Source organism: Acuticoccus yangtzensis (genome assembly GCF_001927245.1).
GTDB classification, from domain to species: Bacteria; Pseudomonadota; Alphaproteobacteria; order Rhizobiales; family Amorphaceae; genus Acuticoccus; species Acuticoccus yangtzensis.
In genome coordinates, this window is the sequence record NZ_MJUX01000008.1 from 228,239 (window position 1) to 282,307 (window position 54,069).

Annotated in this window: 43 protein-coding genes (1 of these 43 running past the window's edge); 27 read left to right on the top strand and 16 right to left on the bottom strand. The window is 68.7% G+C overall.

Translation table 11 applies throughout. The annotated features are described in order from the left end of the window. The 3 genes from BIX52_RS18305 to BIX52_RS18315 all read left to right on the top strand — a co-directional run. On the top strand, positions 1–115 hold the final stretch of the coding sequence (locus BIX52_RS18305; RefSeq protein WP_075222537.1) for a DMT family transporter. The gene continues 800 nt to the left of window position 1, outside the view; 115 of the gene's 915 nt are visible here — the last part of the coding sequence; its start codon lies beyond the left edge, outside the window; the stop codon is at positions 113–115. An 83-nt stretch (positions 116–198) separates the two neighbouring features. Continuing rightward, a complete protein-coding gene (locus tag BIX52_RS18310) occupies positions 199–1,380 on the top strand; it encodes a pyridoxal phosphate-dependent aminotransferase (protein WP_075222538.1) in 1,182 nt (393 codons plus the stop codon). A 170-nt stretch (positions 1,381–1,550) separates the two neighbouring features. After that, the gene (locus tag BIX52_RS18315; protein ID WP_075222539.1) at positions 1,551–2,567 is read left to right on the top strand and encodes an alpha/beta hydrolase; all 1,017 of its coding nucleotides are present in this window, start codon (positions 1,551–1,553) and stop codon (positions 2,565–2,567) included. Between the two features lie 18 nt (positions 2,568–2,585). On the opposite strand, the gene ubiG is transcribed toward BIX52_RS18315, so the two are convergent. Next, positions 2,586–3,335 carry a bifunctional 2-polyprenyl-6-hydroxyphenol methylase/3-demethylubiquinol 3-O-methyltransferase UbiG gene (gene ubiG / locus BIX52_RS18320; RefSeq protein WP_108676622.1) on the bottom strand — a complete coding sequence of 250 codons (750 nt, stop codon included), beginning with the start codon at positions 3,333–3,335 and terminating at the stop codon, positions 2,586–2,588. An 80-nt stretch (positions 3,336–3,415) separates the two neighbouring features. Between ubiG and BIX52_RS18325 the strand changes: the two genes are divergently transcribed. Then, on the top strand, positions 3,416–4,654 hold the full coding sequence (locus BIX52_RS18325) for an aspartate kinase (protein ID WP_075222541.1): 1,239 nt from the start codon (positions 3,416–3,418) through the stop codon (positions 4,652–4,654). Between the two features lie 238 nt (positions 4,655–4,892). Here BIX52_RS18325 and BIX52_RS22985 read toward each other — a convergent pair whose 3' ends face one another. Continuing rightward, positions 4,893–5,195 carry a hypothetical protein gene (locus BIX52_RS22985; protein WP_139312809.1) on the bottom strand — a complete coding sequence of 101 codons (303 nt, stop codon included), beginning with the start codon at positions 5,193–5,195 and terminating at the stop codon, positions 4,893–4,895. Positions 5,196–5,352: 157 nt separating this feature from the next. Here BIX52_RS22985 and ptsP point away from each other — a divergent pair, with 157 nt between their 5' ends. The 4 genes from ptsP to BIX52_RS23510 all read left to right on the top strand — a co-directional run bounded on the left by ptsP (position 5,353) and on the right by BIX52_RS23510 (position 10,872). Continuing rightward, the gene (gene ptsP, locus BIX52_RS18330) at positions 5,353–7,617 is read left to right on the top strand and encodes a phosphoenolpyruvate--protein phosphotransferase (RefSeq protein WP_075222542.1); all 2,265 of its coding nucleotides are present in this window, start codon (positions 5,353–5,355) and stop codon (positions 7,615–7,617) included. Positions 7,618–7,632: 15 nt separating this feature from the next. Beyond that, on the top strand, positions 7,633–8,694 hold the full coding sequence (gene prfA / locus BIX52_RS18335) for a peptide chain release factor 1 (RefSeq protein WP_075222543.1): 1,062 nt from the start codon (positions 7,633–7,635) through the stop codon (positions 8,692–8,694). Then, positions 8,687–9,574: a peptide chain release factor N(5)-glutamine methyltransferase gene (prmC, locus tag BIX52_RS18340; RefSeq protein WP_083550746.1), complete on the top strand. Its 888-nt coding sequence runs from the start codon at positions 8,687–8,689 to the stop codon at positions 9,572–9,574. The genes prfA and prmC overlap by 8 nt, the downstream gene beginning before the upstream one ends. Positions 9,575–9,918: 344 nt before the next feature. Beyond that, the gene (locus BIX52_RS23510) at positions 9,919–10,872 is read left to right on the top strand and encodes a DUF4167 domain-containing protein (protein WP_205647854.1); all 954 of its coding nucleotides are present in this window, start codon (positions 9,919–9,921) and stop codon (positions 10,870–10,872) included. A 144-nt stretch (positions 10,873–11,016) separates the two neighbouring features. Here the strand turns inward: BIX52_RS23510 and BIX52_RS18350 are convergent, their stop codons facing one another. Continuing rightward, the gene (locus tag BIX52_RS18350; protein WP_075222545.1) at positions 11,017–11,445 is read right to left on the bottom strand and encodes a DUF1489 family protein; all 429 of its coding nucleotides are present in this window, start codon (positions 11,443–11,445) and stop codon (positions 11,017–11,019) included. Between the two features lie 190 nt (positions 11,446–11,635). Here BIX52_RS18350 and BIX52_RS18355 point away from each other — a divergent pair, with 190 nt between their 5' ends. The 4 genes from BIX52_RS18355 to BIX52_RS18370 all read left to right on the top strand — a co-directional run bounded on the left by BIX52_RS18355 (position 11,636) and on the right by BIX52_RS18370 (position 17,676). Next, positions 11,636–12,451, top strand: coding sequence for a UDP-2,3-diacylglucosamine diphosphatase (locus tag BIX52_RS18355; RefSeq protein ID WP_083550739.1), 816 nt, complete (start codon positions 11,636–11,638; stop codon positions 12,449–12,451). Between the two features lie 36 nt (positions 12,452–12,487). Further along, positions 12,488–13,513 carry a glycosyltransferase family 4 protein gene (locus BIX52_RS18360; protein ID WP_075222547.1) on the top strand — a complete coding sequence of 342 codons (1,026 nt, stop codon included), beginning with the start codon at positions 12,488–12,490 and terminating at the stop codon, positions 13,511–13,513. Between the two features lie 16 nt (positions 13,514–13,529). Further along, on the top strand, positions 13,530–15,143 hold the full coding sequence (pgi, locus tag BIX52_RS18365) for a glucose-6-phosphate isomerase (protein WP_075222548.1): 1,614 nt from the start codon (positions 13,530–13,532) through the stop codon (positions 15,141–15,143). 232 nt (positions 15,144–15,375) lie between these two features. Then, positions 15,376–17,676, top strand: coding sequence for a xanthine dehydrogenase family protein molybdopterin-binding subunit (locus BIX52_RS18370; protein WP_075222549.1), 2,301 nt, complete (start codon positions 15,376–15,378; stop codon positions 17,674–17,676). Positions 17,677–17,871: 195 nt separating this feature from the next. On the opposite strand, the gene cysG is transcribed toward BIX52_RS18370, so the two are convergent. The 10 genes from cysG to BIX52_RS18420 form a co-directional block, all read right to left on the bottom strand. Continuing rightward, positions 17,872–19,338, bottom strand: a complete 1,467-nt coding sequence (gene cysG, locus BIX52_RS18375; protein ID WP_083660473.1) for a siroheme synthase CysG — start codon at positions 19,336–19,338, stop codon at positions 17,872–17,874. Continuing rightward, complete coding sequence (locus tag BIX52_RS18380; RefSeq protein WP_075222551.1) at positions 19,304–21,985, bottom strand: nitrate reductase; 2,682 nt, start codon at positions 21,983–21,985, stop codon at positions 19,304–19,306. Before BIX52_RS18380 ends, cysG begins: the two co-directional genes overlap by 35 nt. Continuing rightward, positions 21,985–22,320 carry a nitrite reductase small subunit NirD gene (gene nirD / locus BIX52_RS18385; protein WP_075222552.1) on the bottom strand — a complete coding sequence of 112 codons (336 nt, stop codon included), beginning with the start codon at positions 22,318–22,320 and terminating at the stop codon, positions 21,985–21,987. The genes BIX52_RS18380 and nirD overlap by 1 nt, the downstream gene beginning before the upstream one ends. Further along, positions 22,317–24,791 (bottom strand): nitrite reductase large subunit NirB, encoded by a 2,475-nt coding sequence (gene nirB, locus BIX52_RS18390; protein ID WP_075222553.1) that lies wholly within the window; start codon positions 24,789–24,791, stop codon positions 22,317–22,319. The genes nirD and nirB overlap by 4 nt, the downstream gene beginning before the upstream one ends. A gap of 73 nt (positions 24,792–24,864) precedes the next feature. Beyond that, positions 24,865–25,839 carry a GAF domain-containing protein gene (locus BIX52_RS18395; protein ID WP_075222554.1) on the bottom strand — a complete coding sequence of 325 codons (975 nt, stop codon included), beginning with the start codon at positions 25,837–25,839 and terminating at the stop codon, positions 24,865–24,867. Between the two features lie 17 nt (positions 25,840–25,856). After that, positions 25,857–27,623: an ABC transporter ATP-binding protein gene (locus BIX52_RS18400; RefSeq protein ID WP_075222555.1), complete on the bottom strand. Its 1,767-nt coding sequence runs from the start codon at positions 27,621–27,623 to the stop codon at positions 25,857–25,859. An 8-nt stretch (positions 27,624–27,631) separates the two neighbouring features. Continuing rightward, positions 27,632–28,720, bottom strand: a complete 1,089-nt coding sequence (locus BIX52_RS18405) for an ABC transporter permease (RefSeq protein ID WP_075222556.1) — start codon at positions 28,718–28,720, stop codon at positions 27,632–27,634. A gap of 272 nt (positions 28,721–28,992) precedes the next feature. Beyond that, complete coding sequence (locus BIX52_RS18410) at positions 28,993–30,390, bottom strand: CmpA/NrtA family ABC transporter substrate-binding protein (protein WP_075222601.1); 1,398 nt, start codon at positions 30,388–30,390, stop codon at positions 28,993–28,995. Between the two features lie 256 nt (positions 30,391–30,646). Then, on the bottom strand, positions 30,647–31,912 hold the full coding sequence (locus BIX52_RS18415) for a CmpA/NrtA family ABC transporter substrate-binding protein (RefSeq protein WP_075222557.1): 1,266 nt from the start codon (positions 31,910–31,912) through the stop codon (positions 30,647–30,649). A gap of 46 nt (positions 31,913–31,958) precedes the next feature. Beyond that, entirely contained in the window at positions 31,959–32,555 is a 597-nt protein-coding gene (locus tag BIX52_RS18420; protein ID WP_075222558.1) for an ANTAR domain-containing response regulator, read from the bottom strand. Positions 32,556–32,815: 260 nt separating this feature from the next. On the opposite strand from BIX52_RS18420, the gene BIX52_RS23305 reads away from it, so the two are divergent. The 7 genes from BIX52_RS23305 to BIX52_RS18455 all read left to right on the top strand — a co-directional run bounded on the left by BIX52_RS23305 (position 32,816) and on the right by BIX52_RS18455 (position 40,553). Further along, positions 32,816–33,205 (top strand): Fur family transcriptional regulator, encoded by a 390-nt coding sequence (locus tag BIX52_RS23305; protein ID WP_075222559.1) that lies wholly within the window; start codon positions 32,816–32,818, stop codon positions 33,203–33,205. 94 nt (positions 33,206–33,299) lie between these two features. Next, positions 33,300–34,151: a zinc ABC transporter ATP-binding protein AztA gene (gene aztA, locus BIX52_RS18430; protein WP_205647855.1), complete on the top strand. Its 852-nt coding sequence runs from the start codon at positions 33,300–33,302 to the stop codon at positions 34,149–34,151. Continuing rightward, positions 34,148–35,011, top strand: coding sequence for a metal ABC transporter permease (locus BIX52_RS18435; protein ID WP_075222560.1), 864 nt, complete (start codon positions 34,148–34,150; stop codon positions 35,009–35,011). Before aztA ends, BIX52_RS18435 begins: the two co-directional genes overlap by 4 nt. Positions 35,012–35,014: 3 nt before the next feature. Further along, positions 35,015–36,151, top strand: a complete 1,137-nt coding sequence (locus tag BIX52_RS18440; RefSeq protein WP_075222561.1) for a metal ABC transporter solute-binding protein, Zn/Mn family — start codon at positions 35,015–35,017, stop codon at positions 36,149–36,151. A gap of 76 nt (positions 36,152–36,227) precedes the next feature. Continuing rightward, the gene (locus BIX52_RS18445) at positions 36,228–37,265 is read left to right on the top strand and encodes a nickel/cobalt transporter (RefSeq protein WP_075222562.1); all 1,038 of its coding nucleotides are present in this window, start codon (positions 36,228–36,230) and stop codon (positions 37,263–37,265) included. Between the two features lie 110 nt (positions 37,266–37,375). Continuing rightward, complete coding sequence (locus tag BIX52_RS18450) at positions 37,376–39,721, top strand: transketolase (protein ID WP_075222563.1); 2,346 nt, start codon at positions 37,376–37,378, stop codon at positions 39,719–39,721. Positions 39,722–39,914: 193 nt separating this feature from the next. Beyond that, positions 39,915–40,553, top strand: a complete 639-nt coding sequence (locus BIX52_RS18455; RefSeq protein ID WP_075222564.1) for a DUF5872 domain-containing protein — start codon at positions 39,915–39,917, stop codon at positions 40,551–40,553. 18 nt (positions 40,554–40,571) lie between these two features. On the opposite strand, the gene BIX52_RS22995 is transcribed toward BIX52_RS18455, so the two are convergent. Further along, a complete protein-coding gene (locus BIX52_RS22995) occupies positions 40,572–41,843 on the bottom strand; it encodes a DUF6473 family protein (protein WP_075222565.1) in 1,272 nt (423 codons plus the stop codon). 213 nt (positions 41,844–42,056) lie between these two features. Here BIX52_RS22995 and BIX52_RS18465 point away from each other — a divergent pair, with 213 nt between their 5' ends. The 7 genes from BIX52_RS18465 to BIX52_RS18495 all read left to right on the top strand — a co-directional run bounded on the left by BIX52_RS18465 (position 42,057) and on the right by BIX52_RS18495 (position 51,600). Beyond that, positions 42,057–44,336 (top strand): penicillin acylase family protein, encoded by a 2,280-nt coding sequence (locus BIX52_RS18465; protein ID WP_075222566.1) that lies wholly within the window; start codon positions 42,057–42,059, stop codon positions 44,334–44,336. Then, the gene (locus tag BIX52_RS18470; RefSeq protein ID WP_075222567.1) at positions 44,329–45,849 is read left to right on the top strand and encodes a GH3 family acyl-acid amido synthetase; all 1,521 of its coding nucleotides are present in this window, start codon (positions 44,329–44,331) and stop codon (positions 45,847–45,849) included. Before BIX52_RS18465 ends, BIX52_RS18470 begins: the two co-directional genes overlap by 8 nt. Positions 45,850–45,915: 66 nt before the next feature. Further along, a complete protein-coding gene (locus tag BIX52_RS18475; RefSeq protein ID WP_075222568.1) occupies positions 45,916–46,941 on the top strand; it encodes a dienelactone hydrolase family protein in 1,026 nt (341 codons plus the stop codon). Between the two features lie 150 nt (positions 46,942–47,091). Beyond that, positions 47,092–47,532 (top strand): acyl-CoA thioesterase, encoded by a 441-nt coding sequence (locus tag BIX52_RS18480; RefSeq protein WP_075222569.1) that lies wholly within the window; start codon positions 47,092–47,094, stop codon positions 47,530–47,532. Positions 47,533–47,949: 417 nt separating this feature from the next. After that, positions 47,950–49,128 carry a vWA domain-containing protein gene (locus BIX52_RS18485; protein ID WP_075222570.1) on the top strand — a complete coding sequence of 393 codons (1,179 nt, stop codon included), beginning with the start codon at positions 47,950–47,952 and terminating at the stop codon, positions 49,126–49,128. Positions 49,129–49,408: 280 nt separating this feature from the next. Next, positions 49,409–50,110, top strand: a complete 702-nt coding sequence (locus tag BIX52_RS18490; RefSeq protein WP_205647856.1) for a MarR family winged helix-turn-helix transcriptional regulator — start codon at positions 49,409–49,411, stop codon at positions 50,108–50,110. Continuing rightward, a complete protein-coding gene (locus BIX52_RS18495) occupies positions 50,110–51,600 on the top strand; it encodes a hypothetical protein (protein WP_075222572.1) in 1,491 nt (496 codons plus the stop codon). Before BIX52_RS18490 ends, BIX52_RS18495 begins: the two co-directional genes overlap by 1 nt. A 3-nt stretch (positions 51,601–51,603) precedes the next feature. Here the strand turns inward: BIX52_RS18495 and BIX52_RS18500 are convergent, their stop codons facing one another. Next, positions 51,604–52,419: an oxepin-CoA hydrolase, alternative type gene (locus BIX52_RS18500; RefSeq protein ID WP_075222573.1), complete on the bottom strand. Its 816-nt coding sequence runs from the start codon at positions 52,417–52,419 to the stop codon at positions 51,604–51,606. A gap of 332 nt (positions 52,420–52,751) precedes the next feature. Here BIX52_RS18500 and BIX52_RS18505 point away from each other — a divergent pair, with 332 nt between their 5' ends. Further along, positions 52,752–53,474: a nitroreductase gene (locus BIX52_RS18505; RefSeq protein ID WP_205647857.1), complete on the top strand. Its 723-nt coding sequence runs from the start codon at positions 52,752–52,754 to the stop codon at positions 53,472–53,474. Positions 53,475–53,785: 311 nt separating this feature from the next. Here the strand turns inward: BIX52_RS18505 and BIX52_RS18510 are convergent. Continuing rightward, positions 53,786–54,069, bottom strand: a 284-nt coding sequence (locus BIX52_RS18510; RefSeq protein ID WP_139312810.1) for a transposase, incomplete at its 5' end; no start/stop codon positions are given.

The following is a 54,069-nucleotide window of genomic DNA, read 5'->3' on the forward strand; positions in this document are numbered from 1 at the left end:
GGACTTGTGGACCTTCGTCGGCACCGCGATCATCGCCAGCGCCGGCCTTTACATCCTGCACCGCGAGCGCGTGCGCGGGCAGGTGATCGCCCAAGGCGAAACGCCCACCCCCTGAGGAAAGACAGCGCACGATCGGCGAAGGCGGACGGTGACGCGCGCCCGGCTTCGCATTAAGAAGGCGGCCCGGAGGATACACCCATGCTCATGACTACGCCCGGCTTCGACCGGATCGGCGAGGAGAACGCCTTTGCGGTCCTCGCCAAGGCCAATGCCCTCGCCGCGCAGGGACGCGATATCATCAACCTCGGCATCGGCCAGCCGGACTTTCCGACGCCGGACCACATCGTCGAAGCGGCGGTGAAGGCGCTGCGGGACGGCCACCACGGCTACACCGCGGCCAACGGCATCCCGCCGCTGCGCGAGGCGATCGCCGCGGACATGACGATGCGCACCGGGGTGGAGACGAACCCCGACAACATCCTCGTCGTGCCGGGCGGCAAGGTGACGATGTACCTCGCCATCCTCCTGTTCGGTGAGCCGGGGGCGGAGATCATCTATCCCGATCCGGGCTTCCCGATCTATCGCTCGATGATCGAATATACCGGCGCGACGCCGGTGCCGCTGCCGATCAAGGAAGAGAACGGCTTCGCCTTCTCGCCGGACGACGTGGAGGCGCTGATCACCGACAAGACGCGCCTCGTCATCATCAACTCGCCCGCGAACCCGACCGGCGGCGTGACCCCGCCGGAGGACGTCAAACGCCTCGTCGACATCCTGATGAAGCACCCGAACGTGGCGGTGATGTCGGACGAGATCTACGGCCGCATGACCTATGACGGGCTGCCGCACGTCTCGCTCGGCTCCTTCCCCGAGCTGCGCGACCGGCTGATCCTCCTCGACGGCTTCTCGAAGACCTATGCGATGACGGGCTGGCGGCTCGGCTGGTCGCTGTGGCCGACGCCGCTCTACGACAAGTGCCGCAAGCTCGCCGTCAACGCCTGGTCGTGCGTGAACGCGCCGGCGCAATATGCGGGCATCGCCGCGCTGACCGGCCCGCAGGACGCGGTGACGGCGATGGTGGAGGCGTTCGACGACCGCCGCAAAGCCGTGGTGGAGGCGCTGAACGGTCTGCCGGGGATCACCTGCGCGACGCCGAAGGGCGCCTTCTACGCCTTCCCGAACATCACCGCGACCGGGTGGAAGGCGAAGGCGCTGGCCGACGCGCTGCTGACCGAAAGCGGCGTGGCGCTGATCGGCGGGCCGGACTTCGGCACGTTGGGCGAAGGCTATGTGCGGGTCTCCTACGCGGCAGCCAAGGACCGGATCCTCGAAGCCATGGGCCGGATGGGTGAGTTCCTGGAGAAGCGCGCCGCCGCCTGAGGCCCGGGCGCGGGGGCTATCGCCGCAACCTATCGCTGCGCCCGCCGGGCGCGGCATCGCCTTGACCGCAGCCTGGCACCGTCTGACGATCTCCCTGACCGGTCGCATCATCGCGACCGGCAACAACAAGGCCCGGCGCCTTCTGCGCACGGGCCACAGGGAGGATTGCGATGAAGCGCATCCTGGCATTGGCCGGGGCGATGGCGTTCGCCGCGCCAGCCGCCGCCGACATGAACGTGAAGGAAATCGGCAGCTTCCACATCGGCGGCGAAGTGGTGGAGCTGTCCGGCCTCGACAAACAGATGATCAGCTTCACCAAAGGCATGAAGCCGATCGAGCTGGACCCCAACGGCAACTTCAATGTCGGTCAAATGTACGTGCAGTACATCAAGCTGGCCGAGCCCAAAGGGCTGCCGATCCTGATGTGGCACGGAGGCGGCCTCACCGGTGTCACCTGGGAGACGAAGCCAGACGGTGAACCCGGCTGGCAGCAATATTTCCTGGAGGCCGGCCACGACGTCTACCTGTCCGACGCTGTGGAGCGCGGCCGCTCCTCCTGGGCGCGCTATCCCGAAATCTACGACGGGCCGCCCATCTTCCGCACCATGAAAGAGGGCTGGTACCTTTTCCGCATCGGCCCGCAGGAGGGCTGGAACATCGACCCCGCCAAGCGGCAGGCGATGGACGGCACGCAGTTCCCGCTGGAGGCCTACAACCAGTTCACCAAACAGTCCGTGCCGCGCTGGGTGTCGAACGACGCGCGCACGCAGGCGGCCTATGACGAACTGGTGGAGCGGGTGTGCCCCTGCATCATCATCGTCCACAGCCAGGGCGGCAATTTCGGCTACAACGCCGCGCTCGCCAATCCGGACCTCGTGAAAGGTCTGATCGCGATCGAGCCGTCCGGCGCGCCGAATCCCGAGCAGGCGGACGCGGCCGCCGTCGCAGGCGTTCCGCACCTGATCGTGTGGGGCGACTATATGGACATGGCGCCCTGGCCGACCTTCCAGGCGGCCAGCCGCACCTGGGCCGACGCCATCGACGAGGCCGGCGGGTCCGTCACCTGGATGCCGCTGCCGGAGGAAGGCCTCACCGGCAACAGCCACATGCTGATGATGGACAAGAATTCCGACGACGTGGCCGCGCTGATCGAAGCGTGGATCGAGGAGAACGTCAGCGCCGAGTAAGGCTCGCGGGCGCCAGGCTCACACGGTGAGGCTGGCGCCCGTCGGTTTGACCGCCTGGATCATGTAGTTGACGTCGGTGTCGTGGCCGAGCGCCCACTCGTCGCGGATCGGGTTGAAGACGACGCCGGTAGGCTGGCGCGCGGTGAGGCCGTTGGCGGTGAAGGCGCGCTCCAGCTCCGCCGGCTTCACCAGCTTGGAGAATTGGTGCGTGCCGCGCGGCAACCAGCGCAGCACATATTCGGCGCCGACGATGGCGAGCGCGAAGGCCTTCGGCGTCCGATTGATGGTGGCGAAGACGGTGAAGCCGCCGGGCCGCACCATGGCGGCGCAGGCGGCGACGAAGGCCGGCACATCCGCCACATGCTCGACGATTTCCATGGCGAGGACAGCGTCGAAGGTCTCGCCCGCGGCGACCATGTCCTCGGCGGTGGTGTTGCGGTAGTCGACGTCGACGCCCGACATGTCCGCATGGCGCTTCGCCACTTCGATGTTGGTGGCGGCGGCGTCGATGCCCACCACGTCGGCCCCCATTCGGGCGAGCGGTTCGGACAACAGCCCCCCGCCGCAGCCGATGTCGGCGATGCGCAGGCCCTCCAGCGGCGCCTCCAGCTTCGGATCGCGGTCGAAATGGCGGCACAGGGTCTGGCGCAGATAGGTCAGCCGAACGGGGTTGAACTTGTGCAGCGGCTTCATTTTGCCGTCCGGATTCCACCACTCGGCGGCAAGGCGGTCGAACTTGTCGACTTCGGCGGCATCGATGGTGGACATGACAAACCGTTGTTGTTCGTGACTGACCCTGCTAGCTAGCGGCTCCACCATTATTCGCAACATCCAAACGCCAAAGTCCGATGGCCCGCATCGTTATGAAATTCGGCGGCACCTCCGTCGCCGACCTCGACCGCATCCGCAACGTCGCCCGTCACGTCGAGCGTGAGATCAAACAGGGCAACGAGGTGGCCGTGGTCGTCTCGGCGATGGCGGGCGAGACCAACCGTCTCGTCGCCCTCTGCCGCGACGCCTCACCGCTCCACGACGCCCGCGAATATGACGCAGTCGTCTCCTCCGGGGAGAACGTCACCTCGGGACTGCTCGCGATCGTCCTGCAGTCGATGGGGATCGACGCCCGCTCCTGGCAGGGCTGGCAGATCAAGACCCGGACGGACGATTCCCACGGCGCCGCGCGCGTCGCCGCGATCGACACCGACGTTCTAGGCGAGCGTCTCGCCCAGGGTCAGGTCGCGGTGATCGCCGGGTTCCAGGGCATCTCGTCGATGAACCGCATCACCACGCTGGGGCGCGGCGGGTCCGACACGACCGCCGTCGCCATGGCCGCCGCGCTGAAGGCGGACCGCTGTGATATCTATACGGACGTCGACGGCGTCTACACGACCGATCCGCGGATCGTGAAGACGGCGCGCCGCCTGCCGCGCGTCTCCCACGAGGAGATGCTGGAGATGGCCTCGCAGGGAGCCAAGGTGCTGCACGTGCGCTCCGTGGAGCTTGCCATGGTGCACGAGGTTCCGGTCCTCGTGTGCTCCTCGTTCGCCGACCCGTCGCTGCCGCCCGAAGGCACGCTCATCACCCCCGAGATGGACGATATGGAACAGGAAAACGTCACCTCGATCGCCTACGCCAAGGACGAGGCGCAGATCACCTTGCGCGACGTTCCGGATTCGCCGGGTGTCGCCTACAAGGTGTTCGGCCCGCTCGCCCAAAACGGCATCAACGTCGACATGATCGTACAGAACATTTCCGACGACGGGTCCACCACCGACATCACCTTCACGCTGCCCGAAGCCGACTATGACCGGGCCATGAAGCTGCTCGAAGACCGCTCCGCCGATCTCGGCTATGCCAAGGTTCTGGGCAACAAGGACGTGGTGAAGGTGTCTGTGATCGGCATCGGCATGCGCAGTCACGCGGGTGTCGCGGCGACCGCCTTCAAGGCGCTGGCGGAGCGGCAGATCAACATCCATGCGATCACCACGTCGGAGATCAAGATCTCGGTCCTGATCGATTCGGCCTATACCGAGCTCGCGGTGCGCACGCTGCACGCCGTCTACGGGCTGGACAAAGCCGCCGCCTGACCGGGCTTTCGGCCGGCGCCGCGGAGGGTGACGGGCCGCAAGGCCCCCCACCCGTGCCCTCCGCACGTGCGGATCGGCAAGACTTGTCATAGATTAAGGCGCCTCTCGACGCGCACGTCTATTGAGCGCCAAGTTATTCGCCTACAAACCATCGAGGGAGGCGCGGCCGGTGGCGGTTGCGGCCGTGCGGATCGACCGGGGCGACGAAGATGCCGTCCGCCGAAGCGAGCGTGAAATATCACATGAGTTGATGTCCGGCCGCGGCGGAAGCATGGCTTCTATTCGCGGCACCCATAATGGCGACTGCCCTGTTGTAAGCATAAAAACTATAAATGATGCACATCAAGAAGGCATCCATTTCATAATTTCGCCACGAAGTTTCCTTGATGAATTCACCGTCATCGCGCAGTAAACTGGCGGCGGCGGGCAGGCGCGGTCGAGGACTGTGTTTACTTCTTGATCCTGCGCAATGCATTGCCGAAATTGGGCGGGTGAGCGAGGTGAGCCAATGAATGCCGTTACGTGTGCCGACAAGCGTCACGCAACCATTGCTGGCGAGCGATTTGGCGGCTAAAACTCCGCTGCCCCGCCGGCTGGTTTAACATCGCCACGGGGTTATATTACAGGCTCGTACATTTCGGCGGCATGAACTCAGACGTTTGTGCCTCCCCTCGGTTCGGACGACAAAGGGAGGACCGATGCGCGACACGCTCGCCGGCCCGAGGCAGCTCATCAAGCAGTTGCACGCCACGATGGCCGCGCCGATGGACGCGCAGGAGCGGCTCGACCGCATCGTGCGCATCATCGCCGACAACATGGTTGCCGAAGTCTCGTCGCTGTACGTCCTTCGTGCCGACGCGGTGCTGGAGCTTTATGCCACCCATGGCCTGAACGCCGCCGCGGTCCACCGTGCGGGCCTGCGCGTCGGCGAAGGCCTCGTCGGCCGTGTCGCCAAGACCGCCCAGCCGCTGAACATCACCAATCCGCGCGCCCACCCCTCCTTCGCCTACCTGCCGGAGACGGGCGAGGACGACTACAACACCTTCCTCGGCGTGCCGGTCCTGCGCGCCGGGCGGATGATCGGCGTGCTCACGGTGCAGAACCGCGCCCCGAAGCGCTACGACAACGAAGAGGTCGAGGCGCTGCAGACCGTCGCCATGGTGATCGCCGAGATCGCCGGGACGGGCGACCTCGAAAAGATCCCGCAGCCGACAGCCGCGCTCGACATCAAGCGCCAGCTCCATGTTTCGGGCGCATGCTTGTGCGAGGGTGTCGGCCTCGGCCGCGCCGTGCTGCATGAACCGCGCGTCGTCGTCACACGCTTGCTGACCGACGATGTCGAGCACGAGCTGAACCGCCTGGAGACCGCGCTCGACAAGATCCGCGGCAACCTCGTCGCCCACCTGTCGCGTGACGAGGTGCAGGCCGAGAGCGCCCCGCGGGACGTGCTGGAAGCGTTCCTGATGATCGCCCAGGACCGCGGGTGGGCGCGCAAGATGGCCGACGTCGTGCGCTCCGGCCTGACCGCCGAAGCCGCCGTGGAGCGCGTCCAGTCCGACAACCGCGCCCGGCTGATGCGCTCCACCGACCGCATGGTGCGCGAGCGGCTGCACGACCTCGACGACATCGCCAACCGCCTCCTGCGCGAACTTCTCGGCCGCTCCTCCATGTCGCTGGCGCAGGTGACCGGCGACGCCATCATCGTCGCCCGCACCATGGGCGCGGCGGAGCTGCTGGACTATGACCGCACGCGCATCCGCGGCCTCGTCATGGAGGAAGGCAGCCCCGCCAGCCACGTGACGCTGATCGCCCGCGCTCTCGGCATCCCCACCATCGGCCAGGCCGCCGGGGTCACGTCGATGGTGGAATCGGGCGAGGCGATCATCGTCGACGCCGACGGGGGCGACGTCCACATCCGCCCCTCCGCGGACGTCGAGAACGTGTTCGCCGAGAAGGTGCGCTTCAGGGCGCGGCGGCAGGCGCAGTACCGGCGCCTCAGGCACCTGCCTGCCATCACCCGCGACGGGGTCGAGGTCACCTTGTCGATGAACGCCGGCATGCTGGCGGACATGCCGCATCTGAAGGAGTCGGGCGCGGCGGGCATCGGCCTCTTCCGCACCGAAGTCCTCTTCATGATGGCCCACGCCCTGCCCCGCCAGCGCGAGCAGGAACAGCTTTACCGCAAGGTCTATGAAGAGGCCGAAGGGCGGCCCGTCTCGTTCCGCTCGCTCGACGTCGGCGGCGACAAGGTGCTTCCCTATCTGCGCACCATGGAGGAGGAGAATCCGGCGATGGGCTGGCGGGCGATCCGCCTCGGCCTCGACCGTCCGGGCCTGCTGCGCACGCAGATCCGCGCCCTCCTGCGCGCCTCCGCCGGACGCGAGCTGAAGCTCATGTTCCCGATGATCACCACCGTGGCCGAGTTCAACGCCAGCCGCGCTCTGGTCGACCGCGAGCGCCGCTTCCTGCACCAGCACGGCTATCAGCTTCCCGACACGCTGAAGCTCGGTGTGATGCTGGAGACGCCATCGCTCCTGTTCGAGCTGGAGGAGATCCTCCAGGTGGTCGACTTCGTGTCCGTCGGCACCAACGACCTCTACCAGTTCGCGATGGCGGCCGACCGCTCCAACGTGCGCGTCGCCGGGCGTTATGACACGCTGTCCCAGTCCTTCGTGCGGATGCTGAAGAAGATCGCCGACGCCTGCAACGCGGCCAACGTGCCGGTGACCGTGTGCGGCGACTTCGCCAGCCGCCCGTTGGAAGCGCTATGCCTGCTCGGCATCGGCTACACCGAACTGTCGATGCCGCCGGCCGCGATCGGTCCCGTTAAAACAGCAATCCGTGCAACAGATCTGGGACGGTTGCGCGCACGGCTGTGGCCAAGGCTTGAACCGGGCCGCGGAACAGACGACATTCGTCATCTGCTTTCGCGATTTGCGGATGCGAACGACATCCCGATCTAGGGTCTTAAAACACACATGGCGCTGAGGCAGCGGCTCGACGAGGTCGTCGACCGCTTCAATATCCTTGAACAACGCATGGCATCCGGCCCGGCGGCCGAAGAGTTCGTGCGCCTTTCCCGCGAATATGCCGAGCTCGAACCCCTCGTTCACTCCGTCTCCGCCCTGCGCGAGGCGGAGAAGGAGCTCGCCGGCATCGACGAGATGATGCGCTCCGGCGACGAGCTGGCGGAGCTGGCCGAGGCCGAGCGCCCGGCGGTGGTGCAACGCATCGCCACGTTGTCCGACGAGATCAAGATCGCGCTGCTGCCGAAGGACGAGGCGGACTCCAAGAGCGCCATCCTGGAAGTGCGCGCAGGCACCGGCGGCCAGGAAGCCGCGCTCTTCGCCGGCGACCTCTTCCGCATGTACGAGCGTTTCGCCAGCGAAAACGGCTGGCGCGTCGAAACGATGAGCCTCTCCGAGGGAGAGGCGGGCGGCTACAAGGAAATCATCGCCGCCGTGCGCGGCGATTCCGTGTTCGCCAAGCTGAAATGGGAGTCCGGGGTGCACCGCGTGCAGCGCGTCCCGGCGACCGAATCGGGCGGGCGCATCCACACCTCGGCCGCCACAGTCGCCGTGCTGCCGGAGGCCGAAGACGTCGACATCGACATTCCGGCCGGCGACATCCGCATCGATACCATGCGTGCGTCGGGCGCCGGCGGGCAGCACGTCAACACCACCGATTCGGCCGTGCGCATCACCCATCTGCCGACCGGAATCGTGGTCACCTCGTCGGAGAAGTCGCAGCACCAGAACCGCGCCCGCGCCATGGAGGTGCTGCGCGCCCGCCTCTACGACATGCAGCGCCAGGCCGCTGCCGATGCGCGGGCCGCCAACCGCAAGACGCAAGTCGGGTCCGGCGACCGCTCCGAACGCATCCGCACCTACAATTTTCCGCAGGGCCGCGTGACGGATCACCGCATCAATCTGACCCTTTACAAGCTCGACGAAATCTTGTCCGGTGCGGGTTTAGGGGATGTGATCGACGCTTTGGCGACAGACCATAACGCCAAACTTCTTGCGGAAGCCGATGCCTGACCTGATGGAGCCTCTCTTCTGCGGCGAACCGGAGCTGGGGCACCTCTACAACACCTTGCGCCGCGTCTTTCGCGAGGCGGACATCTCCACGCCCGACCTCGACGCACGCCTGCTCGTGACCGAGACGCTGGACGTCACCACAACGCAGCTCATCGCCAATCCGCGCCTCGTCATCGAGGACGAGTCGATCGCCGAGCTGGAGCGCCGTGCGCGCGAACGGCTGGCGGGCCGCTCCATCGGCCGCATTCTGGGCCGCCGCGCCTTCTGGTCGCTGGACCTGCGCGTCACCGACGATACGCTGGAGCCGCGGCCGGAGACCGAGACCGTGGTCGAGCTGGCGCTGGCCGCCCTCTACCCGCCCGACGAGGCCGTCACGGTCGCCGACCTCGGCGTCGGCACCGGGGCCATCCTCCTGTCGATCCTTTCGGAGCGGCCCGCCGCCTTCGGGGTCGGAGTCGACATCTCGTTCAAGGCGTTGGTGGAAGCCCGGCGCAATGCAGAACGGCATAATCTCGACCAGCGGGCCCGCTTCATCCAGGCCAATTTCGGCGCGGCGCTGGGCCGCCAGTTCGACCTCGTGGTGTCGAACCCGCCCTACATCGCCAGCGCCGAGGTGGAGACGCTGGACCGCACCGTGCGCGACTTCGACCCGCGTCTTGCGCTGGACGGCGGGGAGGACGGGCTGAACGCCTACCGCACCGTGTTCGCCCAGGCCGAGGCGATGCTGAAGCCCGGCGGCGCGCTGATCGTGGAGATTGCGCCGCTGGCCCGCGACGATGTGATTGCAGAAGCCGCCCTCCAGGGGCTTGAACCATTGGCGGTGGCTGACGATCTGAATGGAGACCCGCGGGCGGTGTCCCTGCGCCGAATGGTGGTTTGAGCGCCGAACTATGGTTTGTGCGCCACACTGGACAAAACATCGCCGCACCGCATAATTAAGTATTGGAAAGCGACGGGTGAGCCGCTACGGTGCCGCCGTCGGCCGAGCGGTCTTCGCGACGTCAGGTTCGCCTGAAGTTGCAACGGTACCGCATCGTGTGCCTGCCCCGAATGCGGGGCATCGTTATCACTGACGCCATCCTGGCGACGATCAAGCCCATCGACCCCGCCTACCGGGGAGACGGCGCTGTTGTCGTTGCCGACGGTCGAAGTGTGGTTCGCTGCCCAGGCGGCGTTCCGAACCCGAATCGGACGAGACTGTGGATTTCGCATAATGCGGAGTCCGTGGCGAAGCTTTGGCCCTGTATTGAATCGGCCGAAGCCCACCGTCCGCGTTCACCCATCTGTTCCGGATCGAGAAGCGAGCTGATGAGACCAAACAACCCGAGCAAGCGTCTTCGTGGTCGCAGCCGGAGCAAGGGCGGCGGGAATCCGCTGTCGCGCTCCTACGAGTCGAACGGCCCCGACGTAAAGATCCGGGGCTCGGCTTTGCAGGTGGCGGACAAGTACGCCCAGCTTGCACGCGATGCCCAGTCTTCGGGTGATCGCGTGATGGCGGAAAACTACTTCCAGCACGCCGAACACTATTACCGGATCGTCGCCGCCGCCTACGAGCAGAGCGGCCAGCAGCAGCCCCGCGGCGACCGCCGCGACGAGGACCGCCGCGACGACCGCCACCGCGGCAACGAGCAGCCCTCCATCAGCGGCTATGACGGGATGGAGGACGACGACGAGGGCCTGCGCCGCGCCATCCGCGTGAACGGAAACGGCCACGGCAATCGCGATCAGGACGACGACGACGAGGACGACGCCCCGCCGCCGCGCCGCAACGGGCGCCGCAACGGTAACGGCAACGGCGCGCACGCCAGCAACGGCAACCACGCCCCGTCCCATCACGCCGCCGCCCACCAGCATGCGGCCGACGATGATGACGACGACGACGATTCGGCCGACGCGCCGCAGGACCTCGCCTCCGCGCCGCAGCCTGACGTGACGCCGGCCGCCGAAGAGCCCGCCACCGTCGACGCCTCTGCCGAAACGGCCTCCGCCGAAGACGGCGAGGGCGAGGACAGCGGCGACGACGCGAAGCCGAAGAAGGCCGCGAAGCCGCGCACCCCGCGCCGCCGCACGGCGACGACGCCGCGGACCCGCGCGCCGCGCACCCGCCGCACCGCCGCCGCGGCCGACGCGGGTGGCGACGGCGCCCCCGCAGCCGCCGAGTCCGGCGAGCCGAACTGACCTCGGCGACGGGGCGCATGCCGCGCCCCACCGCTCGAAGGCGAATAATACGCAACGAAAAAGGCGCGGAGTGCGATGCACCCCGCGCCTTTTTCGTTGTCCGTCCGCACCCCGCGGCCCCGGCGGCTCCCGCCGGGCGCGCCGTCAGATCAGGCACAGCTCCATCAGGTCGCGGCGCATGGCGTCCGGCATCGCCTCGTCCACCGCGCCCAGAACGATGTCCGCCGGCGCCTCGTCCGCCCGCAGATAGCGCCAGCCCTGGAACGGACGGCACGGGCGCGGCCGCACCGCGAACACCTCCGGGTCGAGCAGGATGCTCACCCGGCCTATACCCGTATTGTCGGTGAAAGGCTCCAGCCCGAGGATCCTCTGGCGCGCCTGAACGCTGCCCTTGATCACCCAGTAGAGGCTGCCGCCGTTCACCAGCTCGTCGACCCGTTTGGGGGCCATGCGCGTCGTAATGGCCATGGCGGGCACATCGCCGCCGCGCTCGGCCGCGCGAAAGGCCGCCCTCTCGCGCATATCGTCGAGGGAGGCGACCCCCACCGCAAGCTTCAGAAGATGCACCGTCATGCCGAAAGGGCTAGGCGCGCCACCGCCATCCGGCAAGCCACAGGGGCGCGACTGTACCCGCTGTTCACCGAATGTCACACTGCGCAAAGTTGCCCCCTGCCCTTGCGCCGATGGTGTTGCGATGCCCTGTTCATACACTCAAAAGGTATGCTAGCAGGCGCCCATGAGGCTGAACGGCACGAGGTCGGATATGGGATCCGAGGATGATCCGAACGTGCGGAAGTTCCGCACTCTGTTTCTGTCCGATATCCATCTCGGCACACGCGGCTGCCAGGCCGAGCTGCTTCTCGATTTCCTCCGCCACCACGAGTCCGACAAGCTCTTCCTCGTCGGCGACATCATCGACGGATGGCGCCTGAAGAAGACTTGGTATTGGCCCCAGGCCCACAACGACGTGGTGCAGAAACTTCTGCGCAAAGGCCGCAAGGGCACCGAGATCGTCTACCTGCCCGGCAATCACGACGAGTTCCTGCGCGACTATGTCGGCACCCACTTCGGCGGCGTCGAAGTGGTCGATTCGGTGATCCACACCACCGCCGACGGGCGCCGCCTTCTCATCATTCACGGCGACCAGTTCGATGTCGTCGTGCGTCATGCGAAGTGGCTCGCCTTCCTGGGCGACTGGGCCTACGTGACGACGCTGGCCGCCAACACCTGGGTCAACGTGGTGCGCCGCAAGCTCGGCCTCACCTATTGGTCGCTGTCGGCCTGGGCGAAGCTGAAGGTGAAGAACGCCGTCTCCTTCATCGGCCAGTTCGAGCAGGCGCTCGCCACCGAGGCGAAGCGCCGCGGTGCCGACGGCGTCGTGTGCGGCCACATCCACCACGCGACGATGCACGACATGCACGGCACGCAATATATCAACACCGGCGACTGGGTGGAGAGCTGCACCGCCATCGGCGAGCGGTTCGACGGGACGTTCGAGCTGATCCGCTGGACACGCCTCGCAGATCGCGAGCCGGCGGGCAGCGACATCCCCACCCCCTCCCGTAGCCAAGCGGCATGAAGCACACGGCACCATGAGTGATCGGAAGACCGGGCGATGACGCGCCTCGCCCTCGTGACGGACGCCTGGCACCCGCAGGTGAACGGCGTGGTCCGCACCCTCGACACCACCCGCATCGAGCTCGAAAAGCTCGGCATCGACGTGTCGATGATCACCCCGGCGGACTACCGCACCGTGCCGATGCCGACCTACCCGGAGATCCGCCTCGCGGTGACCACGCCGGGCCGCGTCTGCCGCGCGATCGACAAGGTGAAACCGGACTACGTCCACATCGCCACCGAAGGGCCGCTCGGCATGATCGCGCGGCGCTGGTGCCGCCTCAACGGCGTCGGCTACACGACGAGCTACCACACCCGCTTCCCCGAATATGTCCGCGCGCGGGCGCCGGTGCCGCTGTCCTGGTCCTACGCCTTCGTGCGCTCCTTCCACAATGCGGGCGTCGGCTGCATGGTCTCCAACACCACGCTGGAGAAGGAGCTGGCCGAGCACGGCTTCAAGCGGCTGGTGCGCTGGGTCCGCGGCGTCGACACGGTCACCTTCAACCCTGACGTTCCGCCCGCGCTGAAGGATCTGCCGCGGCCGATCTTCCTCAATGTCGGGCGCGTGTCGGTGGAGAAGAATATCGGCGCCTTCCTGGACCTGGATTTGCCCGGCACCAAGGTGGTTGTCGGCGACGGGCCGGCGCTGGCGGACCTGAAGAAGCGTTATCCTGACGTTGTCTTCACCGGCAACAAGATCGGCGAGGAGCTGACGGCGCACTACACCGCCGCCGACGTCTTCGTGTTCCCGTCGCTGACCGATACGCTCGGCCTCGTGCAGATGGAGGCGATGGCGTGCGGCGTTCCCGTCGCGGCCTACCCCACGATGGGGCCGATCGACCTGATCGCCGATTCGGGTGCAGGCGTCATGAGCTGGGACCTGCGCCAGGCCGCGCTCGACGCGCTGGAGATCGACCGCGACCACTGCCGCGCCTACGCCGAGCAGTTCTCGTGGGAGGCCAGCGTGCGCCAATTCTGGGACAATCTGCAGACCGCCAACAATGTCGCGGTGCGCAAACGCTGACGGAGACGGGAACGCCATGGCCGAGCCGACGATCGACGCCCTCGCCGCCCACAAGGCGGATCTGTCCGGCTTTCACCTGAGGGCCGCCTTCGACGACGACCCCGGCCGCGCCGCCCGCTTCACCGCGCGCGAAAACGACCTCCTCCTCGATTATTCCAAGAACATCGTCACCGAGGAGACGATGGCGCTGCTGATGGCCCGCGCCCGCGCCGCGGGGCTGGAGGCGATGCGCGTCGCCATGTTCGCCGGTGAGCCCATCAACCTCACCGAAGGCCGCGCGGTGCTTCACGTCGCCCTGCGCGGCCCCGGCCCCTTCATGTTGGACGGGCACGACGTGTCGGGCGACGTGGCCGATGTGCTGGACCGCGTGACCGCCTTCGCCGACGGGGTGCGCTCCGGCGCGGTCGCGGCGGCGGACGGCGCACCGTTCACGGATGTCGTCAACATCGGCATCGGCGGCTCGGACCTCGGGCCGCGCATGGCGGTGCGGGCGCTGTCGCCCTACTGGGGTGGCGGGCCGCGCGTCCACTTCGTCGCCAATGTCGACGGGGCGGACATGGCCGACACGCTGGCCGGGCTCGACCCCGCGCGCACACTCTTCCTCGTCGCGTCGAAAACCTTCACCACGCAGGAGACGATGACCAACGCGGCCACCGCCCGCGCCTGGATCGTCGAGCATTGCGGCGAGGCGGCCGTGGGGGCGCACTTCGCGGCGATCTCCACCGCACTCCCCAAGGTGGCCGAATTCGGCATCGAGCCGGACCGCGTGTTCGGCTTCTGGGACTGGGTCGGCGGGCGCTATTCGGTGTGGTCGGCGATCGGCCTCTCCGTCGCCATCGCCGTGGGGGGTGAGAATTTCCGCCGCTTCCTGGCCGGTGGCGCTGCGGCGGACGCGCACTTCAAGACGCGCCCGCTGGAAGAGAACATCCCCGTCATCATGGGCGTTCTGGGTGACTGGTACCGCACCTTCTGGGGCTACGGCGCCCACGCGATCCTGCCCTACGACCAGCGCCTCATCGAGTTCGCCGCCCACCTGCAGCAGGTGGACATGGAATCGAACGGCAAGCGCGTCCACCGCGACGGGACGGCGGTCACCTCGCCCACCGGGCCGGTTATCTTCGGCGAACCCGGCACCAACGGGCAGCACGCCTTCTACCAACTCATTCACCAGGGGACGAACCCGATCCCGGCGGACATCCTCGTCGCCGCGCAGCCGCACGAGAGCCTGTCCGACCACCACGCCAAGCTCGTCGCCAACGCGTTGGCGCAGACGCAGGCGCTGATGAAAGGGCGCACGCTGGAGGAGGCACGCGAGCAGCTTCTGGCCAAGGGCGCCTCGGCCGAGGAGGCCGACAGGCTGGCCCCGCACCGCGTCTTCCCCGGCAACCGGCCCTCCAACACGCTCGCCTATGGCACGCTGGACCCGTTCACCCTCGGCCGCCTCCTCGCCTTCTACGAGCACAAGGTGTTCGTGCAGGGCGTCCTGTGGGACATCAACTCCTTCGACCAGTGGGGCGTGGAGCTCGGCAAGGAGCTCGCCGGCGTACTGTTGCCCGCGGTGAAGGGCGAGACCGCGCCCGAGCTCGACGGCTCCACCGCACAGCTTCTGGCGCACCTCACCGGGAACTGATCCGCGGGACACCGGACCGGCGCCGACCCGCAGCCCTGCCGACCCGCGGCACCTTGCCGCTCAAACGACAGGCCACTCAGACGACAGGCCACTCAGGCGACAAAGAGCACAATGCGTGGTGGCGCAAACGATTAAGCGCGGCTAGGCTCAGCCGCAAAATCAAGGCCGGGGCGGAACGGTGAGCGCCGCCTCCGTACCCGGCTTGTGCCCAACGCTCGGATGGGGAAGCTCAATGAACGATATGACGATGGCCAAGTTCGGTATGGGCGCATCCGCCCAGCGCGTGGAGGACCAGGCGCTCATCACCGGCCACGGCCAGTACACCGCCGACGTGACGCCCGAGGGCACCCTCTACGCGGTGATCGTGCGCGCGCCGATCGCCGCCGGGACCTTCACGATCACCGACGTGACCGCCGCCGAGGCCGCCCCGGGCGTGGTCAAGGTGCTGACCTACGCCGACATCGGCGATTGGACCGCGCCGCTTCCCTGCCGCGCCAACTACCCCGAAGAAGACGGTACGCCGCTGAAGGTCTACCCGCGCTATCCGCTCGCCAAGGATTCCGTGCGTCACCTCGGCGACCCGGTCGCCATGGTGATCGCCGACAACCTGACCCTCGCGAGCGACGCCGCCGAGCTGGTCGAGATCGAGTGGAACGCCACCGACAGCGTGACCGACGCCGCCGAGGCGCTGAAGGACGGCGCACCGCTGGTGTGGCCCGAGCACGGCAGCAACCGCGCCTTCAAGTACGGCGTCGGCAACAAGGACGCGACGGAGGCCGCGTTCGCCAAGGCCGCGACCGTCGCCAAGGTGGAGCTGCGGAACAACCGCCTCGTCACCAACTTCATGGAGACGCGCGGCGCGCTGGGCGAATACAAGGACGGCCGCTACACGTTGACCGCCGGCACCCAAGGCGGCCACGGCATGCGCGGCGTCCTGGCCGAGATCCTGAAGGAAGACGAGAAGAACATCCGCGTCGTCACGCCCGACGTCGGCGGCGGCTTCGGCACGAAGATCTTCGTCTATCCCGAGTATCCGTCGGTGATGGCGGCGGCCAAGCTCCTCGGTCGTCCGGTGAAGTGGATCTCCACCCGCCAGGAGGCCTTCCAGTCCGACAGCCAGGGCCGCGACAACGTCACCGTCGCCGAAATGGCGATGGACGAGTCCGGCAAGTTCCTGGCGCTGCGCGTCGACCTCAAGGCCAACATGGGCGGTTACCTCGCCCAGTTCGGGCCGCACATCCCGTTCGTCGGCTCGTCGATGGCGCCCGGCGTCTACGACATCCCGGTGATGTATGTCGGCATCCACGGCGTCTACACCAACACGGTGCCGGTCGACGCCTATCGCGGTGCGGGCCGTCCGGAGGCCGCCTACACGGTGGAGCGCCTCGTTGACGAGTGCGCCCGCGTCACCGGCAAAACGCGCGAGGAGATGCGCCGCTTGAACTTCATCAAGCCGGAGCAGATGCCCTACAAAACCGCCGCCGGCCGCACCTACGACACCGGCGAGTTCGACGGCCACATGACCCGCGCCATGGAGGTCGCCGGCTGGGACACGTTCGAGTCCCGCAAGGCCGAGAGCGCGGCGCGCGGCGCGGTGCGCGGCATCGGCATGGCGACCTATATCGAGGCGTGCGCCTTCCCCGGTGCCGAGCGGGCCGAGATCGAGCTGTCGCCGGACGGGAAGCTGACCCTGATGATCGGCACCCAGACCAACGGCCAGGGCCACGCGACCGCCTATAGCCAGATCATCGCCGAGAAGCTGGGCCTCGAACCCGGCGACATCACGGTGATCCAGGGCGATACGGACCGGGTGAAGACCGGCGGCGGTACGGGCGGCTCGCGCTCCATCCCGCTCGGCGTTCCCTCCGTCAACGTCGCCTCCGAGGCGATGGCGAAGAAGCTGAAGGAACTCGCCTCCGATAAGCTCGAGGCCGGCGCGGACGACCTGGAATTCGACGGCGGCGTGGTGCGCATCGCCGGCACCGACCGCTCGGTCACCTTCGCGGAGCTGGCGGACGGCGCGTCCTTCTCCACTGAGGGCCGCGTGCAGCAGGACGAGCCGACCTTCCCCAACGGCACGCACATCTGCGAGCTGGAGATCGACCAGGCCACCGGCAAGGTGTTCATCCTGTCCTACGTCATCGTCGACGACTTCGGCGCCACGGTGAACCCGGTGCTGCTGCAGGGTCAGGTGCACGGCGGCGTGGTGCAGGGCATCGGCCAGGCGCTGCACGAGCGCACGGTCTACGACGACGAGGGCCAGCTCATCTCCGCCTCGCTGCTCGACTATTGCGTGCCGCGGGCGGACGACGTGCCCTTCTTCCACTTCGAGACGCGCAACGTGCCCTCCACCCACAATGCGATGGGCATCAAGGGCGCGGGCGAGGCCGGCACCATCGGCGCCGCGCCTGCGGTGATGAACGCCCTCTGCAACGCGCTGTGGACCGGCTTCGGCGTGCCGCACGTGGACATGCCGGCGACGCCGGACGTCCTGTGGCGCGTGATGGCGGACGCCTCCAAGGCCGCCGCCTGACGCAGCCTCACGGCTCCGCACGTTGCTCGCGGAGCAAGGCCCCGGCGCCGTCTCGCCGGGGCTCCACATAAAGGACGCGAAGCCCCGCCCGGTCTCACCAGGCGGGGCTTCGTTTTGTAGCTCCGCAGATTGGCGGCGCGTGGGCACCGCCTCCTTCTGAAGTCCGGTGCGGCTGTGCCGGCGGACGCCGCGCGCCTATCCCGCGATCGCCTGCTGCACGACGTCGGGCATGGTGCTCACGTCCACCGCCTCCTCGCCGAAGACGCCGCCGATGGCGATCAGAAGCGGACCGTCGTTCTGCGTCTGCGCCACCGCCTCCGGCAGATCGGCGAGACGGCCGCGCCAGACGTGCTGATTGGCCCGCGCGACATTCCACATCGCGACCGCAGGCGTATCCGCCGAGACGCCCGCCGCACAGGCCCGCTCCACCAGCGCCACCGAGGTGCGGCCGCCCATGTAGATGATCGCCGTCTTCCCCTCGCCGACGATCGCGGCAACGTCGAGACCGTCCGGAAGGGTGCCGTGGCGCGAGTGGCCGGTGGTGAAGCTCAGCGTCTGGGCATGGTCGCGGTGCGTGAGCGAGGTCTGGAGGATCGACGCCATCGCCGAGGCGGACGTGACACCTGGAACCACCGTCACCCCGATGCCCGCCGCGCGCACAGCCGCGATCTCCTCGCCCGCACGCCCGAACACCATCGGGTCGCCCGACTTCAGCCGCACCACCTGGCGTCCCTGCTTGGCGAGCCGGATCATCATCGCCGTGATGTCCTCCTGCTTGCACGACTTGCGCCCGCCCCGCTTGCCGACGCAGATGCGCTTGGCCTCGCGCCGCGCCAGCTCCAGCACCTCGTCGGACACCAGATCGTCGAACAGGATCACGTCGCACGCCTGCAGCGCGCGCATGGCCTTCAACGTCATCAGACCGGCATCGCCCGGACCCGCTCCGACCAGGGTCACGTGGCCGTCCATCGTCGCGGTCCCGGCGGCGTCGATCATCGCGTCGACATCGTCAGGCGGCGGGGTGGACCCGAAGGCGAGGTCGGCGAACCTCTCCCAGAAGGCGCGGCGGGGCGGCCCCATCGCCAGACGCTCCATCACCCGCGGCCTCACCTTGGCGGCGAGCTTGCCCCAGGCCGACAGCGTCGGCGGCAGCAGCGTCTCGATGCGCCGCCGCACGGCCTGCCCGACGATCGGCGCCGCGCCGTCCGTGGAAATGCCTACGACCACCGGCGAACGATTGACGATCGAGCCGAACTGGAATTGGCAGAAGGCCGGATTGTCGATCACGTTGACCGGAACGCTCGCCGCCTTCGCCGCGCAGTAGAAGGCCTGCGCCTCCGCGTCCGTTTCCGCATCGCAGATGGCGACCGCCGCGCCCTCGAAGGCGTCGAGCGCCCAGGGCCGGCGGTGCAGTGTCAAACTGCCGTCCGCCGCACCGCGCGCGACGAGCGCCAGCATCTCCTCCGACGGATCGGGGGCATAGATGTCGACGTTGGCGCCGGCGGCGGCCAGCACCTCCGCCTTCCACCGCGCGGCCGCGCTGCCGCCCGCCAGGATGGCACGTCGCCCCTTGAGGCCCATGAAGACCGGGAGGACGGCCAGCGCGCCGAGGCGCTGGGGCTCGGCCTCAACCGGCCGGCGCAAGCTGTCGTTCTGGTTCATCGGCCTCAACACTCATTGACGAAAGGATCCGTGCGATCTCATTTCGGCACGAACCGCAGTTCGTACCAGCCTGGAGAACGTCGCCAATTGCGGCCACCGTCCCCGCCCCGTCAACGGCTGCGGCGGCGATCTGGTTTGCACCGACCTTGAAACACGAGCAGATGATCGGCCCCGGATCCGGCTGATCGGCTCCCGGACGGCCGGCCAGAATGGCGGCGCTCGAAGGAAGACGCTCGCCCAGAAGCCCCGCCACATAAGCGCGCGACACCGCCACGGGCCGCGGCGCGAAGAAGGCCGCCCCCACCAGCTCCCCGTCGACCAGCGCGGCGAAACGGGCCGTTCCGGCTGTCCGGTCGAGGGCGCCGACGAGATCCTTCGTTCCGAGCAGCCGCTCGGCGAGGGCGCGCGGGTCGCACGGGTCCGCGTCGGCGAACTCCAGCGCGTGGCCGGCGGCGAGGCGGGCCGCCGCCCAGTAGGCCAGACGCTCGGTGCGGATCGGCCGGGTGGACACCGCATAGCCGTAGAACGCCGCCGCGAAGGGCTCGACGCGGGCGAAGGAGGACTTCAGCGCCGGCTGACCGGACACGGCGTCCACCACCGGATCGACAAGACGGTCCACCCGCGCGTTGGCGCTGGTCTGGTCGGTCCAGTGCATCGGCACGAAGAGCGTTCCCTCGGCCACACGGTCGGTGACGAGGGCGCGCACCAGGATGCGCCCGCGCGGGCTCATCACGCGCACGAGCGAGGCGGGCTCGATACCGTGCGCCGCCGCGTCCGCCGGATGGATCTCCACGAAAGGCTCGCCGATGTGGCTCGACAAACGCTGCGACCGGCCTGTCCGCGTCATCGTGTGCCACTGGTCGCGCACCCGGCCGGTGTTGAGGCGGAACGGGTAGCGGCGCGGCGTCTCGGCCGCGGCCTTCTGCTCCACCGCCACGAAGCGCCCGCGCCGCGAGGGAGTGTAGAAGCCGCCGTTGGCGAAGAAGCGCGTCCGCGGCGCGCCGGAGGCGGGCACGGGCCACTGAACCGGCGCCATCGCGCCATAGGCCACCGCGGAGAGACCGGCGAGACCGGAAATGTCGAAGTCGCGCGTGTCGTCGTTCGCCGTGCCGGATAGGCGGGCATATTCGTCGAACACCGCCGCCGGACCGTCCCAGGCGAAGGCGTCGGCCCAGCCCATGCGCGCGGCCACCTCGGCGATGATCTTCCAGTCCGCCATCGCCTCCCCCGGCAGCGGCAGGAAGGCCCGCTGGCGCGAGATGCGGCGCTCGGAATTGGTGACGGTCCCGTCCTTCTCGCCCCACGCCGCGGCAGGGAGCTTCACGTGGGCGTGGCGGAGCGTGTCGGTGTTCGCCACCACGTCGGAGACGACGAGGAAGGGCACCTTGCGCAGCGCCTCCTCAACGCGGCCCGCGTCGGGAAGCGAGTCGGCGGGGTTGGTCGCCATCACCCACAGCGCCTTGATGCGGCCGGAATGGATCGCCTCGAACAGGTCCACCGCTTTGAGGCCCGGCTTGTCCACCATCGCCGGCGAGGCCCAGAAGCCTTGCACGATGTCGCGGTGGTCCGGGTTTTCGATCTCCATGTGGCAGGCGAGCATGTTGGCGAGGCCGCCGACCTCGCGCCCGCCCATCGCGTTCGGCTGGCCGGTGATGGAGAAGGGCCCCGTCCCCTCCCGGCCGATGCGGCCGGTGTAGAGGTGGGTGTTGATGATCGCATTGACCTTGTCGGTCCCGGACGCCGACTGGTTCACGCCCTGACTGTAGAGGGTCACCGTCCGGTCCGTTCCCGCCACCATGGCGTAGAAGGCGGCGATGTCGGCTTCCACCAGCCCCGTCGCCTCGGCCACACTGGCGACGGTCCACGGCCGCGCGGCGGCGAGCGCTGCGTCCGCGCCCTCGGTGAAGTCGCCCACATAGGCCGCGTTGCCGGCACGCGCCGCTTCCAGATGCGCCAGGAGGCCGGCGAAAAGCGCAACGTCGGTGTCCGGCTTCAGCTTCAGATGCAGGTCGGCGGCGACGGTGGTGGCGGTCTCGCGCGGGTCCACCACGACGATCTTCATCGACGGGCGCGCGGCCTTGGCGGCGGCGATGCGCTGGAACACCACCGGATGGCACCAGGCCATGTTGGAGCCGACCGCGACGAGAAGATCCGCCGCCTCGAGGTCTTCGTAGGTGCCGGGCACAGTGTCGGTGCCGAAGGCGCGCCGGTGCCCCGCCACGGACGACGCCATGCACAGGCGCGAATTGGTGTCGATGTTGGCCGTGCCGACGTAGCCCTTCATGAGCTTGTTGGCGGCATAATAGTCCTCGGTCAGAAGCTGACCGGAGACGTAGAGGGCGACCGAGTCCGGACCGAACTCGGCCACCGTCTCGGAGAAGGCGCGGGCGACGAGGTCGAGGGCGACGCCCCAGGTGGTGCGCTTACCGTAGACCTCGGGATAGAGGAGACGGTCCTCGAACGAGACCGTCTCACCGAGGGCCGAGCCCTTGGAGCACAGGCGCCCGAAGTTGGCGGGGTGCGTGGTGTCCCCGGCGATGTCAACGCTGCCGTCCGGCGCGGGGGTTGCGAGAACGCCGCACCCGACGCCGCAATAGGGGCACGTCGTCTTCACGGCGCGGCAGGCGGCGGCGGGGGCGGCGTCCATCACGCGACCTCGCGAACGGGAAGGCGGCCGAGGTCGAGATGGATCTCGCCGTCCACCACCTCCACCGGGATGGTGACGACGCCGCCCCCGTCCGGCCCCTCCACGAGGCCGGTGGTGAGCGACACGACCGTGTTGTGCAGCGGGCACGTCACCGAGGTGCCGTGGACGATCCCCTCCGACAGCGGCCCGCCCTTGTGCGGGCAGCGGTTCTCTATGGCGAAGATCTGGTCGTCCGCCGTGCGGAACACGCCGATGGTGCCGGCCGGCGTCTTCACGCAGCGGGCGCCCAGAACCGGGATGTCGGACACCTTGCCGACTTTGATGAAGGTGGTCATTCGGCGGGCTCCATCATCTCGGGCTTCGGGAATGCGGTGCCGATTTCGGCGAGCGGGGTGAACTCGGTGGCGTGGCCGCCGGTCTTCGCGGCGCGGGCCGCCCACGGGTCGTCCTGCGCGAACTTCTGCGCGTGCTGGAAGCGCTCGAAATAACCCTGGCGCTTCTCGGCGTCATGGACGATCTGGTTGCGCACGGTGTCGTAGCCGATGCGTTTGGCCCACTTGTAGATGCGCTCAAGGTAGTGCCCCTGCTCGCGGTACATCTGCGTCAGCGCGGCGATATACTCGATCGCTTCGGCCTCGGTCGGCACCGAGCACAGGATTTCCGTGCCCTTGATGTCGAGCCCCGCGGCGCCGGCGAAGTGGATCTCGTAACCGGAGTCGACGCACACGACGCCGATGTCCTTGCACGTCGCCTCGGCGCAGTTGCGCGGGCAGCCGGACACCGCGAGCTTCACCTTCGCCGGTGTCCACGCCCCCCACAGGAAGCGCTCCAGCTTGATGCCGAGGCCGGTGGAATCCTGCGTGCCGAAGCGGCACCAGTCCGACCCGACGCAGGTCTTCACCGTTCTGAGCCCCTTGGCGTAGGCGTGGCCCGACACGAACCCGGCCTTGCCGAGATCGGCCCACACCGCGGGAAGGTCCTCCTTCTTCACGCCCAGCATGTCGATGCGCTGGCCGCCGGTGACCTTCACGGTCGGGATCTCGTATTTGTCCACCACGTCGGCGATGGCGCGCAGCTCGTCCGACGAGGTGACGCCGCCCCACATGCGCGGGACCACCGAATAGGTGCCGTCCTTCTGGATGTTGGCGTGCACGCGCTCGTTGATGAAGCGCGACTGCTCATCGTCGACATATTCGCCCGGCCAATCGGCGACGAGGTAATAGTTCAGCGCCGGGCGGCACTTGGCGCAGCCGTTGGCGGTCTTCCATTGCAGTTCCTGCATCACCGCGGGGATGGATTTCAGCCCCTTGGCGACGATCAGGCGGCGCACGTCGCTGTGGCCGAGGTCGGTGCACTTGCACATGGCCGCCACACCGGCCGGATTGTAAGCATCGCCCAGGGTGAGCTTCAGAAGCTGCTCGACGAGGCCGGTGCAGCTTCCGCAGGAGGCGGACGCTTTGGTGTGGGTGCGGACATCGTCGACATTCTTGAGGTTCTTGTCGGTGATGGCCGTCTCGATCCGCCCCTTACACACGCCGTTGCAACCGCAGATCTCTGCATCAGCCGGCAAGGCTGCAACGGCCGCCGTAGGGTCCAGCGGAGAGGCCCCCGCGAAGGCCTGGCCGAAGATGAGCGTATCGCGCAGCTCCCCAATATCGGCGCCGTCCTTCATCATCTGGAAGTACCAGGCGCCGTCGGCCGTATCGCCGTAGAGCACCACGCCGAGGATCTTGTTGTCCTTCAGCACCAGGCGCTTGTAGACGCCGGAGGCCGCATCGCGCAGGACGATCTCCTCACGGTCGTCGGCCTCCGCGAAGTCGCCGGCCGAGAAGAGGTCGATGCCCGTCACCTTCAGCTTGGTGGAGGTCTGCGAGCCCTTGTATTCGCGCGCGCCCTCGACCAGCCGGTCCGCCAGCACCGCCGCCATCTCGTAAAGCGGGGCGACGAGGCCGTAGACCATGCCGTCATGCTCAACGCATTCGCCGACCGCGTAGATGTCGGGGTCGGATGTCCGCATGCCGTCGTCCACGACGATGCCGCGATTGACCGTCAGCCCCGCGTCCTTCGCGAGCTGCACCGAGGGGCGGATGCCGACCGCCATCACCACCATGGTCGCGTCGATGATACGTCCGTCGTCCAGCTTCACCCCCTCGACCTTGTCGACGCCGAGGATCTCCTTGGTGTTGGCCTTGCAGATGACCTCGATGCCGCGATCCTCGACCGCCTTCTCCAGGAGATAGCCGGCGGAGGGGTCGAGCTGGCGCTCCATCAGCGTGGGCATGATGTGAAGGACGGTGACGTCCATCCCCTGCATCTTGAGGCCGGCGGCGGCTTCGAGGCCGAGGAGACCGCCGCCGATGACGACCGCGCGCCCGCCCGTCTTGGCGCCGTGGAGCATCTTCTCCACGTCGTCGAGGTCGCGGTAGGCGAGGACGCCGGGAAGCTGGTGGCCCGGCACCGGGATGATGAAGGGGTTCGAGCCGGTGGCGATGATCAGCTTGTCGTAGTCCGCGGTCGTGCCGTCGGCGGCGGTGACGCGCTTGGCCTCGCGGTCGATCTCGGTGACGCGCTTGCCCTGCAGCAGGCGGACATTGTTGGAGGTGTACCAGGCATCATCGTGGATGATGATGTCCTCGTAGGACTTCTCGCCCGACAGGACCGGCGACAGCATGATCCGGTCGTAGTTGACGCGCGGTTCGGCGTTGAAAATGGTGACGTCGTAGGCGTCGGGAGCGGCTTCGAAGAGCCGCTCCAGAGCCCGGCCCGGTGCCATGCCGTTGCCGATGACGACGAGACGCTTTCTCATGGTCTCACTCCTTTAGGTGTGCCCCGATGGGCGGCACCTCGCGGCGGCAGCGCCGGAGGCCGGGCAAAAATGGTCAGAGGTACCAGGCGATGACGCAGGCAAGGTCAGCGCCGCGGTAAACGGGAAAAGCGACGATGCTCGACATCCCGGCGACCTTGGCGAGGTCGTCGACGATCGTGTCCTCGCGGCCGACATCGTTGTTGATCGCGGGCACACCGGTGGCGAACACGATGCCGATGGTGCCCTCGCCCCTGCGGACGGTGATCGACCCCAGCATCACGTGAAGGTCGGCGATGGATTCGCAGTAGCCGGCCGTGAAGCCGAGCACCCCGTCCGCATTCGGGCTCCACACCTCGACGCGCGAGGCGATCGGCGTATCGAGCGCGGAGAGGAAGGCCATGACCCAGGCCCCCTCTTCGTCGATCCGCACGGGGATGCCCACGCCGCGGGTGATCCCCACCTCCGCCGCCTTCTCCCAGCGCAGGAAGCGCGGGCCGGTGAGGTGGGTGAAGACTTGGGGTAAGCCCTTGGCCCACACGAGCCCGGGCAGACCCGACCCCTTCACGAAGTGGATGCGCCGCGCGGTCCACTCGAACACCTCGGCGGTGCCGTAGTAGCCCTCGAACAGCCCCATCTCCGGCGAACGGCCTTCGGAACGCCACGTCTCGATCGCACCGACATGCTGACGGTCGTCGCCGCAGAAGAAGACGATGACGCCCTTCAGCTCGTTCCCCTGAAGGATAGGCAGGGCGACACCGCAGGTGAGTCCCGCCCGTGCCGCAGCGGGGCCGCGCAGGAAGTAGCTGCCCTGAAGGTCCTTCAGGATGATCGGCGTGCGGCGGGCCCAGGCTTTGCCGGGGAGCCCCTCGTCGAACTTGAAGGTGGTCTCCTTCGCGACGCTCTCGAACTCGGTCAGCTCGCCATAGGAGCCGGCGGCCAGCACCAGTTCGGTCTTGTCGTGGCTCGGAACCCACACCTCGAATGCGCGCACGAAGGCCCGCTTGCCTGCGGCATTACCGGCCTTCTGATTGGTCACAGCAAGGTCCATCTGGCATCTCCCCGCAATCAGGCCGCCATGCCGGCTTTGGCGGGTTCCTCCGCCGCGGTCCGTTCCGTCACCGTGTCCGCGGCCGTCTCCTGAAGCTGCTCCAGCCGGTCCGGGTCCGGCGTCGCGCCGCCCTCGTAGGCCTCAAGGAAGTCGAGCAGCGTCTGGCGGTAGCGGTAGTAGTCGGGGTGCTCGAGCAGCGCGGCGCGCGAGCGCGGGCGCGGAAGGTCGACATGCATGATGTGGCCGATCCGCGCGTTGGGACCGTTCGTCATCATCACCACCTTGTCGGCGAGGAGGATCGCCTCGTCGACGTCGTGGGTGACGCAGATCGCCGTCACCTGCGTGCGCTTCCAGACGTCCATCAGGACCTCCTGAAGCTCCCAGCGGGTGAGCGAATCCAGCATGCCGAAGGGCTCGTCCAGCAGCAGCAGCTTGGGCGACAGGGCGAACGCGCGGGCGATGCCGACGCGCTGCTTCATGCCGTTCGACAGCTCGGCCGCCGTCTTGTCCGCCGCGTCCGACAGGCCGACGCGGGCGAGGTAATAGTCGACGATCTCGCGCCGCTCCTTGCGGCTCGCCTTCGGGTAGACCTCGTCGACGCCGATGGACACGTTCTCGCGCGCCGTCATCCACGGCATCAGCGAGGGCGCCTGAAAGACCACGGCGCGGTCAGGCCCGGCCCCCGAAACCTCGCGGTTGTCGAGGACGATGCCGCCGGCTGAGATGTCGTTCAGCCCCGCGGTCATGGAAAGGACCGTGGATTTGCCGCAGCCCGAGTGGCCGATCAGGGTGATGAACTCGCCCTTGTCCATCATGAAGTCGAAGCCGTCGACCACGGTGAGCGGCCCCTTCGGCGTCGGGTAGATTTTCTTGACGCCGGAGAATTCCAGATAGCGCCGGTCGAGCGGCGAATGGGCGGCGTCGAGATAGGCCTTCGGCGGCTTGGCCGGCCCCTTCTGGATCGGCGTGATGGACGGCAGCGTCAGCCCGTCGCCCGCCTCCGCGCCGCGCTCCATGCCGACGCGCATCAGGTAGTTGGTGACCTCGCCGCGCAGGCGGATGAATTCGGGGTCCGAGTTCATCGCCGTGCGGTCGCGCGGACGGGGGATGTCGACCTTGAAGACCTGGCCGAGCGTCGCCTTGGGGGCGGGCGTCAGCGGGATGATGCGGTCGGCGAGAAGGATCGCCTCGTCCACGTCGTTGGTGATGAGGATGACGGTTTTCTTGTCGCGCGACCAGATCTCCTCGATCTCGTCCTGCAGCTTGGCGCGGGTCAGCGCGTCGAGCGCCGACAGCGGCTCGTCGAGAAGCAGCATGTCCGGGCTCATGGCGAGCGCACGGGCGACCGAGACGCGCTGGCGCATGCCGCCGGACAGCTCGGCCGGCTTGCGGTCCTTGGCGTGGGCGAGCCCCACCATCTTGACCGCGTCGGCCACCCGCTCGCGCCGCTTCTTGCCGCTCTCCTTGGGGAACACCTGGTCCACCGAGAGGGCGATGTTCTGGCTGACCGACAGCCAGGGCATCAAGGAATAGTTCTGGAACACCACGCCGCGGTCGGGACCGGGGCCGGTGACCGGGGCGCCGCGCAGCGCCACGGTGCCCTCGTCCGGCAGTTGCAGCCCGGCGATCATCGAGATCAGCGTGGACTTGCCGGAGCCGGAGAAGCCGACGATGGCGATGAACTCGCCCTCTTCGACGGCGAGGTTCACGTTCGAGAGGACGTCCGTCCGCTCGGTGCCTTCGCCGAAGCTCTTGGAAACGTTGCGAAGCTCGAGATAAGCCATCGGAGACCTCAGCGCTGGCTCGAGAAGGTGAAGGCGGCCTGCAGGGCGTACATGATCCGGTCGAGCAGGAAGCCGATGAGGCCGATCGTCAGGACGGCGACGATGATCTTGGCCAGCGAGGAGGACGAACCGTTCTGGAACTCGTCCCACACGAACTTTCCGAGGCCGGGGTTCTGGGACAGCATCTCTGCGGCGATCAGCACCATCCAGCCCACGCCGAGCGACAGGCGAAGTCCGGTGAAGATCAGCGGCAGCGCGGAGGGCAGGATCACCTTGGCGATGAATTTGCGCGTCGGAAGCTGCAGCACGCGGGCGACGTTGGTGAGGTCCTTGTCGACCGAGGCGACGCCGAGCGCGGTGTTGATGAGCGTCGGCCACAGCGAGCACAGCGTCACGACGATGGCCGAGATCAGCATGGATTTGGGCATGGCCTCGGAGGCGTCGACGTAGGTCGCGGACACCACCATGGTGACGATCGGCAGCCAGGCGAGCGGCGACACGGGCTTGAAGATCTGGATCAGCGGGTTGATGGCCCCATTGACCGCCCGCGACAGACCGGACGCGATGCCGAGCGGAACGGCGACGGCGGTGGCGAAGATGAACCCCAGCGCGACCGTCTTCAGCGAGGTGATGATCTGGTCGAGATAGGTGGGCGAGCCGGTATATTCGCGCCACTTCACGCGGTCTTCGCGGCCCTGCTCGATCAGCTTGGCGTTGCGCTCGTCCTGCCGGGCGTAGAACTCGGCGGCCTTTTCACGCTCGGCCATGTGGGCGTCCCACAGGCCGCCGGCCTCGCGGGCGACCTCCACCGGGCCGGGGATGGCGCCGAGCGAGGTCTGCACCTGCGGCGCCAGGATCGCCCAGGCGGCGACGAAGATGAAGATGCCCGCCAGCGGCACGACGAGGCTCTGCACCAGCTCGGTCTTCTGCGCCTTGAAGCTGTCCCCCGCGGCCATGCGCATCAGCGGCACGAGGAAGCCGAGACCGAAGACGCCGAGCCAGCCGGCCGACTTGTTGATGAGGGTGAAGCGGCGTTCGCGCCGGGCCTCGCGCGCGCGGTCCAGTTCCGGATCCGCTCCCGTCGTCGTGATTGCCATGGGTTCTGCTCCAAAACGCGGAATGTGAAGGTGCGGCAAGTCCGTGCGCCGCTTTGAGAGTTGGTCCGCAGCCTGTGTGCAGCAGACCCCATGCTAAAAGTTGCGCGAAGTTGTTTGAATTCGCACAATAAGTTCATCGATTTCTGACGACGCGGCGATGAGTTCAGCCAAAGTCACGCGGTCGCAGGTCGACCCGCGTGCATTGCTGGCCGGGGGACAGTGTCCGGCCAAGGGTTCGGCCCGGCCGGACATCGCAGAGGAGGTGAGCGCCGTCAGTTGGTGACGACGTCCGCGCCGACGATCTTGTCGCCGTTCTTCAGGCCGATGGAGAATTGCTCGAGGTAGCCTGCGGGATCGCGCCCGTCATAGGTGACCCCGTCGATGAACTCGGTCTGCGGGTCCTTGTAACCGTCGGTGCCGAAGGGAACCTCGTCCTCGGTCAGGAAGCCTTCTTCGACGAGGAGCCGCGCGGCCTCCTCGTAGATGTCCGGGCGGTAGACGGATTTCGCCACCTCTTCATACCAGGAGTTGGGCTTTGCTTCGGCGATCTGCCCCCACCGGCGCATCTGGGTCAAATACCACGTGGCGTCCGAATAGTAGGGATAGGTGGCGTTGTAGCGGAAGAAGACGTTGAAATCGGGAACGTCCCGCACATCGCCCTTCTCGTACTCGAAGGTGCCGGTCATGGAGTTGGCGATGACTTCGGCATCCGCGCCGACATATTGCGGCTGGGACAGGATCTCGACCGCCTCCATGCGGTTGGCGTTGTCGTTCTCGTCCAGCCACTTGGCGGCCCGGATCAGCGCCTTGACCACCGCGAGCGTGGTGTTCGGGTTCTCGTCGACGAATTCTTTCGTCATCCCGAAGACCTTCTCCGGGTTGTTCTTCCAGATCTCGTAGTCGGTGATCACCGGAACGCCGATGCCGCGGAAGACGGCCTGCTGATTCCACGGCTCGCCGACGCAGTAGCCGTAGATCGTTCCGGCTTCGAGCGTCGCCGGCATCTGCGGCGGCGGGGTCACCGAGAGGAAGGCCTGCGCCTGGATCTGGCCCGAAATGTCATCCGGCGAATAGAAGCCGGGGTGGATGCCGCCCGCCGCCAGCCAATAGCGCAGCTCGTAATTGTGGGTCGACACGGGGAAGACCATCCCCATGTTGAACGGCTTGCCGGACGCGTTGTACTGGTCGACAACCGGCTTCATCGCCGCGGCCGAGATGGGATGCTGCAACTTTCCATCATCACCGACCGGAATGTTCGGCTTCATCGCCTCCCAGACCGCGTTGGAGACGGTGATGCCGTTGCCGTTGAGGTCCATCGAGAACGGGGTGACGATGTGCGCCTCGGTGCCGTAGCCGATCGTCGCCGCGAGAGGCTGGCCGGCCAGCATGTGCGCCCCGTCCAACGTGCCGGTGATCACGCCGTCCAGCAGAACCTTCCAGTTCGCCTGCGCTTCCAGGGTGACGAAGAGGCCTTCGTCCTCGAAGAAGCCCTTTTCGTAGGCGATGGCGAGCGGCGCCATGTCGGTCAGCTTGATGAAGCCGAACTTCAACTCGTCCTTCTCGACGTCGAGCCAGACCGTCTCCTGGGCAAGGGCCGCCCCGGAGACCATGCTGGTGGAGGCAAGAAGAAGCGCGGCGAAGGTTCGGCGCGTTATCGCGGCAATGGTCATGGTCATGTTCCCACAGCGGGCGGCCTCTAACGGCCTGATCGGAAAACAAAAAACGCCGCCGGCTGGTCGTGCAGCACAGCAATGAAGCGTGTGTCACGAAAGCCGGCGGCGTTGCCGTTGGCTCCCACCCTGCGGCGGAGCAATTGTGTTCGGCGTCATGCCGATGTCGTGATTTACATCCGCATCAGCGGGAAGCACGAGTCCAAATTAGAATCAAACAAGCTAGGCAATTGCCCAAATAACATGCAACCCTGCGTTACTGGCCGGATCGCGCCCACTCTTCTTGCATACCTTCCGAGGTTATAACAAAATCCTCGATATATATACTCAACTCTTGAGGATCGAATACACGCCCGTCGAAGAAGCCGTCCCGCCCCAGAACCAGTTTGCCGGTCGTCGATCCGACCGCTTGCTCGGCGGCCAGGCTTCCTTCCACCTTCGCGTTGGCGGCCGGAAGGGTGACGCCGGTTCCGGCGAAGGCGCGGCGATAAATGTCGGGACGGAAGGCGCCGCCGGCGAGCGCGATGCCTTCGGGCGACAACGTCGTCTGCGCCCAGCGGACCATCTGCGAGTAGAACCACAAGGCGTGGCTGCGCCAGGGGAAGCTTGCCCCGTTGCGGTCGAACAGAAGATAGTCGGCCAGTCCTTCGGACGGCGCGCCCGCCCCCGGCAGCGGCACCCGCCCAGCGAGCGCGTCGCCGATCAGCTCCGGCGCCATGCCGAGGATGTCGGGCGCGGCCAGCATCGCGGTCAGGTCGTCGCGGTTGGCTGGATCGTCGGCCCATTCCGCCGCGGCCTTCAAGGCGCGCATCAACGCGTCCAGCGTCTGCGGATTCTCCTCCGCCCAGACCTCTCGCACGCCGAGCACCTTTTCCGGCGCGCGCCGCCACAGGTCGACGCTGGCGACGACCACTTTGGCCACACCCTCGGCGAGCCCCACGTGGTTCCAGGGCGCCCCCACACAGAAGCCGTCGATGTGCCCGTCACGCAGCGAACGCACGACGAACGGCGGCGGGATCACCACCAGCGACACGTCCCTGTCCGGATGGATGCCCGCAGAGGCGAGGAAATAGCGCAGCTGATAATTGTGCGGCGAGAAGGGGTGGACGATGCCGAAGGTGAGCGGGGCTTCGCCGCGCCGGGCGCGCCCGTCGACCACGTCCTTCAAGGCGGCGGCCTTGGCGGCGACGTCGCGCGGGGCGCCCATCTGCCCCGTCGCCTCCATCGCGTCATAAAGCGCGTTCGAGACGGAGATGGCGTTGCCGTTCATCGACAGCGTGAAGGGGGCGACCATGCGCGCCTTGGGATTGCCGATCTGAAGCTGAGAGGCGACCGGCACAGGCGCCAGCATCTGCGCGCAGTCGAGATGGCCGATGGTCAGCTTGTCGCGCACCGTCGCCCACGAGGCCTCGCGCACGAGGTCGAGGGTGAGGCCCGCCTCGGCCGCGAAGCCCCGGCGGGCGGCCGCCACCAGCACCGCCGAATCCACCAGCGGAATGAAGCCGACGCGCAATGTCGTCACGTCCGCGCCTCCCGAGCCCGCCGCCGCTTTCCCCCCGCGGTCATCCTCACACGCTGCCCTCCAGAAGGCTCGCGGCGGTGATCATCGCCCGCGCCACCTCGCCGATGGTGCGGTTCTCGTTCATCGCCGCCCGGCGCAGGAGGTGGTAGGCCTCCTTTTCGGACAGGCCGCGCCGCTCCATCAATATGGACTTGGCGCGGTCCACCACCTTGCGGTCCTCCAGCGCGCGCCGCGTATCCTCCAATTCGCGTTGCAGGCGGTTGAAAGCGTTGAAGCGGGACAGCGTCATGTCCAAAATCGGCTTCACCCGCTCCTTCTTCAGCCCGTCGACGATATAGGTGGACACCCCCGCCTCCACGGCGCGCTCGATCATCTCCGCCCCCGACTCGCCCACGAACATGGCCACCGGACGGCGCACCGTCTGCGAGACCTGGAACATCTGCTCCAGGACGTCGCGGTTGGGGTTTTCGAGGTCAATGATGATGACGTCGGGATCGGCATCGACGATAGAGCGCAAGAGGTTCGTCATGTTGCGCACGATCGTGACGTTTGCGAAACCCCCTTCGCGCAGGCCCTCCTCCAGGATGGCCGCCCGAATGGCATTCTCGTCGATGACCAGAATCTTCAAACCGGCGTCGCGCATGGCTCTTGGTTGACATGAATTGGCGGAAAGCGGGACACCAAATGGTGTGCAGGATCGCGGCCAACCCCGCGTCATGCGCCTGTGATTTGAGCATCGGCCCCTTGCCTCGTCCTTGCCCGGCACCCTCTCCGTCTCCACTGCGCTTCGCCGGACATCGCGCCGGCCCCTTGAACATCGGCGCAAAGCGTATAATGTACGCATCAAGGGACGGGCGCCGCACCTCGTGCCGCATCCTGTCGCTCCACACTCGGGAGGCTTTCTTGTCCAGCACCACGCAAGACCTGGAGCGCATCGCGCTCGACGTTCTGGCGCGCGCCGACGGACCGGTCGGCGCTTACGACGTGCTGGCCGCGCTGCGCACCGTGCGCCCCAGCGCCGCCGCGCCGACCGCCTACCGCACCCTCACCCGGCTGATCGAGAAGGGCCTCGTCCACCGCTTGGAATCGCTGAACGCCTATGTCGCATGCTGCGCCGAGCATGACGGCAGCGCCCCCCTCTTCTCCATCTGCGATGATTGCGGGACCGTCGGCGAGCTGGCCGACCCCGCCGTCGCCTCGCAGCTCGCCGCCGCGGTCGGCCGCGAAGGGTTCGAGGCCGAAAAGCAGGTGATCGAACTCCACGGCCGCTGCGCCCAGTGCAGGACGGCGTGATGGGATCGCCGCTGCTCGCCGGGGCCGCCGGGCGCCTCGTCGTCGCCGTCGCCGCCTCCGCCATCCTGTGGGGCCTCTTCGCGTGGGCGGTCCGGTGAGCCTCAGCGTCCCGCACACCGCCCGCGCAGGCGCGGCCAAGTCCGCCGCTTCGAACGCTGGCGCCGGCACCGCACCGGCCGCATCCTCGGCGCCGGACGCGCCCGGCCGCGCCCCCGCCCTCACGCTCGACGACGTGACGCTCGGCTATGGCCGTCACCCCGCCGTCCACCACGTTTCGGCCACGTTCGCGGCGGGGTCGCTGACCGCCATCGTCGGCCCCAACGGCGCCGGCAAGTCGACGCTGCTGAAAGCCGTCGCCGGCGAGCTCGCGCCGATGACCGGCACCATCCGCACCGCCACCGGGCGCGGTGCCACCGCCTACATGCCCCAACTCGCCGAGATCGACCGCACATTCCCCGTGTCGGTGCGCGAGGTGGTGGCGATGGGGCTGTGGAAGCGCATCGGTGCCTTCCGCAGGCTCGGCCCCTCCGGCGCCCGCATGGTGGACGAGGCGATCGCCCGCGTCGGCCTGACCGGGCTCGAAAAGCGGCCCATCGGCACCCTCTCCGGCGGCCAGATGCAGCGCACCCTCTTCGCCCGCCTCGCCCTGCAGGACGCCGCGCTCATCCTTCTCGACGAGCCGTTCACCGGAGTCGACCGGCGCACCGTGGACGATCTCCTCGGCGTCATCGCCGGATGGCACCGCGAGGGCCGCACCATCCTCGCCGTGCTGCACGACTTCGACGAGGTGCGCCGCCATTTCCCGGACGCCTTCCTCCTGGCGCGCGACCTCGTCGCCCACGGCCCCACCGCCACCGTTCTGACCCCCGCCAACCTGGAGCGCGCCCGCGCCGTGGGCGAGGCGGTAGACGACGGCGCACCCCTCTGCCGGCGCGCCGCCGCATGATCGACCTGTTGTCCCCCTTCGTCGAGTTCGCCTTCATGCGGCGCGCCCTCGTCGGCTGCATCGCCGTCTCCATGGGCGCCACGCCCATCGGCGTCTTCCTGCTGCTGCGCCGCATGTCCCTCACCGGCGATGCGATGGCCCACGCCATTCTGCCGGGCGCGGCGGTCGGCTTCCTCTTCGCCGGACTGTCGCTCACGGCGATGACCCTCGGCGGCCTCGTCGCCGGCATGGCGGTCGCGGTCGCGGCGGGCGCCGTGTCGCGCTCCACCATCCTGCGCGAGGATGCGAGTCTGGCCGCCTTCTACCTCGTCTCGCTGGCGGCGGGCGTCGCGGTCGTCTCCATGCACGGCAGCAACGTCGACCTGATGCACGTCCTCTTCGGCACCGTGCTGGCGCTGGGGAACGACGCGCTCGCCCTGCTCTGCGCGATCGCCACCATCACCGCGGTGGCGCTGGCGCTCCTCTTCCGCCCTCTCGTCATGGAATGCCTCGATCCGGCCTTCCTGCGCGGGGTCAGCCGCCTGTCGCCGGTCGCCCACTTCGGCTTCCTGGCGCTCGCCGTGCTCAACCTCGTCGGCGGATTTCATGCGCTGGGCACGCTCATGGCGGTCGGCGTCATGGTGCTGCCCGCCGCCGCCGCCAGGTTCTGGACGACGAGCGTCGGCGCCATGATCGCCGTCGCCTTCGCGGTCGCCGTCACCGGCAGCGTCTGCGGCCTTCTGCTCTCGTTCCACTTCGGCCTGCCCTCCGGCCCGGCCATCGTGCTCGCCCTCGGCGGGCTCTACTTCGCCTCACTCCTCTTCGGCGCGCAGGGCAGCCTCTTCGCCCGCCGCGTGCCCCGCACACACCAGGAAGCCTAACCTATGCCCACCGCTCTTTCCCGCGCGGCCCTCGGCGCCGCCACGATGACGGCTGTCCTGTCGTCACCCTTCGTCGCACCCTCCGCCGCCGCCGAACCGCTCCAGGTCGTCGCCACCTTCTCCATCCTGGGCGACATGGTTAAGACCATCGGCGGCGACCGGGTCACCGTCACCACGCTGGTCGGACCGGGCGGCGACATGCACGTGTTTCAGCCGACGCCGCGCCAGGCCGCGAGCCTCGCCGGGGCCGACATGGTGGTGATGAACGGGCTCGGCCTCGAGGGCTGGCTGGAACGCCTCGTCGAGGCGTCCGGCTATGATGGCCCGCTGGTGGAGGCCGCCCACGGCGTCACCCCGCTGCCCGCAGGCGGCCACGACGACGACGCGCACGCCGATGATGCGCACGAGGATCATGCGCACGAGGACGATGCGCACGAGGAGCATGCGGATGGTGACCATGACCGCGAGGAGCACGCCGAGGACACGGCCGACGCGCACGAGCACGACGACGACGGACACGACGACGACGCGCATGAGGAGCACGCGGAAGCCGATCACCACGACGACGCCAATGAGCACGGCCATGAGCATGCGCACGACCATGGCGCCTACGATCCGCACGCCTGGCAGGACCTCGGCAACGCCGTCCTCTACGTGGCCGAGATCACCGAGGCGCTGAGCGAGGCCGATCCGGACGGCGCCGCCACCTTCGCCGCCAACGCCGCCGCTTATGTCGACGCCATCGAGGCGCTGAACGCAGAGGGGCACGCCACCCTCGGCGCCCTCGCCGACGACCGCCGCACCGTCCTCACCAACCACGACGCCTTCGCCTATTTCGCCGGCGCCTACGGCATCACCTTCGTCGCGCCGCAGGGCATCTCGACGGAGGCCGAACCCTCGGCGCGTGACGTCGCCGCACTCATTCGCCAGATCCGCGACGACGGCATCGACGCCGTGTTCCTCGAAAACCTCGCCGACAACCGCCTCGTGGAGCAGATCGCCGCCGAAACCGGCGCCACCGTGGGCGGGGTTCTCTACGCCGATGCGCTGTCAGCCCCCGGCACGCCCGGCTCGACATATCTCGGCATGATGCGCCACAACATCGAAGTGCTTGCCAAGGCGCTCGGCAAGGGCGTCTAACACGCCCGGCGGGGGCGGTGATGCCGGCCCCCGCCGCTGCTCATCGCTGCCCCGCCGCGGTCCTGTCGAGGTGTTTATGCGTTCGGTTCCGATCACTGGCTCGCGCGTCGCGCCGGGTCCGCGGCGTCTCTGGCGCACCGCGATCGCCGTGGTGCTCGCGGTCGCCTTCTTCGCGGCGACGGCGTTCATGCTGTCCTCCGGCCTCGGCCTGGTGGAGGCGGCCCAATGGGCGACCACCCAGCAGCGCGCCTACTACGAGATGATGCGCCACATGATGGAGGCGCGCGGCAGCGCCTTCGCCTCGCTCGGCCTGATCGGCGCCAGCCTCGCCTACGGCTTCATCCACGCCGCCATTCCGGGCCATGGCAAGTTCCTCATCGCCGGGGCCGGGATCGCCAGCCGCGCCAGCGTGCGCCGCCTCGTCGCCCTGTCACTGGCGGCGAGCCTCGCCCAGGCGGTCACCGCGGTGGTCCTCGTCTATGGCAGCTTCTCGGTCCTCTCCATCACCGCCGGATGGGCCGTCGACGCGACGGACAAGGTGCTGGCCCCGCTCAGCTATCTCGCCATCCTCGCGATCGCGATCATCCTCATCCGCCGGGCGCTGCGCGGTTTCGGCAGCGCGTGGGAACAGCAGGCCGCGCGCATCGGCGCCTTCGCCACCGGCCGACCCGCCCCCGCCGCGCAATCCCACCCGCACCACGCCCACCATGAGCACGTGCACGACCACGATGAGGACGGCCTGTGCGGCTGCGGCCACCGCCACGCCCCCACCCTGGAAGAGGCCGACGCGCTGCGCTCGTGGAAGGACGCGGCCATGCTCATCGCCGGCATCGGCCTGCGTCCCTGCACCGGCGCGGTCTTCGTCCTCGCCGTCGCCTGGCGCATGAACCTCATCGGCGTCGGCATCGCCTCGGCCGTCGCCATGGCGCTCGGCACCGGCGCCTTCATCAGCCTCGTCGCCGTGTCCGCCGCCACCGCCCGTGGCGCCACACTCTTCGCCGCCGGAGTGAAACACGCCGGCCTCGTCGTCCCCACGCTTCAGCTCTGCGCCGGAATCTCCATCGCGCTGATCTCGTCCGCCTTCCTCATCGCCCCCTTCATCGCGGGGCTGTGACGGGCCGGACAGGCCGCAGCCATAGGCGGCCAAAATGGCCGCTGCGGCAGTGCTGGCGTCAATCGCCTCACGCGCCTACACTCGGCCCATAGACATAGGGAGAGACCGGCATGGACGCGCGGCTGTCTGAGATCGAGCGCAAGGTGCTGTGGCTGTCGCAGTGGATGATCCACTCGGCCAACCATCTGCGCGAGGCCGGTGAGGTGAAGGTCGGCGGCCATCAGGCCTCCTCGGCGTCGCTCGCCCAGATCATGACCGCGCTCTATTTCCGCGTGATGCGGCCGGAAGACAAAGTCGCCGTCAAGCCGCACGCCTCGCCGGTCTTCCACGCCATCCAATATCTCGCCGGAAGGGAATCGCTCGACCGCCTGAAGGCGTTCCGCGGCCTCGGCGGGTCGCAGTCCTATCCTTCCCGCACCAAGGACAAGGGCGTCGACGGGACCACCCCGGTCGACTTCTCCACCGGCTCGGTCGGCCTCGGTGTCGCCGCCACCGCCTTCTCCTCGCTGATCCAGGACTATGTCGCCGCCAAGGGCTGGTCCGGCGACCGTCCGCTCGGCCGCATGATCGCCCTGGTGGGCGATGCGGAGATCGACGAGGGCAACGTCTACGAATGCCTGCAGGAAGGCTGGAAGCACGGCCTCAGAAACACCTGGTGGGTGATCGACTATAACCGCCAGAGCCTGGACGGCGTCGTGCGCGAGGGCCTCTACGCGCGCATCACCGAAGTCTTCAAGGCGTTCGGCTGGGACATCGTCACGATCAAATATGGTGCGCTGCAGCGGGCCGCCTTCGCAGAAGCCGGTGGCGAGGCGCTGCGCCAGTGGATCGACGATTGTCCGAACCCGATCTACTCCGCGCTCTGCTTCCAGGGCGGCGCCGCCTGGCGCAAGCGGCTGACGGCCGAGATCGGTGACAAGCCGGGCGTCGCCGACCTCCTCGCCAAGCGTGACGACGATGCGCTCGGCAAGCTGATGGCCAACCTCGGCGGCCACTGCCTCAAGACCGTCGTCGACGCCTTCGAGGGCATCGACCATGACCGCCCGGTCGTCTTCATCGCCTACACGGTGAAGGGCTGGGGCACGCCGCTGGCCGGCCACAAGGACAACCACGCTGGTCTGATGACCCCCGCCCAGATGGCCGGTTTCCAGGAGACCATGGGCGTCCCCGCAGGCGCCGAATGGGACATCGCCGCGGGTCTCGACATCTCGGCGGACGACGTAGCCGACTTCATCGCCTCCACCCCCTATTTCGGCGCCCGGCGCGACACGGCGGACCGCCCCGCCCTCGCCGCCCCCGCGCTGAAGCCGCCGGCGGACAAGGTGGTCTCCACCCAGGCCGCCTTCGGCAAGATCCTCGACGAGGTGGCGCGCGGCGGCGGCGACTTCGCCGACCGCGTGGTGACGATGAGCCCCGACGTCACCGTGTCAACCAATCTCGGTCCATGGGTGAACCGGCGCGGCCTGTTCGGGCGCGAGGCGATCGCCGACTCGTTCCGCGAGCAGCGCATCCCCTCGGCGCAGAAGTGGCAGTTCTCGCCCGAAGGCCAGCACATCGAGCTCGGCATCGCCGAGATGAACCACTTCCTGGCGCTCGGCGCCGCGGGCCTCGCCCACGAGCATTTCGGCGAGATCCTCTTCCCCGTCGGCACGCTCTACGATCCGTTCATCGCCCGCGGCCTCGATGCGCTGAACTATGCCTGCTACCAGGACGCGGCCTTCCTGCTGGTGGCGACCCCCTCGGGCATCACGCTCGCCCCCGAAGGCGGCGCCCACCAGTCCATCGGCACGCCGATGATCGGCATCTCCCAGCCCGGCCTCTCCTGCTACGAGCCCGCCTTCGCCGACGAGCTGCCGGTGATGATGGCCGATGCCTTCGCCCGCATGGCCGGCGGCAAGACCGGCGACCGCGCCACCTATCTGCGCCTCTCCACCCGCCCGCTGGAGCAGCCCATGCGCCAGATGACGGACGAGCTCGCCGCGGACATCCTGGCCGGCGCCTACTGGCTGCGCGAACCCGGCCCCTCGGCCGAGATCGTCGTCGCCGTGCAGGGTGTCGTGACGCCGGAAGCGATCCAGTCCGCCGCGCTGATCGCCGAGGGACGGCGCGATGTCGGCATCCTCGCCGTGACCTCCGCCGATCGCCTCTTCGCCGGCTGGCAGGCCGCCCGCGCCGCCCGCCGCCAGGGCGAGGCCGCCCTCTCCCATGTCGAGAAGATCATGGAGAGCCTGCCGCGCCACTGCGGCCTCGTCACCGTGATCGACGGCCACCCGGCGACGCTCGGCTGGCTCGGCGGCGTCGCGGGGCACCGCATCGCCGCCCTCGGCGTCGAGGCGTTCGGCCAGACCGGCACCATCGCCGACCTCTACCGCCACTACGGGATCGACGCGCACGGCATCGCCGCAGCCGCCGACGAACTCGCCCCGCGCCGCCGCATCCATCTCGCCGCCGGCTGACCGCCCGCTCCGGCGGCGCCACGCGCACGCGAGACGCCGCAAGGGCTCGGGCTTCACCAACGGACAGGCTCCCGGCATCTCCTGCGTTTGCCCGAGGGAACCGGCAGTGTGGGCCTGCGTGCGAAACCGCTGCCGCAGGCGGGGAACACTTTGCGCGGCGGCCACGTTGGCGCTGCAAAGTGGAGTGAACGCCATGTCGACAGCAAAACGTACCGATCCGAAGCTCTGGGACAAGGTGAAGGACGAGATCACCCGCTCGTCCAAAGGCGGCGAGCCGGGCGAGTGGTCCGCCCGAAAGGCGCAGATGGCCGTGCAGGAGTACAAGAAGCGCGGCGGAGGTTATGTCGGCGGCAAGCGGTCCGACAACGACCTGACCGAGTGGGCCGAGGAAGAGTGGAACACCAAGTCCGGTAAGAAGAGCAAGGACACCGGCGAGCGCTATCTGCCCAAGTCCGCCCGCAAGGCGCTGTCCGATGAAGACTACGCCCGCACCACCGCCAAGAAGCGCAAGGACAGCGCGAAGGGCAAGCAACACTCGCAGCAGCCGGCGGACATCGCCGCGAAGACCGCCCGGCAGCGCCACGACGGCGGCAGCGCGTCCGCCGAGCCCACCAAGGCCGACCTGATGGATGTCGCCCGCGCTCTCGGCATCGAAGGCCGGTCCAAGATGGACAAGGACACTCTGCAATCGGCCGTGCTGGGCGCGGTGAAGGACAGCGAGGACGTCAGCAAGGACGACCTCATGACCCTCGCCCGCGCGTTCGACGTGTCCGGCCGCTCCACCATGGGCAAGGCCGACCTGAAACGCGCCATCGCCGGCGCCGCGGGTTAGATCCCGCCGCGGCCGGCTTTACTCGGCCACGGGCTTCGATGCGGCGGCGCGCTTTGCCCGGCGGGCCGCCAACGCGGCGCTCCGGCGCTCCTCGATGCTGCGGCGCAACGTACCGTCTCCGTCCGCCTCGGCCTTACGCGCCCGCCGCCCCTCACCGCTCGCGCGCACCGCGCCGTCCTCGCGCCTCACGCCGCCCTCGCGCTTCGTGGTGTCGTTGCGGCGCGCGCCATCCCTACGGCGCCCGCCATCGACTTTCTCCGCGGCATCGGCGCGTGCGGCGTGGGCTCTGCCGACCGCATCGCCCCCGCCGGGCGCGCCCTCGCGACCGGCCGCCGCGCCATCCCTGCGCGCGCCTCCGCCCCGGCGCGCCGTCCCGTCCGGGCGCTGACGGCGCGCACGCGGCGCGGGCTCGTCGTCCGCCGCGGGAAGAGGAACGCGCCGTTCCCCGAGGGGCTTGGGCGTCCCCGTCGCCAGCGCGCGGATCGCATCGGCGTGCCGGGCGATCTCGGCCGCCGCCGTCCGATGCATCGCCACGGAGGGGTAGAGGTCGACCGCGACGGTCTCCTTCCCGTCCGTCACCTCGTAGGGCATGCCCTCGTTGCTGACGATCTCGAGGCTATACTCGAACACGTCCTTCAGGTTCTCCCACATGCGCCGGTCCACACAGTGCGGGAAGGAGAAGATATCGCGGTAGCTGTCCTTCGTGAGCGGGCGCGCCGGACGGTCGCTGAAGTACATGATGACGGCAGGGCGTCCCAATGCCCGCTTCAACTCCTTGTACTCTTCCAGCACGAAGTCCTGGCCTTTGTGGATCTGCTCCACCACCGCCTCGAACGGCTGCGTCTTGAACGCCTTGCGATAGCCGACGCCGCCGCGCACGTTGGTGCCCGCGGTCAGCCCCAGCCCCAGCGCGTCCGTCTTCACCCGCATGGTGCGCCCGGTGATGCGCGTGAACCAGTCGTTCGAGTGCCCGTCCGCACCACACACCTGGAAGATCGGCACCGCGTCCGACGTCGCCAGATAGTGCAGCAGGCTCGGCCGCTTCAGATACATGAACGGGTTGCCGCCGGCCGTGCCGAGGTTGCGCGCGCGAATGCCGTAGTCCTCGGAAAGCACCGTCGACAGCGGGCGTTCAACGAAACGGCCGAACACCCGCGCGGAACCGACGATGTTGAGGTCCGCCGGCTCGTCGACCGGCCATTGCGGCCCGCGCAGCTGGAGGTCGAAACGCTCGAAGAGCTTGTAGTCGAAGAACGCCGCATCTCGCTCTTGGTACGCTTCGTTTCCCATTCGGGTCCGATCCTACTCTCGTGTCGCGGGCACCATAGAGACGGCACGCCCTGCTGCGAAGTGCCGCGTTTTGCCCGAATGGTTGTTATTACCGCGGTCCGGAGCCATCAAGTGCCGCGAAAGCCGCTTCGACGCCGCCCCCCGCCGCACGTTCTGCGGTCTGGCGCGATCAGGCGGCGGAACCAACCATTCAAGGCGGCGGTTTTTCCGGCAATGGCTTCCTCAACGTTCACCGACCTCTCCCGGCGCACACGTCAGGCCTTCAGCCTCGCAGGGCTCACCGCATCGGTCCTGCGGCGCTCGGGGCTGAAGCGCTTCCCCGCCCTCTCGGTGGAACAGCGCCTCGCCATGCTGCCCGCCCGGGCGCCGGTCTCCGCCCCGCTGTCGATCCGCTGGAACGATCATCACATCCCCTTCGTCGAGGCCGCGAACGACCGCGACGCCGCCGTCGGCCTCGGCATCGTCCACGGCCACCTGCGCCTCGCCCAGATGGAGCTGATGCGCCGCGTCGCCCTCGGCCGCGTGTCCGAGGTCGCAGGAACCGCCGCGCTGGAGCTCGACAAGCTCACCCGCCTCATCGACTTCCCGCGCGCCACGGCCGCCTCGCTCGCCATGATGCCCGCCGCCACGCGCGACTGGGTCGACGGGTTCGCGGACGGCATCAACGCCGCCGCCGAGGCCCGGCTTCCGCCCGAGTTCGACATGCTCGGCCTCGGCTTCGCGCCGTGGACCGCCGAGGACCTCTTCGCCGTCTCGCGCCTCTGCTCGGCCGACTATGCGTGGCGCGTCTGGCGCACGCTGAACCCGCTGCGCGAGGATCCCGAATGGTCGCGCATGTGGGGCGAACTCATCGGCATCGCCGCGGTGGCCGACGAGGACATTCCCATCGACGCCGCGCATCTGGACGAGGCGCTTCCCTCCGCGTTCGACCGGGCCGGCTCCAACGCCTTCGCCGTCGCCGGAAGCCGCACCCGGTCCGGCACGCCGATGCTCGCCTGCGACCCCCACCACATCATCGCCGCGCCCAACCTGTGGCTCATCGCCGGGTTCAGGACGCCGGAGCTTTCGGTGTGGGGCTTCATGATCCCGGCGCTGCCCATCTTCGGCGTCGGCCGCAACCAGCACGGGGCGTGGGGCGGCACCAACCTCCACGCCACATCGTCCGAGCTGGTGGACGTCGCGGGCGAGGCGCTCACCGACCGCGCGGTCACGATCGCCGCGGGCAAGTCGACGCAGCCGATGACGGTTCGCGAGAGTGTCCACGGCCCCATCGTCAGCGATGCGCAGGCGTTCAACATGACGACCGGCACCGTCGCGCTGAAGTGGCTCGGCCACCGCCCCAGCGACGAGTTCACCCCGTTCCGCGACCTGATGCGCGCGTACTCGTGGCAGACCTTCGCGGACGCGGTCGACCGTTACGCGCTGCCCGGCCTCAACATGATCTGGGCCGACCCGTCCGGATCCATCGGCAAGATGATCGCCGCCCACATCCCCGAGCGGCCTCTCGAGACGCCGGCCGATCTCGTCATCGGCGCGGCGGAGGCCGAGCGGCAATGGTCGCGCCTTCTCACCGGGCGCGAGCTTCCGATGGTGGTCGACCCGCCCGAGGGCTACGTCGTCTCCTCCAACGAGGAGCCGGTGGCGTCGCCGGTGACGATCAGCCTGTTCTACGCCTCAGGTCACCGCTTCCAGCGCATCGGCGAGATGCTGTCCGCCGGGCGCGACTTCACCGCCGCGGACCTGAAGGCGATGCAGCAGGACGTCTTCCACGCAGGAGCGCTCGCCGTCGCCGAGAAGCTGCGCATCGCGGCGTCCGACGTCGGCCTGTCAGGCCCGGTGATGGAGGCGATCGCAACCTGGGACGGGCGCTATGCGGTGGACTCGGTCGGGGCGCTGGCGTTCGAGCTGGTCACCGAGCCGCTGGTGAAATCGCTGGAGGAGCGTGCCGCGGTGCGCTTCGTCAGCCCGCATTGGCGGCCCTTCTCGCGCCTGTCGCGGCTGGTGGACGGGGCGACGAAGGCCGACCTCGTGGCCGCGCTCGGGATCGCGCTGGAGGCCGCCGCCGACCCCTTCGCCAAGCACAAGACATGGGGCGCGCTGCACAAGGTGCGGCTTTCCCACCCGCTCACCAAGCTCCCCTGGCTCGCCTCGCGCCTGCCGGTGATCGAGTTTCCGTCCGGCGGCTCCAACGACACGGTGATGAAGTCCATGCACCCGATCACGCAGAAGCCGCATGCGTCGAACTTCGGCGCCAACGCGCGCTTCGTCGCCGACCTCGCCCACGAGGATGCCACCTGGGCCGTGCTGCTCGGCGGGCAGGACGGCTGGCCCGGATCGCGCACCATGTTCGACATGATCGGCGCCTGGAAGCGCGGCGACCAGATCCGCCTGCCCTTCTCGCAGTCCGCGCTCGCCGACGCCTTCCGTCACACCACCGCCGTCGCTCCCGTCCCGGCCCTTTCGGCCCCGCCCGCCGCACCCGCCGATGCTTGACGCGACGCCCCTCCTGCGCGGCTACGCCAAGCTGCGCGACAAGCGCCTCGCCCGCCGCTCCTCCGTCGCCACGCAGGAGGCCGAGCTTCTGGCCCTCGTGCGCCGCGCCGCCAAGACCACCTTCGGCCGCGACCACGACTTCCACTCCATCCGCACGGTGAAGGACTTTCAGGACCGCGTCCCTTTACGCACCTTCGAGGACTTCCGGCGCGACTATTTCGAGGCCGCCTTCCCGGTGCTCGACGATGTGACGTGGCCGGGCCGCATTCCCTATTTCGCCGTCTCGTCCGGCACCTCGTCAGGCCGCACCAAGCACATCCCGGTCAGCCGGGCGATGATCCGCTCCAATGCGCGCGCCGGCACCGACCTTCTCGCCCACCACGTCCGCCGCTATCCGAAGAGCGACGTTCTCGGCGGCAAGTCGTTCATGCTGTCCGGCTCGGTGGCGATGCAGGAGCTGGGCGACGGCATCATGGCGGGCGACCTTTCCGGCATCGCGCGGCTGGAAAACCCGTCCTGGTCGACGCCCTTCGTGTTCCCGTCCATCAAAGAGGCGCTGGAGGCGGACTGGGAAACCAAGATCGACCGGCTCGCCCGCCTGTCGCTCGACGAGCCGATCCGCTGCCTCGCCGGAACGCCCTCGTGGCTGCTCCTCTTCCTCGACCGGCTCGCCGCCGTGTCGGGCCGCGCTCACGACGTGCGCGCCCTCTATCCCGGCCTCAACCTCCTCGTTTATGGCGGGATGAGCTTTGCCCCCTACGAAGCCACCTTCCGCGAATGGTGCCCGAGCCCCGACGTCGATTGGCGCGAAGTTTATTCGGCGTCGGAAGGCTTCGTCGCCTCCGCCGACCGCGGCATCCACGACGGTATGCGCCTCAACACCGACATGGGCCTCTTCTTCGAGTTCGTGCCGATCGACGAGTGGGAGAGCGAAAACCCGACCCGCCTCACCCTCGCCGACGCGCCGGCGGGCGAATATGGCCTCGTCCTCTCCACCTGCGCTGGCCTTTGGGCCTACAAGATCGGCGACGTGGTCGAGCTGATCCCCAGCGAGCCGCCGCGCGTGAAAGTGACCGGGCGCACGTCCTATTATCTCTCCGCGTTCGGCGAGCATCTGTCCGGCCGCGAGATCGAGCGCGCGGTGATCGCCGCCGCCCACGACGCGGGGCGGGAGGTGGCCGAATATACCGTGGCGCCGATCTACCCCACCAAGGGCGAAAGCGCCGGCCAGCACCTCTTCGTGGTGGAGACGGACGGGCCGGTGGCCGACATCGCCCGCTTCACCAAGGCGCTGGACGAGACGTTGAAGGACGGCAACGAGGACTACGAGGTCCACCGCAGCGGCGACTATCAGCTCAAGGCGCCGCGCGTCGTCATCGTGCCGCCGGGCAGCTTCAACGCCTGGATGCGCGCGCGCGGCAAGCTCGGCGGACAGAACAAGGTGCCGCGCGTGGCCACCAGCGAGGCGCTTCGCGATGACGTCATGAAACTTGCGGCAGGGGAAAACGTTTGAAAACCAGGCCGCGCTCGATCATGCGGTTGCCCCGTGTCCGCCACACCCCGAGGAGCGCGCCCGCTTATGGATGACGTCAGCTACGAGACCGTCCGCATCCCCACAGCGAACCCTTTCGTGCTGGCCGACCACGACCCGTCCGGCAAGCCCGTGCCGATGGCCGCCGAACTCTACAAGCCCGCGACGCTGCCGGGTCCCTTCCCCGCCGTCGTCGTGTCCGAAGGGCTCGGCGGGGTGAAGACGGTGCGCGAGCGGCGTTATGGCCGCTTTCTGGCGCAGCACGGCTTCGTCGCGCTGGTGGTCGATTCCTTCAAGACGCGCGGCTTCCACAAGGCGGCGCACCCCATTCGCGCCGTCAACGTGACCGAGTCGATGATGCTGGCGGACGCTTTCGCCGGCCTCACCTGGCTCGCCGACCGGCCGGACGTGGACCCGGCGCGGATCTACAATATCGGCTTCTCCTATGGCGGGATGATCTCCATCCTCACCGCTTACGAGCAGATCCGCCGCCTGTTCGTCGCGTCCGACGAGAAGTTCGCCGCCCACGTGTCCTACTACGGCCCGACCGTTCCGCGGCTGGAGGACTACCGCACGACCGGCGCGCCGGTCGCCATCCTCAACGGTGAGCTGGACGAGAATTTCGATCCCAAGCGGCTCGAACTCATCGCCGGTGACCTGAAGAACGGCGGATCGCTGGTGGAGAACGTGGTGTTCCCGGACACCTATCACCAATGGGACTCCGACGATCTGAAGCGCCGCTTCGATCCGTTCAACATCAAGGCGCTCGGCGTCTGGATCGACCCGGACAATAAGCTGTTCGACGAGCGCAACGGCCGGCAGGTGAAGGACTTCAAGTCGCGGCTGATGATGATCGCCGGGTCGGTCAGCCTGAAGGGGTTCCACCTCCTGCGCGATCCGGAGATCATGCAAAAGTCTGACCGGATCCTGCTCAACTATCTCTCGATCCCGGCGGACGACCCGGAAGCGTTGGGGAAGCAGCCCTCCGTGAAGGGCGAGGCCGCCCCGCCGATGCCGCCGGAACGCGCCGAGGACGAGGTTCTGGCCGGCGGCGTGCCGGCCACCGAGGACTGAACGGACCGAGGCGGCGGCGCCGTCACCGCCTTGTCCGAAAAATGCGGGACGGTCGGCGCGCCGGGCGGAAGTTGAATTGTGCCAGTGCGCGCCCTTTGCCACTCTCGGCCGAGCAGGGCGCGGCCCTTTGCGCCCTGCGAAGGAGTTTCGATGCGACCACCGCCTTCCCGCCTGTCGGACTATCCCCTGAGCGAAACCTTCACCACGCGCTGGGCCGACAACGACGTCTACGGCCACATCAACAACGCAGCCTATTACGGGTTCATCGACACGGCGGTGAACCGCTACATGATCGCGCGGGCGGGAATCGACATTCACGCCGGGCCGGTCATCGCCCTGGTGGTGGAGACGGGGTGCCGCTATCACGCGCCGCTGTCCTTCCCGCAGGACGTGGTCGTGGCGCTGAAGGTTGCGCGCATCGGCACATCCAGCGTCACCTGGCACGCCGGTCTGTTCGAGGCTCCGGCCGGCCCCGGCGCCACCGCAGCGGCCGAGGCGCACTTCACCCACGTCCTCGTGGCGCGCGACACGCGCCGGCCCGAGCCCTGGCCGGACCAGATGCGCGACGCTTTGGCGAGCGCCATGGGGTGATCCGCTGCGGCGGAAAGGCGCCTGCCCGCAGCGAAGGCCGGCGGGCGGCTCGCCCACCAAAGTGGCGAGTTCTGTGGCAGTCGGGTGACGCCGGGCGGCTCCGGCCCGCGCCCGCGAAGGACCGGCGGCCGGCGCCGCGTTGCAGCGCGGCCCGCGTCGTGGGATGATCCGGCCAACCCCATCAATTAGATCAGTCCCGATGTTTGACCATATGCCGCGTGAAGTCGTTGCCATCGCCCTCCTCGCCAGCCTGGTCGGGCAGGTCGCGCTGTTCAAATATTTCGCCTTCGCCGTCACGCTCTGACCCTCGCCGCCCGGCGCTGGCCGAGCCCCCCGCGCTGATCGAGCGGCGCGCCCTCGCCAAAGCGGCCGCCGCCGTGCCACAAGGCGGGCAGACGCTCGCCTGACGGAACCCCCATGGACCACGCGCCGCAGCCGCACGACGGCCGCCTTGCCGAAAATATCGCCGTCTTCGCCCGTGTCCTGCGCGAGTCGGGCCTGCCCGTCGGCCCCGCCCATGCGGTGGACGCGGTGCGCGCCGTCGAAGCCGCGGGGATCGGTAGCCGCGGCGACGTGAGGGCCGCGCTGAAGTCCGTCTTCGTCCACAAGCGGGACGAGATGGCCGTGTTCGACGCCGCGTTCGACGCCTTCTTCCAAGGCCGTAACCTGCTCGACAAGATGATGGAGCTGCTCTCCCCCGTCGTCGACGAGCGCAAGGCGCCGGAAAAGCCGCGTGCCGGTGCCGCTCGCGTGGCCGAGGCGCTGAAGCCGCCGCAACGCCGCGAAAGCCGTGAGAGGCCGGACGAGATCGAGATCGACGCGCGGCTCACCTCGTCCGACCGCGAGATCCTGCGCACCAAGGACTTCGCGCAGATGACCGCGGCCGAGCTTTCCGTCGCCCGCCTCGCCATCGCCCGCCTCGCCTTCGACGCTGACCGGGTGGAGACGCGCCGCCGCGTCGCCGCCCCGCGCGGCCGGTTCGATCCGCGCCGCTCCATGCGCGCCGCCATGCGCACAGGGGGCGAGATGGTGAGCCCGCGCCTCACCGCCCGTGCGGTCAAGCCGCCGCCCATCGTCGCCCTTTGCGACATTTCCGGCTCCATGGCCGACTATTCGCGCGTGATGCTGCACTTCCTACACGCGCTGGGCGAGCGGCGGCGCGTGTCGACCTTCCTGTTCGGCACGCGGCTCACCAACGTCAGCCGCGCCCTCACCCGGCGCGATCCTGACGAGGCGCTGGCCATGGCCTCCTCGCAGGTGGCCGACTGGTCCGGCGGAACGCGCATCGGCGAGGCGCTGGAGCGGTTCAACAAGGACTGGTCGCGGCGTGTTCTGTCAGGCGGGCCGATCGTGCTCCTGGTGACGGACGGGCTGGAGCGAGACGGCGACCTTGGCCGCCTGTCGTTCGAGGCGGACCGTCTGCGCCGCTCCTGCCGCCAGCTCCTGTTCCTCAACCCGCTGCTGCGCTTCGACAGGTTCGAGCCGCGCGCCCAGGGAATCCGCGCGCTGCTGCCTCACGTCGACGCGATGCGGCCGATCCACTCGGTCGAAAGCGTCGCCGACCTCGCCGCCGCACTCACCGGAACGCGCCGCTGACGGACGCGCGACGGCCCGCACGACGCTGCCCCGTCGACGGCTCACCGGCGCAGGCCGAGAGCACGGCCGGTGATATCGCGCGCGAAAAGGGCAAGGCGCGTCCCATAGGCCAGTGCTATCGCTCGGCGGCCAATCTTCATGCGCCGCCGGGGTTCTTCAGCGCGCCCCATTTGCCGGATCATGTACCCGCATACTATTCTCGGAGGCATCGCCCCCTGTCGCCACGGCGCCAGCGCGGCGACCCCATTGCGGCACCGCCGCGCGATGCCGGAGACGCCGGGTGGACCCGCCCCGCACTGTGCCGACGAACAGGCTTCTCTTCCGCGACATCGCTCGGATGCGCGCCACCCTGTTCGATCGGATGCTTGAGCCGCTCGGCCTCACATCCAGCCAGTCCAGCGTCATCGGCCATCTCTACCGCGAAGACGGGCTCACCCAGAGCGAGCTGGCGGCGCCGCTCGGTATCGGCGCGGTGGCCGCGGGCGGGCTGGTCGAGCGGCTGGAGGCCCGCGGTCTCGTCGCCCGCCGCCCCTGCCAGAGGGACCGCCGCGCCAACCGCGTGCGGCTGGACCCCAGCGCTTACCCGCTGCTGGACGCCATTGCGGACGCGATCGCCGAAATCGACGCTGTGGCCTTCGCCGGATTGTCCGCCGGCGAGGTCGCCGCGCTGGAAACGACGTTGCGGCACGTGCGCGGCAACCTGAAGTCCGCGTTGAAGGGCGGGCTCTGCGCCGCCCCGCCTCGCGTTGCGCCAACCGCCGCCTCCGCCGAACACGGCGCGCCGCAGCTCCCCGCCGCGCCGACCGCGCACACCTCGGCACGACCCACCTCGGCTCCACCCACCTTGCCTCAATCGCCGCCATCGACCTCCCCGGCGGCCTCGGCCTCAGCACCACCGGCCGCCGCACCGTCCGCCCGGTCATCCACCGTGGCGGATGCGGACCGCGCCCCTCCAGACAGCGGCGACATCAAAGCCTCATAATGCCTCACCCGTCCGGCCCGGCCTCTCCGGCCCCGTCTGCACCCGCAGACCCTCCGCTCGCCCCGCTGAAGCGCCTCACGGCGATCACGCTCGCCCTTCTCGCCGTCTTCGGCCTCGCCACCCGCGTCACCGGCGCGACGTGGATCGCCGCCGTCGCCGCGGTTCTGCTGGTCGTCTTCCTCGCGGTGGGGCAGCCGCTGATCTCGCGGCGGGAGCGCACCCTCGCGACGGCGGCGATCCTCCTCGGCCTCCTCGGCCTGGCGCTGCTCGACGATCCCTTCGCGGTCATGTGGGCCGGGGTGCAGCAATCATGCTTCCTCGCCTCGTTCATGGTGCTCATCGGCATCATGCGCGAACCGGCCAAGACCTCGCTCGCCATCGACAATCTGGGCCGCTACCTCACCCGCCAGCCGCCCAGCCGGCGCTATGGCGCCATCGCCATCGGCGCGGCGGTGCTGGCCGCGCTCGCCAATGTCGGCGCATTGGCGCTGCTGGCGCCGCTGGTTCAGGCCGGTGTCAGCGCCGCCAAGGACGCGGGCGACACGCCGGAGATCACCGCCATCAAGGAGCGGCGGCAATATTCGGCCACCCTGCGCGGCTTCGCCCTCGTCGTCATGTTCTCGCCCACGACGGTGACGCAGGCGCTCTTGAACGACCTCTTCCCCGGCGCCGATCCGTCGATGGTGCTACTGTCCGGGTTCCTTCTCGCGCTCACCTGGCTCGTCATCGGCTGGAGCGAGGATCAGCTTGAGGGCCGCGTGATCCGCCGCGGCCTCTTGCGCACGGGGACGCTGCCGCAGCGCCGGCCGCCGCTCCCCATGCCGCTCACCGCCCTGCGCGACCTTTCCCTCATCGTCGCCGCGCTGATCGCCTCCGCCGTCCTCATCACCAACACCTTCCACACCGAGGTCGTCCCGGCCTTGATGATGACCACCCCCTTCCTCACCGTGATCTGGCTGACGACGCAGAACGCGGGACTGCCGCCGCGCGCCCGCGCCGCAACGGTGGGGCTGAGGATCGAGGGGATCGTCATGCGCGCGCTGCCGAGCTCGGCACCGGAGGCGGTCACCTTGGCGTCGGCCGGGTTCATCGGCACCATGCTCGGCGCGCTCATCCCGACCGACGCGCTCGCCTTCACGCTGGGGACCGGAGCGGCGGGCCACATCCTCATCATCGCGGCGATGCCGGTGGTGGTGCTTCTCGCCGCGCAGATCGCGCTGACGCCGATCGTCGTCGCGGTGTGTCTGGCCGCCTCGTACCAGGCGCTCGGCGAACTACCGGTCTCGCCGCTCGCCATGGTGCTGTCGCTCAGCGTGGGGTGGGCCCTGTCGCTCACGGCGTCGCAATATACCGCGGCGCCGCTGATCTTGAGCCGCCTCACCCGGATCCACACCTTCACTCTCTCGTGGGGATGGAACTGGATCTACAACCTGTCGGTCTATGTCGCGTCCGTCACCTTCATCAGCGCGCTGGAGCTGGCGTTGATGTGACCGTCACACCGGCTCGCGCCCGTGCGCCGGCGGCGGGGCGATGGTGGTGAAGTCCGCCGGGCGCTTCTCCAGGAAGGCGGCGAGGCCCTCGGCGGCCTCCGGTCCTCCCAGCGCTTCGGCGATGCCCTCGGCCTCCAGGTCGAGCTGGGTGAAGAGCGGCGTGATCGGCGCGCCCGACACCAGCGCCTTGCCGCGCGCGATCGCCGCCGCGGGTCCGCGCGCCAGCTCCGCCGCCCAGTCCTGCGCCGCGGCCAGGGCCTCGCCCGGCTCGGTCAGGCGGTTGACGAGGCCGAGCGCATGCAGCCGCTCCACGCCGACGCGGTCGCCGGTCCACACCATTTCCTGCACGAGCTGACGCGGCAACGCGCTGCCGAGGAAGGCGGTGGCCCCGCCGTCGGGCGTCAGGCCGATCTTGACGTAGGCGACCGAGAGGTAGGCGTTTCGCGCGGCGACGATGAGATCACACGCCGCCGCCAGCGATGCGCCCGCCCCCGCAGCGCCCCCTTCCACCGCGGCGATCACCGGCAGGCGGCTGTCGCGGATGGCGCGGATCAGGGCGTGCAGCTTCTCCACCGTGGCGCGGCGCTCGGCCGGCTCGGCGGCCACGCGCTCCTTCAGCCCCTGGATGTTGCCGCCGGAGCAGAAAAAGCCGCCCGCCCCGGTCAGCACCACGGCGCGGATGGTGGGATCGGCCTCGGCCAGCCCCAGCGCGTCGGTGAGACCGAGATAGACCTCCGGCACGAGCGAGTTGCGGCTGGCCGGGTCGTTGTTCACCAGCGTCAGGACAGGCCCGTTTCTGTCGACTTCCACGCGCGCCATGGCGCCCTCCCTCTCCGGACGGGTGATCCCGCCTCATCTGATTTCGCGCCTGACGTGGTCGCCCACCGACAGCACGCCTCGCACGTCGCGCTCCTGCACCGCGCCCCGCATGAGGCGACGTTTGTCCGCCCACAACCGCCCGCGCTCGACCGCCTGGCAACGGAAGCCTCTTCCTATCGGGCGAGCCTATGGCCTTTTGCGCGACACGGGCCGCATCTTCCCACAGAGCGCGCGTGCGGCCTATCCTGCGGCGGGCCGCGCAATGCGCCGACATCAGGGCCGCGCCGTCCGTGTGCACGGGACGCGGAAGGCGGCCGGCAGGAAGGACCTCCATGACAGACGCCACCACCGCACCCTCTCCGGCCCCCGCCCGATCGTCGACGATGAGCGTGGCGGAGGCGGTTGCCCGACGCATCTCCGTGCGCGCCTTCCGGCCGGACCCGGTTCCGGATGCCGTGGTGAGGCGCGTCCTCGGCGCGGCGGCGCGGGCGCCGTCGGGGGGCAATCTGCAGCCCTGGCACGTGGACGTGGTCGCCGGGTCGGCGATGGCGCGGTTCCGAGCGATGATGGTGGACGTGTTGGCCGAGTATCCGCGCGGCGAGCCTGACAAGGAGTATCACGTCTACCCGCCGGATCTGTCGTCCCCCTACAAGGAGCGCCGCTTCGACGTCGGCGAGACGATGTATGCCACCATCGGCATCGCGCGGGAGGACAAAAAGGCGCGCGGGGCGTGGTACCGCCGCAACGCCGACTTCTTCGGCGCGCCGCTGTCGCTGTTCGTCACCGTGGACCGGCAGATGGGCCCGCCCCAATGGGCGGACGTCGGCATGTTCCTGCAAACGGTGATGCTGTTGCTCGAGGCGGCGGGGCTCGGCACCTGCGCCCAGGAATATTGGGCCAACTATCCGAAGGCGGTGACGGGTTTCCTCGGCACGCCGCCGGAGCGGATCCTCTTCACCGGCCTTGCGGTCGGGTATCCGGACGAGGCGCATCCGTCGCGCGCGCATCGGTCCAACCGCGTCCCCCTCGCCGATTTCGCGACCTTCCACGACTGATCGGCGCCGCCCCCGACCGGCCCCAGCCGAACGCGCCGGGACCCCAAACCGAGACGCCGCCTCCGCACCTCCGCCGCGCCCGCCCCATCCGACCAGCCCAGCGCCGCGCCGAGCCGATCCTCACCTGACGCTGCCGCCAGGCCCGTGGCGCTCCCCACACGCAGCGGGCGCCCCATGGCAGGGTGGTTCCACCCCCCCGCCCAAGGACGGCGGGGCCTCGGTGTCTGTTCCTCGGAGCCGCCCTCGCTGCGGTCAGTCCGGCGCCGGGCGGGGGCGGGGTGCAAGGGGGAACAGCGAAGTATCCGTCTTGCTCAAGCGATATTCGGCACCCAATCGCGGCCGTCACGCAGCATGGCGTTGGCGATGACAACGAGTTTGCGCATGAGCGCCGTCAGCGCGACCTTGGCCGGCTTTCCCGCCGCGATGAGGCGCTGATAAACCCGCCGCAGTGCAGGATTGTGCCGTGAGGCGACGAGGGCCGGCATATAAAGCGCCGTGCGCAACGCCCCGCGCCCGCCGCGGATCGTTCGCCGGCCCATTCGCATCCCGGAATCGTTCGCCATCGGCGCAAGCCCCGCAAGGCTCGCCGCCTGCC

Excerpts from the sequence above, each read along its gene's own strand:
- BIX52_RS18465 (WP_075222566.1), top strand. The coding sequence starts at position 42,057 with ATGGCTTCCTCAACGTTCACCGACCTCTCCCGGCGCACACGTCAGGCC.
- BIX52_RS18475 (WP_075222568.1), top strand. The coding sequence starts at position 45,916 with ATGGATGACGTCAGCTACGAGACCGTCCGCATCCCCACAGCGAACCCT.
- BIX52_RS18435 (WP_075222560.1), top strand. The coding sequence starts at position 34,148 with ATGATCGACCTGTTGTCCCCCTTCGTCGAGTTCGCCTTCATGCGGCGC.
- BIX52_RS18485 (WP_075222570.1), top strand. The coding sequence starts at position 47,950 with ATGGACCACGCGCCGCAGCCGCACGACGGCCGCCTTGCCGAAAATATC.
- BIX52_RS18470 (WP_075222567.1), top strand. The coding sequence starts at position 44,329 with ATGCTTGACGCGACGCCCCTCCTGCGCGGCTACGCCAAGCTGCGCGAC.
- BIX52_RS18450 (WP_075222563.1), top strand. The coding sequence starts at position 37,376 with ATGGACGCGCGGCTGTCTGAGATCGAGCGCAAGGTGCTGTGGCTGTCG.
- BIX52_RS18410 (WP_075222601.1), bottom strand. The coding sequence starts at position 30,390 with ATGACCATTGCCGCGATAACGCGCCGAACCTTCGCCGCGCTTCTTCTT.
- BIX52_RS18315 (WP_075222539.1), top strand. The coding sequence starts at position 1,551 with ATGAAGCGCATCCTGGCATTGGCCGGGGCGATGGCGTTCGCCGCGCCA.
- BIX52_RS18480 (WP_075222569.1), top strand. The coding sequence starts at position 47,092 with ATGCGACCACCGCCTTCCCGCCTGTCGGACTATCCCCTGAGCGAAACC.
- BIX52_RS18500 (WP_075222573.1), bottom strand. The coding sequence starts at position 52,419 with ATGGCGCGCGTGGAAGTCGACAGAAACGGGCCTGTCCTGACGCTGGTG.
- prmC (WP_083550746.1), top strand. The coding sequence starts at position 8,687 with ATGCCTGACCTGATGGAGCCTCTCTTCTGCGGCGAACCGGAGCTGGGG.
- prfA (WP_075222543.1), top strand. The coding sequence starts at position 7,633 with ATGGCGCTGAGGCAGCGGCTCGACGAGGTCGTCGACCGCTTCAATATC.
- BIX52_RS18455 (WP_075222564.1), top strand. The coding sequence starts at position 39,915 with ATGTCGACAGCAAAACGTACCGATCCGAAGCTCTGGGACAAGGTGAAG.
- BIX52_RS18380 (WP_075222551.1), bottom strand. The coding sequence starts at position 21,985 with ATGGACGCCGCCCCCGCCGCCGCCTGCCGCGCCGTGAAGACGACGTGC.
- pgi (WP_075222548.1), top strand. The coding sequence starts at position 13,530 with ATGGCCGAGCCGACGATCGACGCCCTCGCCGCCCACAAGGCGGATCTG.
- BIX52_RS18350 (WP_075222545.1), bottom strand. The coding sequence starts at position 11,445 with ATGACGGTGCATCTTCTGAAGCTTGCGGTGGGGGTCGCCTCCCTCGAC.
- BIX52_RS18360 (WP_075222547.1), top strand. The coding sequence starts at position 12,488 with ATGACGCGCCTCGCCCTCGTGACGGACGCCTGGCACCCGCAGGTGAAC.
- BIX52_RS18370 (WP_075222549.1), top strand. The coding sequence starts at position 15,376 with ATGAACGATATGACGATGGCCAAGTTCGGTATGGGCGCATCCGCCCAG.
- nirB (WP_075222553.1), bottom strand. The coding sequence starts at position 24,791 with ATGAGAAAGCGTCTCGTCGTCATCGGCAACGGCATGGCACCGGGCCGG.
- ubiG (WP_108676622.1), bottom strand. The coding sequence starts at position 3,335 with ATGTCCACCATCGATGCCGCCGAAGTCGACAAGTTCGACCGCCTTGCC.
- BIX52_RS18400 (WP_075222555.1), bottom strand. The coding sequence starts at position 27,623 with ATGGCTTATCTCGAGCTTCGCAACGTTTCCAAGAGCTTCGGCGAAGGC.
- BIX52_RS18495 (WP_075222572.1), top strand. The coding sequence starts at position 50,110 with ATGCCTCACCCGTCCGGCCCGGCCTCTCCGGCCCCGTCTGCACCCGCA.
- BIX52_RS18440 (WP_075222561.1), top strand. The coding sequence starts at position 35,015 with ATGCCCACCGCTCTTTCCCGCGCGGCCCTCGGCGCCGCCACGATGACG.
- BIX52_RS18310 (WP_075222538.1), top strand. The coding sequence starts at position 199 with ATGCTCATGACTACGCCCGGCTTCGACCGGATCGGCGAGGAGAACGCC.
- BIX52_RS22995 (WP_075222565.1), bottom strand. The coding sequence starts at position 41,843 with ATGGGAAACGAAGCGTACCAAGAGCGAGATGCGGCGTTCTTCGACTAC.
- cysG (WP_083660473.1), bottom strand. The coding sequence starts at position 19,338 with ATGAACCAGAACGACAGCTTGCGCCGGCCGGTTGAGGCCGAGCCCCAG.
- BIX52_RS18395 (WP_075222554.1), bottom strand. The coding sequence starts at position 25,839 with ATGGACCTTGCTGTGACCAATCAGAAGGCCGGTAATGCCGCAGGCAAG.
- ptsP (WP_075222542.1), top strand. The coding sequence starts at position 5,353 with ATGCGCGACACGCTCGCCGGCCCGAGGCAGCTCATCAAGCAGTTGCAC.
- BIX52_RS18445 (WP_075222562.1), top strand. The coding sequence starts at position 36,228 with ATGCGTTCGGTTCCGATCACTGGCTCGCGCGTCGCGCCGGGTCCGCGG.
- BIX52_RS18325 (WP_075222541.1), top strand. The coding sequence starts at position 3,416 with ATGGCCCGCATCGTTATGAAATTCGGCGGCACCTCCGTCGCCGACCTC.
- BIX52_RS18505 (WP_205647857.1), top strand. The coding sequence starts at position 52,752 with ATGACAGACGCCACCACCGCACCCTCTCCGGCCCCCGCCCGATCGTCG.
- nirD (WP_075222552.1), bottom strand. The coding sequence starts at position 22,320 with ATGACCACCTTCATCAAAGTCGGCAAGGTGTCCGACATCCCGGTTCTG.
- BIX52_RS18355 (WP_083550739.1), top strand. The coding sequence starts at position 11,636 with ATGGGATCCGAGGATGATCCGAACGTGCGGAAGTTCCGCACTCTGTTT.
- BIX52_RS18405 (WP_075222556.1), bottom strand. The coding sequence starts at position 28,720 with ATGGCAATCACGACGACGGGAGCGGATCCGGAACTGGACCGCGCGCGC.
- BIX52_RS18420 (WP_075222558.1), bottom strand. The coding sequence starts at position 32,555 with ATGCGCGACGCCGGTTTGAAGATTCTGGTCATCGACGAGAATGCCATT.